Raw genomic sequence first — 57,671 nt, forward strand, 5'->3', positions numbered from 1 at the left:
GAGCATTGTTTTGGTGTGCCGTCAAGGGTGGCGTACGCTGCCGAAAGCTAACATATCTGCAATTTTCAAGGTTCCGATGGAGCCTTTTTTTCAGCTCCATTTTTTCATAGGCTACTTTACACTACCTAAATTCCATTTTCTTAATTTTATAAACTTGAATTTTACAAGTAAAATGACCGAAATTATTTATTTGCTATTTCTACGATCATTATGCTCTTAGTATTTCATTTTATCTTGATACATCTGTTCATCGATTCTATTCATAAAATCATCTATTGTTTCGTTACTTAGATTAGTTATTGCGTATCCCATAGATGCAGATAACTGATACGGTTTATCGTTCTTTTCATTCTCTGTTACAAAATTCTTTTTAGCAGATTTGATTATTTTTTGTATGAGCTGATCATCTGTTGTATTTAGCATTATAACAAATTCATCACCAGCATATCTTGTTACTACACCATATTCAGAGAACGATTTCCGAAGTAAATCAGCAACAATACACAATGCCAGATCTCCTTCTGCGTGTCCGTAGTTATCGTTAATCTGTTTAAATCCGTTCAGATCAATCATAATACCGGATACCCAGCAGTCCTTTTTATTACAGGCTCGCTTATGTAAAAATTCCAGATACACGCGATTATATAATCCTGTAAGGCAATCTGTAAAAATAATCTCGTTTTTTAGTGCTGTCATTATTCCCGCGACCGATATTGCAATAGATGTCCAGGTGATTGCAATTTCAACGAAAAATGCCTGAATAACTACCCCTAATATAACAGGAATTAGAAATATATGTACTGGAAATAATTTTAAACTGCCATTTTTTTAACACGCTTAACATACAAATACAAGCTGTCCAAAATGTAAAAAGCAGCAAAAATCAGAAAAATAATATATGCGAATCCTCTCTGATACCTACCATCACTCACCGAAAATACCAATGGATAAAAAATATTGATTACTAACAGTACAATAGAAATAAGTCCAATTGTTCGGTAAATATTTCTGCGTATATCAGAAAATGGGATATTCATATGTACCATTATGAATTTAGCCCACAAATATCCAATCATTACATTTCCTAAAAAGAGCCCTGATCCGCTCAGAAAGACCAAAACTTTGATAACTATATTAGAACTGCCAGCAAGATAATAAACGCAACAGTCAGAAATATTGGCAATCCCTATAGTTGTCATCATTTGCTGTAGAAGTCGCATATCTCTGTCGTACTCCGCTTTTTGTCTGTTAGCGAGATACAAACGTTCCAATTAGCAGTATACTAATAATATTTGCTGTAAGTACAGAAAATGAAAGATTCATATCCATAGCAAGTCTCCTTTAAAAATTCAAATTGTTACACTTAAAAAAGCGGAATTTCACCATCATAGTTTTCTGCTTTTTCCAATAGCGGTCCTTTAGCTCCCATCGTAAACGCGATGTCGCTACTGCGGATAGAAAGCAGCTCCATTCCGGGTCTCACCTTCAAAAAATCCATCATTTTCTTCGTAAGAAGAATTTGCCCCTCCTGTGAAATCTCTACCCAGCAGTAGGAATGCCCCTTGTATTTGATAAATTCGCCAGAACCTGCTGAGTAGTCAAGCAACGGTGGAGTATCGTCCAAAATGTGACCAAGTTTTGACGGATGCAAAAGGCCTTTCCGGGTGACGCAGAAGCCACCGGTAATCTTACTTCCGGTAAAAAGATATACTTTTCCTTCATCTGCAATGTGATATTCTTCCATTGCCTGCGGTGGAATCCGCAATGTTCCATCCGTCCGAATGAGTGATTTCCCGAAAATAAATTTTCCTCCCTTATTCATTTGTGGCATAAAAACACCTCCTGAAATTCCGATTTCTCAGTTTCAAAAACTTTTGTTTATTTCGTTCTTAAGTTCATCTTTATTCTTGTATGTTCTCACTATCGGAATCGTACTCTGTCTGTTCTACATAATCTGCGGAACAGTCTCGTTTGTACGGATAAAAAAATAAACTGAGCCACGGCTGTTCCAACACGAAATCAGCCGTGGCCTTATTTATATCATTTCACTCTTTTTTGAAATAGAACAACACCACAGCAACAACTCAAATCGACTTAAAATTCCAGACTATTCGCATTCAGCAAGAAATACTTCATTCCCATGATGACAAAACCTTCATCATTTCTCCAAGGCTTTTTGCTGCCATTTACAATGACGATCTTCTTGAAAGAGTCCGGGATATTACGCAGAGAATTGAACTCCTGCGTCTGTTTTTCTTCCGAAGTCATGTCATATGCAACCTGGATATAGTATCTCTGGTTTCCTTGATTCACCACAAAGTCAACCTCCAACTGCTTGCGAACACGTTTGCCCTCTTTATCCTTATCGAAGATATCCACAACACCCACATCAACATTGTAGCCACGGATTAGCAGCTCGTTATAAACAATGTTCTCCATGATATGCGTAGGCTCCTGCTGTCTGAAATTCAGACGTGCATTTCTCAGTCCCAGATCAGTAAAGTAGTATTTCAGATTTGCACCGATATACTTTCTGCCCTTAATATCGTATCGGCTTGCCTTGGAAATCAAAAAGGCATCTGTCAAATGGTCGATATGCTTGGAGATGGTTTTATTAGCATAAGTCATCTGGCGCTCACTGGCAAAGGTATTGGCAATCTTTGAAGGATTGGTCGGTGCGCCGATTGCAGATGCAAGCACATCAACCAGAATCCCAATCTCATCCACGTTCTGAATCTTATTTCTTTCAATAACATCCTTCAGATAGACATTTGCAAAGATGTTCTTCAGATAGTCCGCTTTCTGTCGTTCGCTCTGGAAACTTACGATCTGCGGCAATCCTCCGTAGATCATGTAGTCATCCCAGGCATCATCATAATCGCCGTCATAGACAGAATAAAACTCTGCAAAGGAGAGAGGGTAGATTCTAATCTCATCACCTCTGCCACGGAATTCGGTCACAATGTCGCTGGACAGGAACTTGGAATTACTTCCGGTGACATACACATCAATATTGCTCATGCGAAGCAGGCTGTTCAGCACTTCCTCAAATCGTGGCATGAACTGCACTTCATCCAAAAGGAGATAATACTTCCCGTCGTCTTTCATGGCATCCTTGATGTACTTGAAGCATACCTTGGGATCTCTTAATTCCTCGTTCTCAATACCATCCAATGCAATTTCAATAATATGATCAACATCAACGCCGTTCTCCAGTAAGTATCTCTTAAAGATGGTAAACAGCAAAAAGGATTTGCCACATCTACGAATGCCGGTAATCACCTTTATCATTCCATTATCTTTTCGCTCGATCAGCTGCTGTAGGTAAGCGTCTCTTTTAATCTCCATCGTTACACTCCCCATTTCCGTGCATCTGCACACTTTTTAGTAATGAGATTCTATCACAGAACGACCTGAATTTCAATATGTATTCCCATTTTATGTGCATATACACACTTTTATGTAATGTTGATAAATATATTTTCAGATTTTTTTGATTGCAGTGTCTATAATCGACTACTCCAATCGTTATTATAGGTAGACAACAAAAAGAAGATGGTTCCGATGTTTCATTAAATATGTTCGTTAGTCTTTTACGCAAAGGATTCTATCTCCTCTGCGCCCTAATGCTTTTCGGATTCAGTTCAACAAACTGGAATTTGTTTGTACAATGTTCAAGATATAACTGTTATTATGTCTTGATTAGAGTACAAACTCATATAAGAGGAACTTCCTCGGTACTCCAATATCAACATATGTGATTCCAACCTTATCCACATACTTAAATCCAAACGACATATACATTTTCTGTGGAATATCATTTCCCTCTATGCAATCAAGACGAATTGATTTAAGGTTTCTTTCCCTTGCTGTGTCTATTGCGTGTTGAACTAACTGCTTCGAGTATCCACGACCTCCATATTCCGGAAGGACACGCAAGGCATGAAGAACTACTGTCTCGTTATCATTTGCATCAATAAGCCATTTAACTGCGTGATACGCCTCATCATGATCATGATTCATAATATACGCCGCAACAATTCGACCATCTTCAATACCGATAAACTGATTTCTCTCTTTGATTGCATCTTTGATCATTTCATCTGGAGGGAAACCACCTTTATCTCCCTCCGGCAGAAAATCTTTTCCGCTCAAAACTTTACACATACCGTCATAAAACTGTCGCAATTCTATAAAATTTTTCTCTTCTGCATATCTGATAATCATAGAAATCTATCCCTCCAACTTCTAAGTTGTAAATTTCTTTACTATCATATCTTTAAAACTTGTTTTGCTTTCGCATTAACAAATTGGATAATTGGGCCTGAAATGATAACTGTAATAAGCGTGCATACACCAAACTTTCCGCCAAACAAAACACCTGTAACAACAACCAAAATATCCAATGCCATTCGGACAAATTTAATCTGCCAGTGATTTTTTTCTGCTAAAGCAAAAGTGACTGCCTCATAGGAGCCTCTACCAAGGGATGCCGACGCATATAGTCCCGTTCCGACAGCAAACAAAACCACTCCTAACAACATAATTAAAAAATTGATCCACTTATAGGTACTGTAAATATGGCAGTTAGCAAACAAATCTACACAGGTACTGTATACAATCTGGTACAACACAGTTCCTATATGAATCTGACTTTTATCGTAAATGAGCGCAAACAAAATCATTCCCAATGCTACAACAAAAGATGCTGTGCCAATGCTTATGTGAAATGTTCTTGCAATCCCCTGCCACAGCACCGCAAGCGTAGCTCCGCCAAATCCAGCATACAGTGCAAGTGTAATTCCATAAGCCGCAATTATAGAACCTATTACAAGGATTTCCAATTTCTTTAGTGTTTTTTTATTGTTATTTTTCATTGACTTTTAATTCAAGTACATCCGGACGGGCATAATGTCCGATTGCATCATGCTCCATTTTGCAGGCGGCAGGCAAATTCATATCAAGTTCTACGTAAATGATAGTTTCTTTATCCCAGACAAGTTTTGTCAAATAATGCCCATATGAATCAATAATACAGCTTCCTCTTCTGCACACAAATCCTGGAAGTTTAGATACGATATTATACTCCTGCAGATCAGAAGGGTATGAACTGCGTCTGATAATCATATCAGTGTTGATAAAGAAACTTTTTCCTTCGATTGCAATATGCTGAACTTTCATGCTAATAATTCACTCCTCGTATAATTTTCTTTGGGTTTAAAGCATCTGAAATCTATATCACTGTATATCCGGCATTTAATAATACAGCTAATGATTTTTCAAAATCCGCATCTTTCACTAAAATATAATCAGTGTTGAATGTAGATACCGCAAAAATTCCAATTTTATTATCTGCAAGTATTCCAGACAACTTTGAAAGAATACCAATGAGTGAAAAATCCAAAATTCCTTGAATACGGAAACCACGCCACCCATCTTCACGTTCTATTGTGTTTTCAGGAACGTCATTTGTTTCACACACAAGAGAAATTTCTTCATCTGTTTTACCAATGAAGTAGAATTCCTTACTTAAATCTATATCATCAATGTTTTTGACTTTACATACCGTTAGCAACCGCTCTAATTTATTTAATACCAGCAAATTACTCTCCTCCACAAATGCCGATTTCTATTTTTGTTTCCATAGCATAGTGTACTCTTTTTCACCAGTATCTTCATCCAAATCTTCACATTGAATAATGAACCCTTCTCTTTGGTAAAAAGAAATTGCTCTGGCATTCTTCTGGTATACATTTAATCGTAAGCTAACTTTTTTATCCTTAACATAATCTAATAAAAGCTTACCTATGCCACATGACTGCATTTCATCGGAGACAAAAATACCTTCGATATATTTATCATTTAGTCCTACAAATCCTTGTATCATTTTATCTGCTTCAAACACATAGACTTCGGATTGTGACATCATTTCTTTCACTAATTCATAATTACTTTTCCAGTATTGATTGGAAATAAAATAATGTGCTTTCAGATTTGTCTTTAACCATATGTCAGCAACTCTATCGATATCTCCGTTCAGCAACTTTCTAATCATAACAAATATTCTCCACAACTACATCCTTTATGCTTTTCTCTTTTTTCCATTCTATCACAAGCTCACCATTAATTATTAATTTTTTGATATTTTTTCATTTCCCCCACTGTAAAACAGCCTCTGAGCGTTTCGTTATATAGAGGGATACAAATAAGAGCAAGATCCACCCATGTTTAACAGTAATGCCGTTTGGCATCCTGTTCTCCTATGGGATTTATCTTGATGGGGATCTCCCCATACCCTCTCAATAACAGACGTTTCACTTGTCTGTTGGTTCCACCTAAAGGTGTTCACAGCACTATTTCTAATATCAGAAGGGACAGCCGATATTGAAATACGTGGACTCCCGGTGGGAGGAATAGTCTCAGCGGAAGGAGGAGTATGAGAACAAAAAACAAAGATAAAGAACTGAATCACAGACATTTTATAGGATTACGTCTTACCGATATCGGACTGGATTTATTAGACCAAGGCGCTGCTTGTTTATCTATTAGCCGATCAGAATATCTGAGAAAACTCCTGCTTGAAAAGCAAATCAATCATCAGATTGAAGTTGTTGCAGACATGAATGATCTCAGAAAACTAGTCAGTGAATATGGAAAGATCGGATCGAATCTCAATCAGATCGCCAAGCATTTTAACAGTGGAGGCAGTCAGTCACGTGCTATAGAAAACGAAATCCATCAGTGCATCACGGACTTATTCCTATTGAGAAAAGAGGTACTGAAACTGGCAGGTGGTATGAATGGCAATCGTAAAACACATTAAAAGCAGAAATGCTAATTACTCGGCTGCTATCAATTACCTTCTGTTTGAACATGATGAAAAAACCGGGAAAAAGATTGTAGATGAATCCGGTCGAAGCATCTTGCGAAAAGAGTTTTATATGGATGGACTGAACTGTGATCCGATGTCTTTTGACAAAGAATGCGAACTGACAAATGCTCATTTTCATAAGAATAAGAAACGTGAAGATATCAAAAGTCATCACTACATTATCAGCTACGATCCAGCCGATGTTACAAAAAACGGTCTTACCGGAAAGAGAGCACAGGCAATCAGTTTGGAACTTGCAAAGCAGATGTTTCCCGGATATCAGGCACTGGTAGTTACTCACACCGATGGCCACAATGAATCCGGAAATATCCATACTCACATCGTTATCAACAGTGTGCGAAAGACTGCAGTGGAAAGGCAGCCATATATGGATAAACCACATGAGGAAGCCGCCGGTTACAAGCATCGTTCCACTGATAAATTCATGAGCACTTTTAAGAAAACTGTCATGGATCGGTGCCAACAGGAAGGACTTCACCAGATAGATCTTCTTGCTCCGGCTGAGAGAAAAATCACTCAGAAAGAGTATATGGCACAGAAACACGGCCAACAAAAACTTAATGAGATCAATCAGAAAATCATCGAAGATGGTCTCAAACCAACATCCACCGTGTTCCTTACACAGAAAGAATATTTGCGAAATGCAATTGATGAATGCGCTGCCACTTCCAATAGTTTTGATGAATTCCAATCTAAACTTCTGGAACAATTTCAGATCTCTGTGATTGATCATCGGGGCAGATACAGTTATCTTCATCCTGATCGACAGAAGCGGATTACTGAACGTGTACTGGGAACACGATATGGAAAAGCATACCTGGAATAGACCTTCTTACGCAAGGATCCATTGGCTATTCTCTACGTCAGATCTCACCTGCGCCTGGTTGTAAATCTCCAGACAAATGTGAAAGCAATGCAGAGCTCGGCTTATGCTCATCGGGTAAAACTTTCTAACCTGCAGCAAATGGCAAATACCATTATCTATGTGCAGGAACATGGATTTTATACGCAGTCAGATTTGAAAAATACACTGCTTGCATCAAAGCAGGAACTAAAAGAAATGCAGACACAGTTTACTCAGCATCGGTCTGATCTAAGGATCCTCAACGATCAGATCTCCAATCTTGTCGTAGAGACGTCCAGCACTCATCGACTCACCAATAACAGTGTATGAACTGTTTGCTACATATCCAATTTTTCCGAGACCTTCATAAGTTACTTTGATTGCTTCTTTGTCATACTCATTATCTGGTTCTTTCTCCAGTCGGATCTTCGTCCCTTTTTCAAGAAAATCATTTCCAAAATAATGTTTTGTTCCTGTCAGTGTGATAAATACTTTTGCCATTGTAAATGCTCCTTCCTTAGAAATCATATTCATCCGGATCAAGTCCTGCTTCTTCCAGTATTTCTCTTCGTTCATCTGCATCCATAAACTCCAACTCGTCTGTATCCAGTCCTGATAATTCTAACTCCGTCTGTACGTCAGAGTCGTCTTTCAGTAGTTCGTTTAGGAAAGAAAATTCCATTGCGCTTTCCAGTAGACTAATATTTCCATCATGGTTCAGATCAAACATACTTCCGAATATTCCTTTCATAGCAGTTCCTCCTTTAATCGTTCATGTATTCATAGTAATCGGATTCACTGGCAAACAAGATATATTTACCATCTACCAATCCCATGTAACCATCACCAGTGTTAAAACCTTTCATTACCAACTCCTCCATTTCTTTGAATTTTATGATTTAATCTTCTTTGATGGTTACAGTGTATATCAATAGATGGGGTATAAAAACCCCTGCTTATTTTTATGAAATCCCTTTAATTGCTATCTTTATGAAATCTATAGCAAAAGGCCCAGATGGAATGGTCTTCTAATCTGAGCCTATGAGATGTACTATTTCTTAAAATGCCTCAATCTGTAATCTAATAGTTCTAAGTCATTGTGAGGAACTTCATCATCTTCAAATTCACCCAAGTAGGTCACATCATGATATTTCTGACCATCATATTCGTATCCAGTATATGAATAGCCTCTTTGTGTAGTTCCCTCATATGGTTTGAATTCATCTCTTGCTTCCTGCGCTGTATAATCATCTGAATCAAACCATATCACTTCTTTTTCTTTTTCCCAACCTAATTTTGTTGCTTTAAATACATGCTTCATAATTTGCTCCTTCCTGTTATCTCTTGTTGTTTCTTGATGCTTCAAGTATAATAAAATTCATAGAGGAAATACACGCACAGCATGTGGACTTAACACCTGATAATCCTCATGTTTTGCGATATACGAGGAGGAAATTCTCATGGGTAAACAATCTACCAGGGAAAACAAGACAATTTACCAGCTTTGCCGGGAAGCCGCAGGGCTTACAAGGGCAGAAGCAAGTAATAAAATGGAGGCTGTCTCGGATTCTAAAATTGAAAAATTTGAATATGAAACACAGGAACCAACACCTTACGATATCATTCAAATGGCTGACGCATATAAGAGACCAGATCTCTGCAATTATTACTGCTCACACAAATGTGAAATAGGCCACCGCTATGTTCCAGAAGTAGAAGTAACTGACTTGTCAAATATCATCCTGGAAACCATTGCCGGTCTAAATGATATCAACCCTCTTACCAGTCGGCTGATCCAAATCGCCCGTGACGGCAAAATCAGCGATGATGAGATGAGGGATTTTGCTTTTATCAGTAAAAAACTGGATGAAATTTCTTTAGCCATAGACTCTCTGAATCTTTGGGTAGATAAGACTGCCAGTGAACAGGGCCTCAATCTTGAACTTCTAAATGCCGAAAAAGAAAAATTGAAATAATCCATAACGCACGGAGGGCAATGAACCATTTCTGATTCATTGCCCTTCTCTTTACATACGCTGTAATTGATTAACGATACTTTCTGTTCTTCGAATAGCTTCTTCTACCTGTCTTTTTGCATTATTAATTCGATCCTGGACCATCCAGTCCACAACAAATCCATCGAAAAAATAATCTGCAAATGAAAGAAAATCTCCGGTATCGATATGTAAATTGCATGCCATATTTACATCATCTAATTCCCTACTGAAATTACGGAGATCATACTTTGCCTGCTCCATATTCTGCTTCGCGTGATCCATTTTAGAATGTTTCAGCATCGTACTGAAAAAACCTCCGCCAAACATATCTACCAGCCCCCAGTTTTTTGCGCTGTTCAGATTCTCTTTTGCTGCACTAAGACTATTTAAGGCTCTATGTCCAGCTTCAATTGCTTCCCTTTTTTCTTTTTCAATATCATATCCCATTAAAAACACCTCTCTGGCTCTTTAAGAATGTGACGTTACAAGTCCGATAATTCCACCAATGATCAATAGTGGAAATGCTATATACATTAATCCACCTACCACCATTCCAATTAATATCACTGGAAACAAAATAACTGTGCAAAGTAATTTCATGATTCCCCAGGATGCTTTTAAGCCAAATATAAAAAATTTTCCAACAAACCAAATCATACAAATAGTAAATAATACTGATAACATCTTTTTCTCCTTCTAACACTCATCCAGTTGTGAGTGATTCATTTTTGTTGTTTATCTAATATAAAATCAGATGTATTTTTCACTCCAAGCTTGTTACTGAATTCCGGATTTTTTTCAATCTTTTCTATTATCCGAATTAATCGTATTCTCTGTGCTACATTCATCTTATCACCTCGCTAATATCCACCTTTTCTGTTGATATTATCAGTATAGCAAAATAGTTTTTTACAATACACATCCTTAGTAAAGAATTAAATCTTTATAATTCCCGTTTTTTGAGAAATAACACAAAATAAGGCCCAAAAGGGCACTTTCCCTTTTGAGCCTATACACTTTACCATCTAACGTATTTTGCTTTCATTTTTCCATGTCTACACATGACATTTTTCTCTTAAATCGCGTCCTATGATGGTTCTTTCATCTTGCTGATATCCTTTGCCTGCATTTTTCTTGAAATGCTATATGGTGGAACCAGTTTTAAAGATAATCTTCCCTTTTTGATCATATACGTTTCACTTCCATCCTCAGAAGATCCTTTCAACCAGCAATCAGCCGGATACTTCCCTGCAAATTCTCGTAACCGTTTCTGCAAGCTTTGATTGAAGGTATATACATCATAGAATTCGTCATCTTCATTGGTCAGAATAATCGTTTCTTTTTCACACTTTAACCTTCGCATATTCTATCCCCGCTTTCTTTCCATTTCCTGATCCAGGTATTTTGGATAGTTTTCATCTACATAGTAGTAGCTGATTTCTCCATTCTAGTTCAATACAAGCACGTCACTGACTTCGCATTGCTTTTTCTCCACAAAAAAAGATACACCAAAAGACCATCTACGGTTTTACGATAAATAATCTTTTTATTGCCAATATTCAATTCGTATCATTCTGTTTTCATAATCTTATAACTCATGGAAAATGTCATCCACATATACACTAGAGCGTGTTTGAAAAAGGCTTTCTGCAAGATGTGCGTTGCAATTTGCGGGAGATTTCGCCTGAATGAGGGCGGCGTAGCGGACTACATCAACGGAATAATTTTTCAAACACGCTCTAGGATTCAGAAAACAAAAAATGCCTGCCTGAAACTTTATTTTTAATAAAGTTCCAAACAGGCATTGCTGTTTGATCATTCACTGTCAGCTAATTCAGCTAACAAAACCAAACGCTTATTCAGCGTCCCCGGGAGGATTTGAACCTCTGACCCCTCGCTTAGGAGAGCTCTGTGGTTCTGTCAATCCCTGTCAAGAACTGATATGTTTAGCCTTTTATTATCAAGGACTTTTTTTATTTTCGAATCAAATTCTGGTAATCTGAATACCCTTTCTGTCAAGACCAGATAAGACCTGAAAATTAGCAGATTCTTTGCAGCTGCTAACATCCGGGGAAAGCTCTGTTGTTACTGACAGATATCATATTCCGGCTACCATCCCCTTACAAGCGGGAATGATAAACAATATTCAATTGACCAGATTTCTATTATTACTATACAACGTTGTTGTTGATTTGTCTATGGTGTTTCGACCACGACAGCCAACTTAAATACGAACATATCCAGTTGCCGGTCCGGCATCATTTTCCCAAAATCTCCTTCATTTCATAATTATCTCCATCATTTTTTATTCATATGAAGGAGATTTGTTGAATATGATTGAAATTGTTTTACTTTATCTATCCCCTTATTTCATCGTCTTCGCCAGTGACGCAAGCAGTGCCGCCATCTCAGGATTATTAAGAACCTTTGCAAGCAGTTCTGCATCCACACCTTCCGGAACCGCTACCGTGTTTTGTGCTGTATTCGGATGCATCTGCGGATCCAGATTTTTCTTCTCATAAAAAGCCTCTTCAAATAATTCTGCATTTTTCTTCCGGTCGTCATCCAGGATATGGGAATATACATCCGTAACCATGCTGACCTGAGCATGTCCGGAGTCGCCCTGAACTGCCTTGATATCTCCACCATTCAGTTTCAACTTATAGGTAACACTGCTGTGTCTGAGACTGTGGAAAACAACCGGTGGGAGATCATAGTCTTTAATCAACTGATTCAATGGCTTCCGGATCGCACCATCCCCCAAAGGAAGACCAAACGTACTTGCCATGACCAGGTTATAGTCCATGTATTCATCTCCAAGAACTTCCTTTGTCTCATCCTGTTTTTCTTTCCACTCGATCAGCATCTTTGCGACAGACTTTGGAAGGAAAACCTTTCGGACACTGCTGTCTGTCTTCGGTGTTTTCAAAACACGGACTGTTTTATTGGTCTTGCTTTTTTCTGGAAATATCAGCAGCACATCTTTTGCATCCAACTCTTTTAAAGCGGATTTGCTCACTCGCTGGGATTCCTTATTGATAAACAGATATGCCCGGTTTTCCTCAATTGCTTCCTCCGAGATGTCCACACAATCCCAGGTAAGCCCCAGAAGCTCACTGATCCGGAGAGAGCAGGAGAAGGAAAGGTTCATTGCCAGCTTTAGCCGATCATCCTCACATACTTCCAGTGCGTACATCAGAGTTTCGGCAGTCCAGATCTCCCGTTTCTTTGTTTTATGTTTTGGTACGGTCGCATAGATACAAGGATTCTTCTCCATCAGCTCCCATTTGACAGCCTGTTTAAAACAGCTTCGGAGGAGTTTATGGATATCTCTGATGGTACTGGTAGATACATATTCATTCTTTCTTTTCCCAATTATAGGATTGACCACAGCCGGAGCTTTCAACAATCTCTGATAATATTTTTCAATAAAACGGGTATTGATCTCCGACAGTTTTTCATCCCCGATGATCGGAAGGATATAATTATTTATGAGAGAAACATTTCCATCATACGTAGATAATGCCCAGTTGTCTTTTCCATACAGGGCAACGTATTCTGCCAGAAGATCCTTCATGGTTTTACACTGCGGAATTATCATGGATCCCATTTCTTCTTTATATTCAATTTCTTTCTTGCGTTTCTTTGCCTCTGCCTTTGTAGCATAAGTTTCCCATTTCTGCTTCCGTTTCCCGTCTGCATCAGTATAGGAATAGATCACATTAAATTTTCCATTTCGTTCTCTGATCGATGCCATAATTTAACAACCCCCTTCTATATTTCTCTTTTCCAGCCACGCTTCAAATTCTTTTCGTTTGATCCGAACATGGTTCCTTATTTTTACAACCGGAAAATATCCTTTTGTGTACCAGACATTTATCATGGACCGGCTGACCTTTGCCATAAAGGCTGCTTCATCTATAGTAAGATACTGCAGATTGCCATTCCTTCCTCGTTCCCCGGTCTGTGCCAGTTTCTTTCTCCGATAATTCGCCAGTGCCACATTTTCTTCCATTGCCAGTTCTTCATAATCGTTCGCCGGATCCAGATGATATTCATCCTGCCCTTCCAGAAACTTCTGAAAGCTTTCCTTCGTGATTCTTTTTCGATCAGCGATCGTGACGAACTCAAAGAAATGCTGATACTTTTGACTATTCAGGATGCCATATACCTGATTTCTGGTGATTCCCAGCTGTCTGGCCATTTCCGGCATAGTGAGAGTAGCGGCCTCCATTTCGGCATCCCTCTTTTTATCATCCTTCGTGCGGTATCTGGACTGTCCGTCATACCATTTCTGAAATGCAGCTTTTGGTACACGTTTCCAGTAATCCACAATCACGACTTCGATATTATTCCGCTTAATCAGGTCATAAACGACACCATCCGTAAGCTCCAGCATTTCTGCAAGTTCCGGAACAGAATAAGACCATTCTTTCAATTCCTTTCCCGGTTCTTCTCCGGTGACTTTATGATATTTAATCTGATTCGCATACCACTTTTCAAAACTCTCAATATTGACCCGCATCTTTCCGGCAATCTCTTTGGTCTCAAAAAAGTTTTTATGTACCAGCCAATACCGATCCGTCTTTTTAAGCCCTAAAAGCTCGCCCATCTCAGAAACACTCATCCATTTCTTTTTTGCAGAAGACAGTCTCTTGTATGGGCTGTTTGCTTCCACTTCCTTTATCAGTTCTTCGTATTCCCCGGTATTCATTTTTCCCTTCTCATCCATGAAGCTTTCCTCCTTCTTCCCATACCATACCGCACTTTTTCAAAAAAATTTAGGATGTCGATTTTTCATCCGGATAGGAGATTAGTTGGAAGATTCCGGCAGCTTATCCAGCCAGTCATCAAAGCTCTTTTTGGAAATACGGTACTTTCCGCCATCCAGCTGGATCCACCGGAACTCATTTTTCTTCAGAAGGTTATATATTGTCGGTCTGCTGACTCCAAGGATTTCCTGTAACTCTTTTACTGTATAACATCTTTTCTCTGACATATGTCATTACCTCACATTTCATTATTTTGGAGGCGGCATGCCAAATACTCCCGCAAGTGACGGGGCATTTGGCTCTCGCGGCAGTCGCCAGATGGACATGCAAGCATGTCCGCTTGGCTCGTTGCTCGCGGATATAAATGTCCCTCTATATATCCAAAGTTTCAGAGGGGCTTATACAACATGTTTTAGTAAAAAAATGTCAAGATGAGAAAAATTGGCAAAAAGAAACCTCCGTATGAAATGAATTATACGAAGAAAGGGCAGATACCATTTGAGATATCTGCCCATGCATTTAATTTTATTTAACTTTAATCAATTCATCTAATATTTTCTGGGTAAGCTCTTTTTGCTGAGTTCCGTTGAGATAATTAGAAGTTCTAATTACAAGTGTTCCGTATACGTAATGAGATCCAGAAGCAAATCCTGTCGAATCGAATGTGCCAAGATAATCGCTTCTTGATGTTGCCTCTTCTTTGGTAGTATATACTTCAATCGCTCCGCCGCCGTCTGTTCCGATATCAATAACGTTATCTTTTTCAATATATAATTTGGAACGATCTACCTGCGTGTCCCTAAAATAAATACATCCAATGTAACCACCTTGCTTATTTAATTGTCCATTTGGATCATGGTCTTCTGTAACAGGTGCCATTTCTGCAATTGTTTCAATATTTTTTAATCGATCCATAACAAAGTCATCTGTTGGTGCAGTGATTTGTTTTAATCCTTGAATGCTATCTTCGTAAGCCTTTTTTGCCTCATTAATTGCTGTAATGTTTTCAGAATAATTTGGAACTTCTGGGATTTCATCTGGAACAGCAACTTCTTGAATTGCTTTTGTATCAGATTCTGCCTTTTCTTTCATAGCTTTCAAATCTTCCTTAGAAGCATTCTCATCTACTGTCACTTCTCCATATACTGGAAGAAGTTCAGGATCAGCTACCTGTTTCTCAGAGGCCGTACTGATTGCTGCTTTAAGAGTGGCAAGCGTTTCTTCGTCAAAAGGTTCTTCTCCTTTGTTAATTACCTCTTGGGCGGCAGTCATAGCGCTATTTAACTCTTCGTTTGCATCAACCGTTGCTTGAGATGCAGTTATATATTCTCCAGCTTGTTCGTTGTAGGTTTTGACAGCCTCATTATAAGTTTCAACTGCCTTTTTGGTGTTATCAACTGCATTACCACATGCGGTTAAAGAAATCATGGTCATTGCTATAACAATCGTTAATAGTTTCTTTTTCATAGTCCAACCCCATTCCTTAATAATGTTGTATTTAATTATATCATGTTTTATTGTGTTATCAATAAATATATTACGGCAAATGCTCGTTGCTTGTTTTTTGACTGGCAATCAAAAAAATGGCTGAGGACTTACGTCATCAACCATTTTTTAGTTTATTGAAATGCTGATTTAAAAAATTCCTGTTTTTCTAACATCATTGGAACATAAGTTTTCAATACTTCAAAATATTCATACTCTAGTTCCTTTGTTTCAAGATAACATTTGGCAGGATTTTCGTCGTTTATTCCGACCTTTCTTGCATCTGTTGCTATTGCATCAATCTGACTAATCATAGAATCATAGGTCATTTTTGTATCTGGATCATCAAATAAAATCTTCAAATGCTTTTTCATTTCATAAATCAAATCAGGATTTTGTTCACTTGGATTATATGTTGCAAATGGAATGACATTGTCTTTTTCAAATGTCACATCAGAAACTTCACTTTTCCCATTCATATAATTAATACGAACCCCTGGTTGAACATTATAACAATATCGATTAAAGCAAACACCTTCACCTGAATCTTCTATCGAATATGCTTCCATTTGAACCCCCGATGCCACAAGATTATCACTCTTATATATTGGCGTCACTCTGTATAAAACATGATTCCCAGTTTTTTTAATATAATCCATGACATCACTTTCTAATGGTTCCATGATATCTGCATTCATATAACGAGTTCCCGTAATTAGATTATTCTTGTCGTCTGCGCCACCTAGTCCATGCGCAATAAGATGACATCTATTATACAGAAATGCAGCACCGGCATCAGAATTAACTATATTAGGGTATTTGTCAAAACTCCATCCAGACGGAGTAATGCGTGTGATGCTTTTTCGTGGACTAGATTTGGTTACTTCTTCTTTGTCTAAACAAGCATAAGCAACGCCACATCTTCCATAAGAATCCATACCACTATACTCATAATATGATCCAATATTCTTTTTTTCTTGTGCGGTAAAATAAGGCTTATCGCCATTAATTGTTACATACGGTTGCCCGGAATATCCTTCAATAGCTTTTCCTTTTACATTGGCAGTTGTTTCAGACGGATCACTTGCTAAATAATCTGACAAAATATGAGAGTAGTAAAGAAGTGCTGAAAAGCTTTCGCACTTACCACTTGAACTACCAAATAAGTTGTTAATGAATCCAAAGTCAAAAACCTTATTTACGCTGTTATTAAGTATTTTCTTTCTTGTATTCTTAACCTCAACGTTGTTTTTATACTCATATTCCCAACTGTTGTGAGAGCAATCCAACAAACAATCATTTTTTATATTAATGTTTGATAACGAAGGTACTTTTCTTACTTTGTGCAACTTCAAATTATCGAGCTTCTCTTGCCCCAAGTTATCAGATTGCTCACTGCACAAATATAGTGCGTCCATCAGCAACTTTACATTATCGTCTGATTGGCGTTGCAAAGCATTGTCTCCAAAAATAATTTGTGTAACATAGGTTTCGCTTTGCTGATTGTTACAGGCGGCATAGGTCGTTATAGGAACACTTGATACCAATACCAATGAAAGGCAAAAAGCAGTTATACGCTTAATCATTTTTTCTTCCTTTCAAAAGCAATACTATTTATAATAAATGCCTTTTTTACTTTTTTGGTGTTATATACAAATACTAGATTTTTGTCAGGTGATTCTGCTACTGGTGTAACGGAAATAGTAATAACGTCACCATCCTGATATTTGTACTTTTCAGCTTTCTCGCTCATGTAAGTAACTGTGTAATCAGATACACCAGCTTTTTTTGGTCGCTTTACTTCATCTACTATCCAATCATCTATAACGGTATCTTTTTTTCCATTTGAAATGGTAAGTGAAATAGTTGAGCGATCGGAAATACATGTTGCTGGAATAATCAACTTTTCGCCATTGAATTCGATAGAAATATCGTCTGCTTTAATATCGCCAGTATTTTTCCCAAACCAAAATCTATTATCTAATGCTTCTGTCAGAAAGATTGGATCACTATTTTCGTGAAGAATAGAAACGATTTTATCTTTTTCTTTCTGCGAAATATCCATTTCATCAGCTAAGGCAAATAATAAATCACAATTTAAATAAAGAGACTCGTTTACAGGTGGCAAAGCAATTTTGCGTTCTTTTTCCAAGGCTTTGTTATATTCTTTGGCTTCTTCTTTCTCTCTTTTGGTTGATCCTTTCTTGACTTCTACTTGCTTGATATCAGCCAAATATATTTCATTCTGAGCTCTTTGACCATCAGCAAGAATATTTACATTTTCAAACGCAATAGCATATGCATTTTCTAAGTATGAGCGATTTTCAGTTTTTGCAAAAAGATCAATATATATCTGAGCTGTAAAATATCGAATACTCCAATCGAAATCTTCACCATCTTTATATTTTTTTGTATTTGAAAGAATCAAATCACAATACTTATCAGCAAAGGTAATATAATCACTCTCTGACATGGTTTCTTTCGCTGCAATTATTGCCATTGGTAATAATTTTGCGTAATCAAGATCCTTACGAAAAATTCTTGTAGAGATACCTTCATATTTGTATAGAGCATTTAAGCAGTTCTCATAATCTTCAGAATCATAATAATCTTTAACAAGTTCCAACCAATAAGGTCCGAATTGTTCGTAGGTATTCTGATTACTTTCTAACCAAGAGATTTTGCTTACAAGATTATCCTTTGCAGTCCATGTTACAAACGCTTCCACAGATTCATCATTCAAAGCATAATCACCTGGGAGATCATAATCCCTAACCATGTTATACATGTAATTCAAAGCATTTTTAGTACTATTATGCAATTCGTCTGCCGATTCATCATCTAATTCCCATCCATCCTTCAAGTATTGAAGATCTGCCTGAGATGTAGCCGAATCGTAACTGCTCTTAGCATCAACAGCCATATATAACACGGATGCTGCCATTTTCAGTGTACTTCCAGACTGAACTGCGCTTAGTAATCCCATCGGATTAGGAATGGCCTGTCTTAATGCTTGAGCTCGATTTTGCTCATATATGTATTCTAATCGATCTCTCTTAACGGAAATCATTCGATAACCATTAATGGTATCAAGAAGATTTGTTGATTGAGCTTGTGTTTTACTATCAACAGCATTTGGATAAAGATCATTCTTCAAAGAAGAATAAACATCTTCAAGAAATGCTTGATTATTAGGTGACTGATTAATTCTTTGCGTCAAAACAGTCATGTAATTCAACATGTTTACGGAATTGCGCTGTGTATTTGATAACACTTCTTCAGCTTCTTCTGTTTCTTCATTCTCAACAGATTCAGCTTCTTCATCTGTAGTTAATGTATTTTCAGAATTTTCTTCAATTATATTATCATCTACAGACTCACTCACTTCGGTAGAATCCTCTTCGGTTGGCTCCACTACAACAGATTCTTCTTTTGTATCTGTTGTTGAAATTGATGAATCAGAAGGAGTGGCGTTTCCACCACATCCTACAATTAAGGCCGTCATTGACATTGCCAATAATAGTACAATAGTTTTCTTTTTCATAACTCTTATCCTTAACCTGCAATTAAATAAATTTTGTTTTCATCAAAACAAATCTGTTCTGTATGATTATATATCTGAATCATATCCTCCATTTTGGCTGTATAAATACCAGTCTGGGGATTGCTTATAAGAGCAAATTCCTGCAAAATTCCAGATTCAATAGATTCTGCACTCTCTCTAATAGAAGCCCCGCTTTCTTCTAGAAATTCATCCACAGGTCCCTCTTTAACAACCGGTATACTGCCAATTAATTTTCCAACTGCCTTACTTGCAGTTCCAATGCCTTTGAGAATATTTGTATCAATAGTACCCTTACTCATTTTTTCAAGGAATACTGAACACTGTTGAAATAACTCACGATATTCCATGGACATCTTTTCAATTTTGGTTTTTATTCCTAAGATATATTCTTCTCTAAAGTTCCCGCTTAGCATTATTTCCATCAATGACGCCATTGAAAATGTATAGAGAGATAGACGATAGTATTTAAATTTCTTTAACAGCTCTTTTAATGTCATGTTTATCTGTACATGTGCAAGTACCAATTTTTTCCCTTTTAATATGCCATTGACTTTTTTCTGATATCCATCAATATTTTTTTGTGCTGTACGTTGAATATCAAGGACCAGCTTATGATTATTAGATATAAAATATTCATTGTCCCAATTCGTTTTGTATTTTTCAAGAATATCTGATAACACTTTAACGTCTGCTTCAATTTCAGCTTCCTTTTCAATCTCAAGAAATGCGATTATCTGTTCTTGCATCTCCTTTATTTCTCCCAATTGCTGTTCTACAGAAAAAAGTGCAACAGCCATCAGCATTATTGCAGGATTTACTGCAGCGACAGCTTCTGTGGTAGCTGTGAGAGGTCCAGCTGCTTGCAGCTGAGCAAACTTTGACGTACCTTCTGCAGTTTTGAAAGCACCCCAAAAATTTCCGTTTTTGGCTACCTTTAATGTATCTCCGACAGCTTCATTTGCAAGCCTATATAATCCCTGTGTTTCAATTGTTGTTGTCTGAGTGATTGTTCGTAAAGCTGGTAGCAATGATGACACACCAGCACCCAGAGTTGCTAATTGAGCAATAGGCATACTCAGTGTTTTTCTATTTGTTGTATCGGAAAGGGTATCGGATAGAATGTTTTGTGCACTTTCCATGATTCCCCTTTCATCTCGAATCATTTCTGTATCTCCTTGATTCGCAGAATCAATCTTTATTATTTCTCCCATAGTAAACCTCCATTTGTATTTTACATAGGATATGTAATTTTCGCGTACTATAATAGGTTATTTAGCTTCTTTACGTTCGACATAACGAAATTCGATATCATACCCTAAAGATTCTATCATCTGAACAAAGGTCTTATTTAAAACGCCTTCTTGCTTTTTGATGATACGATTGACATAAGGAGCTGTTGTTCCAATATCTTCTGCCAGTTGAGCTTGAGTAATTCCATTTTCTATACATTTTGTTTTTACATCAACTTCGATATTATTTCTTATCATATTAGTTCCTTTTCATAAGTTCATCTTATCCGATTCAGATAATTTATTATATCACAACTATAGTGACTAATAAATAAAAGAGTCTCAAATCTCATTTAGTTGCACGGCTTTTGGCAGAAAAAAAGCCCAGGAGAAATTTACTTCCCCTGCGCCCTGAAAGTTTCACTGATTTCCTACAACCCATTTCTGTAGATCTCATTGATCACCGCCTGGGCATGTTCCATCTCTTTTTTCTGGATAATCGCATCCCGGTCACTTAAGATCGCCAGCATCTCATCCACCAGATCTTCAATCCGGGGATTCGTCACCCGGTACAAATATCCTAGCATCCGGGTTGCGGTATAATCTGTATTCATATTTTTATAGGCTATTTCCGCACAGAACTCTTTTGGATATCCTCTGTCCAGCAAAACCTTGTATAATTCGTCCGTTCGATCCGATGCCATAAGCAGCCGCTCCTCTTATTTCAATAATTTCTTAAATCAAAATCCCTTCCAGATGATCCAGCTCATGCTGGCAGATCTGTGCCGGCCATCCACTTAGTTTCTGCCGCTGCTTTTTCCAATTCATATCATAATATTCCACTTCGATATTTTCATATCTTGTGGTTTTTCTCACGCCGGTAAGGGAGAGACATCCTTCTTCCGTTTCATACGGAGTATCCTTACTCAACAGTACCGGATTAAACATTACGATATCTACGAATCCCATATTCACAATTATGACTCTCTTTTTTACACCGATCATATTTGCAGCCATACCCACACAACCGGCACGATTTGCCTGTAGGGTATCCTGTAGATCCTTTCCCACTTGCAGATCTACCTTTGTAGCAGGTTCTGACTTTTGTCCTAAAAAGAACACATCTTTCATTATCGGTTTTACCATCTAGCATTCCTCCATGTCATATCATTTCTTCTTTTTCTTTGCATCGCTGAATTCATCCATCATATAGGAAACACCGGTTACTTCCCAGAATGCATCCTGCTTTTGCTTTCTTTTTTGTCTTATATTTTCTTTCTGTGTTTCATTTCTGCTTTCAATCTGTTGGTTCAGACAAACGATCTGATCCATTGCTTCATCATATAATTTCAACTGATCCGCATCTGCAAAAGGAAGCAGTGTCTTCAAGTGCTGATATCTTTCTTCAATTAATTTTTTCCGTTTTTCACGAACCTCATAATCAGAAGAACGCATGACAATCTGAGCACTTTCTCTAATAATCCGGCAATCATTTCTGATACTCTGATCGGTTGCCTGCTCCAAAAGTGCTTTGTCTATCGGCATTCCCTTTTTATATCCCTGTATCATGACTTTTGCCCATGCGTCTATGTCAGATCTTCCTTTTTTCCGAAATAATCCCATCTGTATACCCCTCCAGAATCATATTCTGATTATATCAACAAAATCATATTTCTACCATAGCGAGGTTTTTTCATTTCCATGTTGTATAAGGAGCTCTCTTTTCCCATATAAGTGAGAGGTTCTTTTTCTAAGAGCAAGATCCACCCGTGTTTAACAGTAGTGCCATTTTGGCAACTGTTGCACTTACGGGTTTTCATCTTGATGGGGATTCCGTTTCCCCATGCCCTCGTTTTTGACATCACAGATGTCTTTTGGCTTCCACTGAAAAAGTGGTCGCAGCAACAATGGTACAAATGGAAGGGACAGCCATTTATACCTATGTTGGCATCACAATGTGATGAATGATTCCGTTGGAAGGGAGGAATATGGAGAGAAGAAATAAAAGAAAAGAAGTTACACATCCACATTTTGTAGCTGTACGACTTACTGATGCAGAGATGGCTCTTTTAGATCAGGGGGCATCTATTCTTGGGATTTCCAGATCAGAGTATCTAAGAAAATTACTTCTTGAAAAGGAAATTACAAACACCATCGAGGTGATAGCTGACATGGATGAACTTCGGAAGCTGGTCAGTGAATACGGTAAAATCGGATCGAATCTCAATCAGATTGCAAGGTATTTTAACACCGGCGGGGAATGGTCTGAGGAAATAAAGGATGAGATCCGGCAATGTATTTCCGAGCTGTTCTCTTTGAGAAAAGAAGTATTACGAATGGCAGGTGAATTACATGGCCATAATCAAACACATTAAAAGCAGAAACGCGAACTATTCTGATGCCCTGGAATATTTGCTTTTTCAACACAATGAAAAAACAGGAAAACCGGTTCTGGATGATTCCGGCAGAAAGATCCTGCGGGAAGAATTTTATATGGATGGACTAAATTGCGATCCAATGTCATTTGATAAAGAGTGCGAGAGGACTAATCAGTTTTTTCATAAAAATCAGAAAAGAGGAGATATCAAAAGTCATCATTACATCATCAGTTTTGACCCAGCAGACGCAACAGAATGTGGACTTACCGGAGAAAAGGCTCAGGCTCTTTGTCTGGAATTTGCCCGGAAAAACTTTCCCGGCTATCAGGCACTGGTAGTCACTCATACAGACGGACACAATGGCTCCGGTAACATTCATACCCATATTGTCATTAACAGTGTCCGCAAATATGCAGTTGATCGACAGGACTACATGGACAAGCCCCATGAGCAGGAAGCCGGTTATAAGCACCGGTCCACAAACAAATTACTGGATCATCTGAAACACGAAGTCATGGATATGTGTAACCGTGAAGGTCTGCATCAGGTAGATCTTCTTTCCCCGGCACCGTCAAAAATGACCAGAGGAGAATACTGGGTGAAAACCCATGGGCAAGATGAACTGGATAAAGTGAATACGAAAATCCGTGCTGCCGGACTGAAACCGGCTTCCACCGTATTTCAGACACAGAAGCAGTATCTGCGGGATGCGATTGATGAATGTTCCCAGCTATCCGGAAGTTTTGATGAATTCCAGTCGCTGCTTTTGGACAGGTTCAATATTTCTGTCATCGAGAAAAGAGGAAGTTATCGTTATCTTCATCCGGACAGAGACAGACGGATCTCTGCAGAATCTCTGGGTGCCAATTATGGAAAAGACTTTCTGGAACAGGTATTCCAGAATCATGAGAACAGGAAAGATCTTTCTCACGAAAGCACACACAAATCGAAAAGTGTTTCAAACGTCGATTATCATACAGATCCATTTGTCATCTTTTACATAAAATCAGAGCTTCGTCTAGTGACGGATCTTCAGACAAATGTAAAGGCGATGCAGAATCAGGCTTATGCCCGGAAAGTGAAGATCAGCAATCTCCAGCAAATGGCAAATACCCTGATTTATATCCAGGATCATGGTTATGACACCAGAGAGGATCTGGAACATCAGACCTCAGACATTCTGTCGAAAATGGAAGGGGCTCAGAAGCAGCTTTCTGATCTCACTTCCAAAATGAAAACTCTGAACTCACAGATTCACTACACCGGTCAGTATTTTGCTTCTAAATCAGTGTATGCAGAATTTTTGAAATCGCGAAATAAAAAGAAATTCCGGCAGGAGCATTTTTCAGATATCAGATCTTATGAGGAAGCCCGCGACTGGTTAAAAGCATTCTATCCGGACGGAAAGATGTTGTCGATGAAGACACTGAAATCTCAGAAATCAGAATTACAGGAATCTATTGATGCCCAGAAATCAGTTGTAAAACAATTTCGGGATTATCACAAAGAACTGGAAATCGCCGGTGCAAATGTAGATGCCATACTCGGAATGGAAGAACCATTCGTTCACAATTCTCATGAACAACCGGCACAAACAGAAAAATCAAAAATCAATACACAACACAAAAAGAAGGAGGACAAGACATTATGACACAAACAGAATTTCATTTGATCTTTGAACAGCAGGTGAAACGTTGTGAAGAAACCCTGTTGAACAAAGCAAAAGAATATACCGGAAACAGCCCGGACAGGCTCAGCGCATTTAAAACCGCTGCAGCCCTGCAGGAATGTACACCCCATAATATGAGGACATGACTATGATTACATTTGGAGAAAAATTACGATATTTACGGCAAAAAAACAATATGACCCAAAAACAACTTGGCATAGCTGTCGGATTTCCTGAAAATACTGCTGATGTCCGAATTGCTCAGTATGAGACAAATGCTCGCATGCCACGAGAGGAGCTATTGAAAAAAATAGCACAGGTACTTGGAGTCCAGAAAGAAATTCTCACTGTGCCGGTGCTCTCAAAAGCCAAAGAATTCTCTGCCGCATTCTTCTGGATGAATGAAATGGGTGAGAGCAGATTCCATTTATAATAATAAGATGGATTTGACTTATTTCTCATTTAAGCAAATCCATCTTTTATTCATTTTTGGATAAAAGTTGTATTTAGATTATTAAATATCCGGATAGCGATACAATCTAATAGCTCCTCAGCACATCCAGTAAATATTCCTTATATTGCTGCTTTACATTTTCCGGACCGGTGATCTTCATACCAGTCCCAATACCGGTTATCCAACCGAAAAACTGGGGACTTACCGATACTAAAACTCTGGTTTTAAAATGATCTTTTCCCTGAGGAATCAGCCATACATCATGACCAAATCGGTCAATCACAACACCAGCAAGTTCATTCTTACATTCCAGGGTAACTTCCGCATCTACGCCGCCATACATACCAAAGGTTTTCTTTGCAAATGTAGCAAGATCGAAATTCTTGAAGGAATCTTCTCCCTTACGATTTGTTTCCAGAATCTCGGTATTCTGCATTTTATCAACACGGTAATGTTTGATAATTCCGGCCGCTGCATCATAGGCCACCAGATAATAGTTCTCATCATCCCAGGTCAGTGCCCATGGGCTGACAACATAGAAGGCTCCGTCCTTTTTCAGTTTAAATTTCTTCTCAACCGTCCACTCTGCATAATGGAATTTGATTTCTTTGTTCTCGTAGATCGCGGTATGAATGTAATCCACGTTGTAATAAACCGTCTCGTTCTCTGTCTTCGGACGATTTACGATGAACACATATTTGGAAAGTATAGCAGCATCCGATCTACAACATAGCTTCTCCAATTTCGTTATTAATTCTTTGGATTTCTTCTCCGTAATAAACTTCGATGACTGTACAGCATCTACCAGAAGTTTTAACTCCGGCAGTTCAAAATCTCTGGAGCCGATATAATAGCCAGGATTCTTCCCCTTCTTCTGAATTATATCCAGACCATACTTTTTCAGAATATCCATCTCGGAATAAATCGTCCGACGATCTGCAGAAATACCATATTCATTTTCTAATATACTGCACAGCTGAGAGGCATTCAGAAGATGCTCTTCGTCTGTGCGCTCCAACATGATATCCATCAGATATAAGGTGCGGAGCTTCTGGTCCATGGTCGCCATGATGTATCACCTCTTTGATTTTTTAAACATTCCAAATCTCATATCCCTGTCGTCTGGCTGAATCATACACCGGCTGCATATTTTTCTGCAAAATATTATAAAATTCTTCTTTCGTATTTCCCGGCCGGTATAACTCCTGTCCAGCCCAGATAGAATGAAGATTGTCCTTATAACATGCCTCGAAACGTTTGTGTAATGCTTCCCTTTCATGAATCAGAGTATACATACTGTACTGATTCTCTGCAAAAACTAAAAAAAACGGATCCCATTTAGGAAGCTTATTACTTTTCGAAGAATTCAGTGAGGAATCCATCGGCATCAGATTCCAAAGTTCATCATTCATAACAAAGGACCATGGAATAAAATGATCCACGTCATACTGCTTTACATTAATCGGATTACCGGTAAAGACGTCACGTACTTCATGTACATCCAAAATACCTTCCCAAAGCTTTCGTACATTATTCAGCTTACGCATCTTTTCATCCATTGGTGCCAGTTTATAAATAAGCCCCGGAACCTCCGGATTATTATTCTGCAGCCATTTTACTTTCTCATATTGAATCCAACCCAGAATATTAACTGTATTGTCCTGGATCATCTTCATCCATTCCGAATTAAAATGAACTTCCTTTTTAAGCCTGCTGCTATTACCAAATGTATAGGGCAAACGAGTTACCGTGCTATCAATTCGCTTGATGTACTCCGTCAGCCTACGGATACTTCCCCAGGGAACTTCCTCCGCACTCTTCGAGAAAAATCCTGCCAGGGCGCGTCCCGGAACCATGTTAGTCAGCTGCTCCTTGGCTTTCTTCAATTCTTCATTATGCTCTCGAATCGCATTTTTAATTTCCACTTTCGATGCATTCGCCGGCAAATCACTAAGTTCTGTCAGTGTGAGTATCGCTCTTTCCAATCCGTCCCTTACAAGCCCATCTGACTGTATTCCACTGAGATGGATATGAAATTCCCTTACCGAATACCAGGCATTGCAAATCATCTCATCAATGATTGCATCAAAGGTTGTATCCTGAATACCTTCTGAAATAAGGTCTACAATTGCTTCCAGCCAGTAAAATTTATAGCAGTAGGAAGGATCCTTCATCATTTGAGAAAAACTTTCAATATCTAGGGTGTTATGATATTCTCCGTTGATATTTAGAGAATATCTGATTTGCGGATTATTAAATTGAGCCATTTCTCATTCCCCCTTCCCGGTCTGACATCACTGGTAATCCAGTGATCTTCTATCGTAAGTTCCGGAATATCCTTAATAAAATCCCGAAAAGTATCCTCTGTAAAATCTGTAAAATATCGACCATTCCTCTCACCTTCAAAATCACCATATTTGAAGGATGAGTAAATCACACCTGCGCTCTTCAAAGCTATACACATCTTTCGAAGAACCGGAAATAATTCCTTTTTGGGCAAATGAAGGATAGAAGAACAGGCCCAGATACCATCGTATTTATTAATATCATCAAGTTCCTGGAACAACATTTCTTTTACCTCAATGCCGGTAAAAGCACTTGCTAATTTACAAAGTTCTGCGGAGCCATCAGTTGCGGTTACATGGTAACCCTTTTCCAGGAAATACTTTGTGTCACGACCGGAACCACAGCCGAAATCAAGGATTGATGATTGGGAATCCAATAGTTGAAGAAACTTATCCTGAGCCAGATGCATGTCTACGTTCTGAGTATTCTCTATGAAGTTTTTGGCATTCTGATTATAGTAATCAATTGTATAATCCATAAATTCTTTCTTAAGATGTAAGTTTTCTATTAAGACTTTACCGCCACCTGTAAGCGTCTATATGTATCAGCTGGTCTTCTTGCAAAATCAGCAATCAATATCTTTTCAACAATTGCTCCATCTTTAACTGCCAGAATATTCCCATCGTTAAATACAAACTGTACATCATCATATTCAAATCCAATATTTACAGCATCTTTGTTAATCTCAGCATAATTAACGCTTCTCTTTAATTCCGTATAGAATCGATACTTCTCTTCAGATTCAATCAGAAGCTCTGGGACGTATTCACTATGCTGAAGCAAAAACATATTCGTATAATCACATGGAAATCCATGCTCTTTTGGTTGAATGGTATGATTAAGTGTTTCCCACTCACGAACAGAAAAACGATAATATAGTTCATCGCCATTCGCATGTGTAAGAGGAACTTCCTTGATGTTTTTCCTCCGCACTTTGGTTGTTCTAAGAACTTCCCCATAATAGCGAATACCTGCATCATTCCCAAATTTGTTTTTTGTCTGATACAAGGCTATATAGTGGATTGGAAGTCGATCATCAGTTACCTGTTTTACCGGTATATAGTAGAAATTCTTATCGAAACAAATATTAAACTGCTGCCTTGAACGGAAGGTTCCAATCAGCACATCTCTCTTCTCCCAGTTTACAACTGCAAGTTTTTCTTCTATACCACGAGGTAATGTTGTTCTTTCAAATGCAGACTCCTTGGAATCTGAAATCAGCTCATCAAGAAGCTTCTGGACCAACGAGGTCGCCCCCGGAAGGAATGGCAATCCGCCGATATTTACACTTTCAATACTCTTATAAAAATGATGTTGTTTATAAAGTTCTTCATCGTCATAAGGAAACAGAATATAGGCTCCAAACATAGTCTTCTCAAATGTAAATTTTGAAACCTTATTCTCATAAACGATGGAGTCTCTATATCGATGCATCGTATTGATGTCATCTACTTTTGGTCCAGGATTATTATTCGGATCAGGATAAAAAGCATTCTCTGGTTCTTTTTCAATGCGGTACTTAGCATCAAACACATATTTATAAGATACTTCCGTACCTTTCTTTTCCAACTCAAGCACGTTATCCGGTTTCTGATTTACTGTCTGAGTCTTTGTTTCACCCGGATTGTAAATCAATGTAATCTGCTCGCCTGTCTTAGGATTAATAAAACATGCTTTTGATCGCTTCCCTTTCACCAAGGTTATTGTGATACCGCTATTATCAATTTTAATAATATCCGGAGATACAAGCTGATACTGATTTTTCAAAAGAGTAAACAATTTGATAAAACACCAGTATTCATATAATTGTGCAGTATCTTTTACGGATATTCTGAAGAAGTCTCCATGAACAGAAAGTCCTCTTTGCATCATGAGATAATACTTGTATAATTCTCTGTATCCCGGAGCCATACCAAAAACCAATGACATGCTCTGTGCTGCGGAATATTCGGATACTTCTCGAAGAAAGCTGGTATTTAAAACATTACGCACCTTCTGAATCATGCGGTCAGCTTCAAGAAGTACTGTTTCTTCAGGATTCTTCACTGATTTCTTATATCTGATGATGAAGTCTTCAAGTTTTCTTATGGTTTCTTTCAGAATAAACTTAACAAATCGATTTTCATTGGTATCATATGTAATCTGCTTTCTTGCGGCTAATACTCGATCAACCATCAAATTACCGCTTCTATCCAGCATAATATTTGATTGATGAGCCAAAAGCCATTTCTCCGATTTTCGATCTGTACGTTTTGCTTTATATTCCGGAACAACAGTATGCTCGGTAACCAGTTTATGATGTGGAACTGAAGTAATACGCTTTGCCGCATTCACATATTTATCAAAAATCCTTGAAATGATTTGGAAAAAGATAGCAGGAACATTGTTCTGTTTATCTCCAATTGAAAATTCCTGGTATGTTTTCTGCATGAAGTCGATTGCAGCTGCATATACCATTTCAGAGACATCCTCAATCATACTCTGATAGTCTTCTTTATATGTAATCTTTGACGGATATACTTCTATACGAAGCACCATAATTTTTTTGCCATCAGCAGTAATTTCCAAATCTGTGTATCCTACAGAATTACCAAAATTAATAATACCCGTTATTAAAGTATCATTTCCTTCAATTATCGGACCGATTCTTTCTCGAATCAGATAGTTTTCATTCCAGAAACGTATGGCTTTCCCATTTCTGCTACTTATAACCAATTCATAATCGGTCTGTTCAAAAAACAAAGGAGCCACATTAATTGTATTCGCCGAATATCTATTACCATTTTCAAAACCCAAATCAATATCCTGGATTCCTACTTTAACCCGTTCCAGACCAATAGATGTGATGGCAACAGAAGAAGACTGCTCATCTGCGCAAGCAGTCACCGCAGTCTGTATCTTCTTACTTTTAATTACCAAATCAAGGTCTATCGTTCTGATTTCAAGTAACTTATCAGAGCCAGTAGGAAGTAAAGCCATCCTCTTCGAATCTCCTCATCATATAGCAGATCTTTTCTGCTGATTTTCTATACTTACAATCTTTTGTCTCTATATATGCCTGCATCTGTTCGCTGACAGAAGCTTGGCTGAGTCCGGTATAATCGCCGGCACACTTTTTGAACAATTCGCAAAGCATCTCCTTAATAGAAGTACTACTTCCCTGAATTCTCGGAAGAATCTTCTGCATAATCTCGTTATCGAATGCAAGATCTTTATCAAGTAATTCCGCTTTTTTATTATTAAGCATATAAAATACTATTTCATCTCTGACACGATAGCCAACATGAGCCTGTGCACTCTGCAGAATCTTATTGATTTCCTGAAGTTCAACACAAATATCAGTAACAAACTGCCTATCCTCTTCATCAACATCCGACATCAATGTAATATATTCTGTTTTCAGCAGGTTATTTCCGCAAGTCTGCGCCTCTACTACCTCCGGTATTTCTGAAAAATCAGGTACAAGATCTACATACGAAAACTCAATAGTATTGGCGCGATCAAGAACCTTCTTGCTGAACGGGAAGGTTGTCTCATCCATATTTACTGTTCCGATTACATAAAGATTCTCAGGAAGAATGAGTTTTCCGTAAATATCCTTTGCATCTTTATCAAGAATAATCTCGTCTGTGACAACATGCCCATTTTCTCGGTGCCTGGTTTCAATTATCGACAAAAAATCACTGAGGTAATATTCCACACGAGCCAGATTCATCTCATCCAAGCAAAGAAAATATGGAGTGTTTAAATTTTCCGGCTCAGCGGCTTCATGAATATATTTAATAATAGCTCCAGGAACAAATTCACCCTTCAGATTCACATGTCCAAACAAATCTGAAGAATCCGACCAGTCCGGACGTACAGAAACAAGCTTATACTTTGCTCCTATTGCCTCTGAAAAGAGTCTGACTAAACGAGTTTTTCCAGTTCCGGAAGTACCTGCGAGTATTACAAATGGTTTTGCTTTTAAACTAAGGTAAAAGTTTTCAATCAACTCATCATCATAACTGAAACCTTTAGAAGCAATATATTCTTTAATCAACTCCACACTCTCTTTTATTGATATTTCAGGCACTTCTTTCTCACCTACTTTCCATTCATATCTCATGATATCGAATTCCGTTAATGCATCATAAAGTTCGCTACGTAACCTCCAAAGATAATCTCCTTCTTCACCGTTATGTGCATCTCGGCCCAAAAACATAATTGTGTAATAACGATTCTGACCATTATCCCTGAAACCTATCGGACAATTTGTCTCCTTATAAATTCGTTTACCTAGTTGAGTGCAGTTTCCGATAATGGATGAAGGATTTCTTCCATACTCTTCACCAATTTGCTTACAACTTGCTCCATCCTTATGTTTGTAAAACGCAGCTAAAAAGCCTCCCCAAACTGGTCCGATAATCTCAGGATCATTTAATAATTCCAGCCATTGTTCTTTTGTGATACCTGGATTATATTCCTCTAAAGATGGCCACCAAATCTCTTCTTCCTGATTTAAATATTCCACATATTTCCTATATAAAGTTAAAGCCGCAGACAGATCCCCGTGCCCATGCTGTTGATTAACCGCCTCATAGTTCGGAAGATTCTTAATAAACTGATCTATATCTGAAAATTCTTCAATTACAGTAATTTCTAAGACTGGTTTAAAAAACTGTACTCCTAACCACTCTTCGGCTTTTTCCAATGCACGAACATACCTGTAGATGGTACTTTCAGAATAATTTTTATCTGGAAAATTGTTTAACCACGCTTCGAATGTTAAATGTCCGTTTAAACTCAATTTAAATTCCGCTGCCAACTTCTCTAAACTTGCAACAAGCGATTTGCGTGATTTTGCCTTTGCAAACTTTAACGCGCCCTCGTATGCCTTAACCCCATCCACATTTCCATTTTCCTCTGCAATGTGACGGACATAGTATATGAGCAAATCACTATTTTGGTTCCATGTAGAACCTTTTCCTTTTATCAAGTCCGCATATAAAGACAAATAAAATTGTGCAGATGACTCATGAATATTATCAGGATACATATTCAATATTTCTTTCGTTGCTTGCTTCAGAGATATTTCCTCTTTGTACACTGCCTTTCCTCTGATATATAAATCTTCAATTAATTCCTGAGTCATTTTTCCCATAATCATTCTCCATTATTGTGTTTCCACAATTGTTTGTATTTCAGTAACAAGTCGTTCCAATGTATCCATCCGTTGCTTTTTCTTAAGTTCACATTCCCAAACTATGATCACATGCCATCCTGCATTCTTTAATTCTTCATATTGTTTTTTATCCCTGACAATATTTGATTCTATTTTTTCTTTCCAGAATTCAGAATTACTTTTTGGCCAGACAAAATATTTACACCCTTCATGTTTATGCCAGAAACAGCCATTGACAAATATGACCGTTTTATACTTCGGTAAAACTATATCTGGCTTTCCAGGAAGTCTTTTATCATTTTTCCTATATCGAAATCCCTGAGAAAACAGATACTTACGTACAATTTCTTCAGGTTTTGTATCTTTCCCTTTAACCCGGGACATATTATAACTTCTTGTTTTTTGATCATGTACGTCCATTAAATAATCCTTATAAACGATCAAAATAATCCTGTAATCGTTCTACACAAGCCTTTTTTGCTTTTCTCGCCCACGCTTTATCTTCCATTGACACACGATTGCTAAAACTGATTATTTTTCCATCAAAATCGATTACCCCATCGCGTTGTAAAGATTTAATCTGGTTATATTTTAGATACTTTACAACCTGATCATAATTTGGCTTCCCCTGACAGAAGAGTCCATCCTTCTCTGGCTTTAATTCTTTTTTTATACGAGAAGCATAGTAGCGAATAAACCATTTTGCCATCTCATCTATGGTCTTTGGCTTTATTTCTTTCGCATTTCCCAACAATCCCAGAATAAATACTGCTTTATAGGAGTACGTCATGGCCATTTTTCTACAGTGCTCATCTAAATGAATAGCATACTCATCTGCATCAACCATTGTAGTACTTTCAAATCCGTGCAGAATCGCCATTTTTGTTGCAAGCTCCTGAATAATTAAAATGGCTTCCTTGTTATCTGTAAGGTAGTACTCTCGGATAGCATGTTTCAAATCAATTTGCATTTGTTCAAGATTATCAATCTGTTTTTTTGCCATGATTTATTCCTCTCCATCATTTATGATATCAGCAAAAAAACCAATTTCCTTATCTGCCAGGGTTCCAATAACTGTACCTCTGTCAAGAAGTCTGTTACCCACTTCACAGCAGGTTTCGGGCAGAAGAGTACAGTTATGGCAAGCTGCTAAATTCAATGATTCTGGACCTTGTCCAGCCGATTGAATACAAACAGGATCAGAAGTACACCAAGATGCATTTTCCATTGCACTAAGGATAGTATCCTCAATTCGACCTGTTTCACCTTGGCGAACAAGTCCTCCTAATGATCCTTCAGAATCACCGGAAGCAGTATAAAGAAGAAGTCCGTACATCTTTAAATCATTACTCGATTTTTCACAGTAAATTCGTTCCCTGATTGACGAGCTTCCATAACCACAATCAAAGCTCAACTGATTTATTATTAAGTGTGCAAACGTATGAATTAAAATAAATTCTGGTCTCAAGTTGCCATGATCGTTAGCACCAATTTTTGCATTATGATATGAACGATTCAATATATTTATACGTTCTCTGACATTAGGTTTGTTTGCCCACTCCGTCAGTTTTTCTTCGTCAAACTCAAAAAAAATTCCCTCTCCATAAACTTCAATGGCTGGAAGCCATTCCTCATTACCCAGACGAAGTTCCTTCTTACTTTCAGATATTCTTTTGCTGGGTGCATCCAATCGTGAGAAACCAACAAATGCACGTGTTTCTCTAAGTTTCGGTACCAACGAAATGCTCTTGAAATACTTACGGATTACAGGATTATATTTTTCAATCGGATAATTGATAGAATGAAAATCCTCCACATCATTACCACTATTCTTGATTAAAACCTTGTATTCTTCAAGACGGTATTCGTCTTCTGTCATATCCTCCGTAATTTCAATAGCACCTTCCCGTTGATTTGCAGCATCAATAAAAGCCTGATATAGACGATCCTTGTCAACATGATTCATATCCGCAATATAATCTATTAGAAACCGGTTCAACTCACCATTAACTCTGCTGGAATTAACTCGTTCAAAATGATCTCTAAGGATACCTGCAATAATACTATTTTCAGCATTATTCTCTGTTGGAATGTGGATTGAACTTCTTGTATCTGCAAACCAGACGTTAGTGGCACCACGAAGTACAACCTTTATCTGCTCCGGATCTGCAGGGCATACTTCATCTCCCTCAAGCCCAAGCCAAGGCTTCGAACAACGACAACGATATCCGATTTTAGCTAATGCACCTTTTGCGGTTGCTCCTGCAAGAGATCGATGAGCTCCACATGTACATGTATAATGAACACCCGACAAATTAGCAGAGGATCCGCCGGTACTTCTACGAATTCTACAAGTGTTGGGATCATATGTATATGCAGCATTCTGATCGCCACTATGAGTCCACTCTGCAATAGGAAAATCATCAATATGCCCCTCAGGACATACTACGACAAAACGTTCCGGTATCATTTTTCTTCGGAATTTTCCTTTTGAAGAACATACTCGACCATTAGGCCATTGGTACTGATCACATTCAGGAAGGGATTCCTTGTAGTAAGTTGTTTTTTCCATACTTCCACAAAATGGACAATAATGCCATCTTGGAAATCTTATAGTAGGAATTTTTATATTACAGTTTTCCGGATCAGCATTCCGCTCCCTGAAATCCGGTGGCCATCGTAATTCTTTTACACCCAGACGTTTTGTCAAGCGTTCATCCGTTATTATAAAAGGCTGTTCATTCTGATATCGCCAAGCATCCAGACCAGTCACCATCAATGACTCATCATTAGGAAATGGAACCATTGCTCCCACTCCCCATGGACCTATCAATGCACTTCTACGCATTGGTCTTTTTGAATATGCCATAATTAAACCTCCTTAGCCTCATATCTTGATGATAGTTCCGCTTCACAACTTGAATCAACACTTCTCATAGAAGTAGGCGTTTCAATTCCGGCTTTTCCCCAATGTCCGTTTTTGTGGCTTCCGGCTGAGTACATGAGCGGAACATCATTCGCATATGATTTGTCACGATTATACTTTGGAGCCCAGCAATCTGGTTTATAGTCTTCCCAATGAGCAATTACCCATTGCATTCTATCCAAAGCAGCATTTAACTCATTAGCATCTATATTTTTAATTCGATTTCTGAGTATATTTTCCACATGATCAAGCATCTGCTGATTTGGAATAGCAGGCCTTGTATCATTGTAAGCAGAATCATTTTCCAATCTCATTATACCGATCATGATGGCATGTAATGCTCTTTCTCGTACTGGAGCAGCAAATGGAGTAACACTGGTTGGCTCTACACTACAATATAATCTGGAATGATACTCTTTAAAGTGCTCATAATGAGATTTATCTCTGGGACGACCAGGTCTATACAGTGTAAATATAATACCAGGTGCATTCTTAGCATTCCGGCCGACTCGACTGGTAGCCTGAATATATTCAGAGGTTGTTTTAGGCTGTCCAGAAACAGTCATCAATCCTAATCTGGATACATCAAGACCAACAGAAATCATATTGGTTGCCAGACATATATCAATAGGATATTCGCCATCCGCAGGCTTTTCACCATCATCATATCCAATGTTCAGATTTGCCAGGCTTGCGGTCACCTTATCACCAGAAATTCGGCTAGTCAATTCTTCATCTCTCCATATATATCGTCTTTTCTTTCTATATTCTTCTTTTCCATAAATCTTGTCATAGAATCGACGTTTGTAGATAACATCAAGATGTTGATCAATATCCGCTCTGATCCAGGTTCTGGCTTGTCCCAATTCTCGAATACTGTTATAATATCCAATATTTGTCCAATACGGATCACGGTCTGATTCTTTTTCAACCTGCAATTCCTTAGCTCCATACAGCAATGAAGAATACAAACGAATTGCTGTTGTTGCATCAGAAGAAGAGCCTGTTGCCAAAATACCTACATATAACCTACCATTCTGAGTCCTATCTTCTTTTGCAAAGAAAGAATTTCCCGCATTAAGTCCGGCTGGCGGAAACTGAAATACATTATCTTTTCCGCAAGCGTATAATGCATGGCATTGCTCTTTTGCACGGCTGATTGTTGCTGTTGATGCAATGATTTTGGGATGCAGCTCACCGTCAGTTGTTCTCTGTGTACACAATTCGTGAATCAGTGTTTCATAATGACCAACCATAGATCCCAGCGGTCCGGAAATTAAGTGTAATTCATCCTGGATAATCAAATCCGGAGAAGTTACCTTTTCACCATTGTAATATCCAAACAAACCTTGTGCCTCCGGTCGGAATGGCAACATTGCGAATTTATCTACTGTACCCAGTAAAAGAGTTGGCTTTACTTCATAAATATCATCATCAATCACGTGTAATGGTAATGGATTTTTCTCAGATGAAAAGTCGCAATTATTTGATACATTGCTACAAACAAATTTAAATGTTTTCTGTCGGTTTTTTCCAACTCTCTTAGAGTAGCCTGGTAAGCGACGATCACCATTCTTCAGCTTTACTAATCCCATCTGCGCACCACACCATGGACATTTCAAAATCACAAAAGGATTTTCATCACTTTTTTTATTATAAAGGTCTTCATATGCTTTTACTGCATCCTTCATTTTATTAGGAGTAGTGGCAGCTCCTACCCAAAGACCAATTGAAATCATATTATCCCCAAAAAGGTCAGTATGTGACTTTCTGATTTGTTCACAAGCACAAATCATTGAAGATGCTCTTTCATACTGCTGAGCGGTAAGCAATCTGAGCGTGTATCTCATAAGAATAGCTGTTCCTGCATCATCACGATTCAGAAGCTTTCTTATAAAGATTGTATATGCTGATAATCCAAGGTATGCTTCTGTCTTTCCACCACCAGTAGGAAACCAGATAAGATCCACAATTCCTCTTTCAGGGCTGCGACGATTTGCCATTGATTCCAGATTTATGAGAACAAATGCAAGCTGGAAAGGACGCCATTTTCCATATACCTTATGTTCCTTATCATACCAGGTTGAGTCATCATAAGGATCAGGTAGTTTATTAACTGGATTGAGTAACGTAATTCCATCATGACCATCATCTTCCCATCTTTGTAATGGAAGATTATAATGAAGCTGCTGCATTAACATTGCCAAATTCATATATTGAAATGCAATTCGTACTTTTTCATTAGTTTGAAGAATATGTATACCGTTACGCATCCTGGCAAGACATTTTTCACAATTCGAAATATGCCTGTCTGCAGTCAATGTATATCGTGAATCTAATTTTTCCTTTTCTGATTTTAATTCCTGAATCCAGTTTTCATATCGATCACACATCAACTGAAGTTCCTGAATATTCTCTTGGAAATTACCCTCCGGACCATATTTAATCATCTCAAGTGTTACTCCTTCAATAACACTTGGAACAATCGGTTTTACTTCATATGAAGGAAATATAGCAGACTCAATCCAATGCACACCATTTTCGGAATCTTCCCAATCTGCAGCACATCCGTGACCAATTGCATAATTGCGAACATTTCGGTATAAAAGCTGATTTGATTGATAATCTTCATCATTAACATTTACTCTTTGACTGTCTGGAAGCGGACTGAAACCCAATTCAGATTCTAGGCGGAATTTCACCTGAAAAAAACATTGCTCATCATTGAAAGTATCCGGTCCTTTATTTGTATTTTCTAATGTAAATGTATAAATTGAAAAGTCACCTTTTTTATACCTGTATGTAATATCCATCTGAAGCTTTGTATTTCCAACTTTTATCTGTTTAATTCCATCGGAAACAGTTGGTAACTTAATTGCTTCTTCATTGTTATTCCAGTTAATAGCAGTTCTGGGATATCGGTATACTTTTTTGCCGGTTCTTGAATCAGTAGCAGACATTTTTGTATAAGTACCTGCCGAAACATAGATTCGAATATTATCATCTTTCATAATACCTACAGTCATGCTCATAGCAGACTGTCGATATGCATTAGATCTGTTTATTAATTCCTCCGCGTCTTCCAGATATTCAGCTTTAGTTCCTGAATTTTGAGGTAATTCTTCTGTAGCAGTATCGATTATTTCTGCTGTTTCTGGTTGCTCTGGAATGTCCATCTCTTCCTGCAAAGATTCTGATTCTGAATCCTCTGAAACCATTCCCGGAAACAAAATTCCTGCTATGTATCTGGTGCTTGGAGCATCAGCACTAAGAATTTCTTCTCCATTTTCTTGTTTTGTACCTTCCCAATCAATTGGATCCGGGCCTATAAATTCTCGTTCTACAAATGTTTTTAATTGATTTCTTCTTGTGTCAGCCATTTAAAAAAACCTCCGGATGCATAACTGATTATATTCATCGTGCGCTGCCTTAGAATGCAATACATATAATCCAGATCTTGCCCTACTAAATGCAACATACGACAATTTTATATCCTCATAAGATTCAATATCCGTTAATATAATTACTGTATTTTCCAATCCTTTAAATCCCTGGATAGTATTAAATGTTATTTCCTCAGGTACAGGTACTGTATAATTCTCTACTCTAATTCCACCAAGCATACTAACCACAGATTTTTCTCTTTTATGCGGAGATAAGATTGTGATTCGCCCGTTCTCAACTTTGTTATCTGATAATTCTCTAAGAATTTTCAACAACTCCTTCAATTCATCATCTCTGGATGTATATGTTCTATATTGAACCGGATTACCTTGTATCATACCTTCATATTGAATATCTTTTGCAAATCCTGTCACAATTTTTATCTGATCACATATGTATTGAGTATTTCGACAATTTGTTGTTAGTTTGTATCTGATATAAGATGTACATTCGTCCAGCATGTCCATAAAATCAGCTTCTGTCATATCATTCGCATATATTGCCTGCCTATTAAAATCGCCAAAGAAAATCCATTTTCCTCGCGAAATACCTTTCTTCAACATAGAATCAAAGCATGCTAAATACGCTTCTGACATCAAATCTTGTGCTTCATCAATAATAATACGATCAAATATTCCACCATCCGATTTGAGTACATTTGAAACCATTGTTGGAAGTTCTTGTGCAAAAAACAGATTCATCTTTTCTGCTGAGTCAGGGAAGTTTACCCTCATGTGCTTTTGCTGAACTACTTTCATCAGATATCCATGAAGAGACCCCACATATACTGGGCGTAAGGATTCTCCTTGCTTTTCAAAATATTGCTGTAACCAACTTGCCAAAAGATTGTTGTAGCAGAGCAGTGCGACTTTTTCTCCCTTTGCAACATATTTCTTTACTGTTTCAATTGCCAACAATGTTTTTCCAGTTCCTGCAGATCCTTTAATTAAACATCTTGGATTGTCTTCCAGCTGATCGATACATTTATACTGATTAGCTGTGAGGCTAACTATTTCCTCTTCTACATAGTTATATTGAACTCTGAGAGATAATGCCATATCAAAATCGCCTCTAAGAATAGATGCCATGTATCTGACATCCTCTACTGTAGGTCGATTTTGTAATGTTACATCACCGTATTGTGTATTCCAGCCTTTAACAGAGCCTTCCGCGATACGTTCTACAAATGCACGAACATTCCGTCCATCGTTACAATCAAACACCTGCCATTGTTCTTCATCAATACCAACTGAATCATAGGCAACATCCGGAAACATTACGCCAATGCCAAAAAATATCTTTTCAAGATGTTTATGTGCAACATCTAATTTATCAGAAAGGCTCTGACGGATACTGTACATACCATCCCATGCCTGATCAAATGGCCCTTTTGATCGCTTATCTGAATGTCCGTATTTATCTGTGAATGACCAGATTCCATCAGTTCTTTTTACTCTTCCCCCTTTTACTTCGAGAGCAAAAATCCCAAGCATTGGAATCATTACAAAGAAATCCACTTCTCCATGTATGTACTTATTGTGGTTTACAATACCAAGTGAGTGTAAAACCACCCAATCTTCAGTATCTTTTGCATTTTCAAACCACTCAAAAATATGTCGTTCCGCATTGCTTTTCACATCAGGTGAAATTGCAGATGGAATCATTATTGCCATACAGTACCTCATTCCTCAATTAATCTGTTTGTATCTGATGAATCAACCGGAACTATAGAACCAACGTCTATTATTTTCAATATCTTCGCAGTTCCAATACCATCGACGTTTATTTCGATTGGTTCCCAGAAATTGAATGGATCAATCTTTCCATATCTTTGTAATTCTTCTGCCAGCTTAACCTTTAACATATCCGATAAGGTTCTTCCAGCTTGAATATGTGCAGATCTTACAACCCTTGCAGCTTCAAAAATTTCCTCCATCAATTCTGACAAAACCTGATTTTGAGTTACTTTTGCTATATACTCAAGATCCTCTATTTGTCCCGGAGCAATAACATTGTCATCTTCAATCCATCTCTTTACAGTCGGATATCCCTTCGAAAAACCAGCCTCAACCAGACTTTCATAAAACTGTTTTGGTGTAGTAAAAAGCAGTTCTATTTCTATAACTTCTTTCCACTTTCTTGCAAGTTCCCTCAAAGAACTTTTCCCGCTGCTCTCCAAAATCAAATCTGCCATTTCACGAATAATATCCTTATCGGTTTCTCTTACAATAACAAAATCCCCATTCCTAAGTTTATCAGGCGTGACCGTATCGATCCTTTCAGATTCCTGCATAATTATATTTGTAGCAGAGACCACCTCATGTCCCATCTGATAAAATGCAATGTATCCACCAACAAAGTTTACTGGCACGGCATCGACAATTTCATTACATGATTTCTGACCGGATTTTACATATCTTCGAAACTTGTTATTTCTTAAAATGGTATCAATTTCTTCCTGTTCATCTTCAATCGCAATTTCTTCATCAGAAATATCCTCATCATCTTCACTGATATATCTGGATGAAGATACCGAAACATTTGCAGAACTAAAAGAGTTTTCAATTGTTTTTTTATTATCGGAATTTTTTAGTGCATATTTCCAGTTCTTTACATCGTGATTTTTCCATCTGTTTTCATAATCATACAGAAGAACAATATATGAAGTTGTATGGTAACTGAAAATCAGTTTTCGCATAATTGCTCTTTTCAGCCATCCAACAATAATCGTTACATCATATTTAGTATTTGACACTGCATAATATTCAGACGGATAAAAAACTTCTAATTGTATGTTCTTATCTTTAAGTTCATTTTTCCAGAAATTTTCAGTTTTATCTTTATTTCCTCTTTCCGGAATTACAAGACAAATCCTTTTACCTTTGTTCACTTCAATCGTATCTTGTAGTGCTTTATGTTTATTTAGCACATATCCATATTTGAATATTCTCCTGTAATTTTTGATAACCCTGTTATAATCGTCGTATTCTTCAGAAGAAATATAGGTCTTCTCATGATCGAGTAGACTTTGACACTCATTCAGAATATGACTGGCTGTTTGAATCTCAATATCTGAAATCGGGACGGTTTCACGCATGACACTAAAGGAAATGTTGCTCAACTTGCCGTACATATCCATTATCTGAACAGACTGCTCCTGAGTCCTTCTACGGTATTTAGCCAAAATTCTGGCAGATTCACTTATTTCGTTTCCATCCATCTTGACATAATGCAAATTCTGCTTTGCACAATGTTCAATTGTTATTTCAGTCTCTGTTTTCTGGTCTGAATATAAAGCTTTTGTGATACTTCCTTTATCCCATCTCCATATGTTGAATTTTCTATTTAACAATTCCCCTAAATCTAACGAATTTGATGTATCTGTAACAAATATAACAGGAACACCCGTTGCCAGAATATCATCTAAAACATCAAGCTGCGACAGAATCAGGTTCATATTGGAAATATCTACAATGAGCGATTGAATAGGATTTCCATTTTCTATAGCTGCATTTACCGCATACAAATCAGAAGAAAAGACAACCGCCGGGATTCCGGCCATTTGCCCACTTCCCAGATTTATAATTTCACCTTCATAATTCGTTTGTCCCAATAAAATATAATGACTAAGTTTTTCATTACAAAATCTCATATCTGCCAATTGCTCTTTAATGCCCTTTACAGCACTAACATAATATACAGACGCTGACATGTGTGTCTTATATTGTATCAATCTGCTAAGATATGATCCTGTTTCTGAGATAAGTTGATTATTTTTCTCTAAAGCCTTTCTTTCCTTATAAAATTTATTCCATCCACTCAACGGTCTTTTGGTATCTGTTTTTTGAAAAATTGGTGCTGTAGCAACCGGAAATGAATATCTGTCTGTATCTGACATGTGAATATGCATATATCTCTTATCATTCATTTCAGATATACCCAGGAATTCAACCACTGCATTACCAATTTTTAATTTATCTCCGGGAACAAATTCCTCAACAGAATATTTTTTTTCGATTTTTCCTGTCTTAATATTATGAATAGCTCTTATTAAAGCAAAAATAAGTGCAGTTTTTTCCCGTTCAGGGAATACCAACACATGCCTTTTTCCCTGGTACTGGACCATTTTATCCAACATCAGGATGCTGCTTTTAACAATAGCCGGAATAGATATATTCGTATTTCCTCCATCAAAGGACAAAGTTATCTCGTCCATTTCATCAGGTACAGATATTAATTTTTCCAGATAATCATTCCATGCTATCATAAGAACCTCCAGTTATTAGTTCTCCGGATTAAAACCTTTCTCTAATGCTCCTTTATAAACTTTAAGAGCCTGTATCGATTGCTTAATACTTGGTTTCTTTTCTCGCCCAATTAATGTTCCGACAGAAAATACAATACTCCTTTGCCACGGAGCAAAATTCTGCGTTTCTTTTGCCCAGCGTGACAATTCAAACCATGTTGTTGCAGGAATAGATGCAGCCTCATCAATAATTGACTGATCATTTTCTGTCAACTCAATCGAGCTATCAGTCACCTGTTCCTTTTTTGCTTTTTCTACAGAAATCAATTCATCAGCGAGTTCTTTGCTGATTTCATATTCGTGTTCTCTGATTTCTTTCCAACATTTTTCTTTTTTACACCATTCACCAACGTTTGCTCCACCTGGAGGGTTGACAATTGTTTGCTGGATAAATCTTGAAACTTCGACAATTTCTTTTTCCAATGCTTCTGTTAGCGCTTGCTCTTTCCATATTCTTTCCAAATCAATTCTCTGAGCAGTTTTATATGACAGAAAAGCAAGTGTATATGTTACAATATTAGCTCTATATCCACCATATTGTTGTTGAGATACTAACTTCTCTGTGCGACGAAACATAATCGCCTTTGCTATCAGATTATGATAATATTGCTCATCAGGTAATTTCCCTTTTCGCTGACTTACACGAATGGTAAATCTGCGAAAGTTTTTCTGAGCACCTTCACTAACATAGAACGGAAGCTGATCCCAGGTATTTTCATATTTTGCAAGATCGGTCTTTGTAAAAAGCGGATGCTGTTCCTTGTATTTTTTTCTACGTAGAGTTGTAGATTCTCGCGCAAGCATATCAGCATACTGTCCACGAGCTCTTTCATAAAACCAATTCTGCGGCAATAATCCTCCCTGAGCAGGCGCCCAAATAGTTCTGGATAACTCCTCAATTCTACGATGATAAGGATCATTTGCAGAGAAATCTGCTACCTGAACTTTATTCTGGGTATTTGAAAATGCTGAAATTCTTGGCACTATATCATCCATATCATCTGATGAATTAATAACCGAAATCTTCATTTGCACAAATACCTTACTTAAATCAGCGTTTACTTTTTTATCTTTATGTGCATTGAAAATTGAAGCAGTTGTCTGTCCACCATTAACAATCTGCATATCGCGTATACTCTTGATTGACGGTTTCCCGTTTTCATCACGCACAATTTCAACACTTTCTGCAGTGACAGAAATACCATTATTGTAAGCCAGAAACATATCTGGCTCATCTCTCAATGTATCGCGAATACCTTTATTGACAGCTCCTTTAACCTGAAGGAATGATCTTACATTCTTTTCCAGAAGTCGATCTCTGAATTCATCATATAACCCGGCCAGAAGTTCACCACTGATAATTGCAAGGTATACACTATATTTGTCACTCGTTGCATTTTCAATACATGGTATTGTCAGGTTAAATTTATCCTGGAAATCAATTTCTATAGTCTCTCTCATCTTTCCAGACATAACACATCTGTAAAGTCTATCAATATCCCAAATCGAAAATGATACTTCCGAATTTCCTATACTTATATTTTTAAAATCAATGGGCTTAACTAAGCCATTTGTCAACGCACAGATTCGAACAGTTTTAATATCATCCTTATGATCATGTAACGAAATTGCGAATTCATAAGTATCATTATCTTTCTGAAAGGATGTGTATAAATCATTCACTGCTTTTTGGTATAACTGAATAGCTCTTTTTATTGCAGCATCAATATCCTGTTGCCCAATTGACTTTGGTTTATCATTATCATTATAAATACTTACGTATATTGTTAGGTTTTCATAATCCTCAGTTAATGAATACGCATTTAATTGTAGACCATATCCCCTGAACGGACACATAATATAATCGTCAGCTTCCCCTGCCTCTTCGAGATATTCAAGCATTATTGAAGTAAAGAAATCTTCAATATTCCAACCGCTCAAATCAGCATCTACTGACATTTGTATTTCTTCAAGAAAATCCGTATAAAACTGTTCCATTGTTTTATTAGCCATGGTTTTCTCCCTCTAATGTATCTGCCACTGCAGTTGCAATTGCGCTAGCCATAAGTGGCGGAACGGCATTTCCAATCTGAAGAAGAGCTGCAGTTCTTCCACCTTCAAAGTAATAGTTATCTGGAAATGACTGTATTCTGGCTGCTTCTCTGACAGACAACGAACGGGCCTGTTCTAAATTAGGATGAATAAAATAATGGCCATCCTTTGAAATATGCGCAACCATTGTTTGTGAAGTATGAATGTTTCCAGCAACCACTTTAAATCTATCCAGAAAAGCAGTTCGGTTCTTATGCGTACATAAATCTTCCGGAAGATCTGTATACCTCAGTCTTCGCCTCTCATCATTTTGATACCAGGCATTAATTACGTGTCTATAAATTTCTCTGTCTTGTTCTCTGGTAGGCCTTGCTTCATGCCATGTCAGGATATCTTCTTCTGATCGGATTCCTGATTCACGCAGATAATCTGTCCTATCATGAGCATAGTGGTTATTTACTTGGCCAGGCTGTAATGCAGGAAGATCTGCCAAAAGATCGTCCACCACATACTCATTAAATACATCTCCTACTTCCGGAATAACAGGATACTCAAACTGAACACCTTCCTCATGCTGTTTCCCAATCAAAATAACTCGTTTTCTATTCTGAAGGACTCCATAATTACTTGCAGTAAGAACTCGCATATCCAAATCATAACCAGCTTGACGGAATCTCTCAGTCATATCTGCAAGGTATCCACCGTTATTGGCACTCTTTAGACCAAGGACATTTTCAAAGACAAACATTCTCGGATGATAACGTTCCAATACATCTGCATATAACTGGTACAGAAAATTTCGTGCATCACCTTCCATGTTGTTTTCGCTACGCGCACGACCAACTAAAGAATATGCCTGACACGGTGGTCCTCCAACCAATACATCGATATTTTCAACATTCTGAACGTCCATCAAAGCATCAATTGTATCAAATAAAGCTGGCATTCCATTCTCATTCATCGTTTCCTGAATAACAGTATCAAGAATCTCATGTGGCACCATTCCATATAATTCTTCTCTTGTTATTTCATTTCTCAAATATCTGTTATAGTCTTCCAATCTATCATTATTTTTGAGATAGTAATAACAATTTCGTGTTTTCAAAGTGAGGCAAGCCTCTTTCTTCATTTCAACATGAGCAACCGGAATATGGCCATTTCTGACAAATCCTTCCGATAATCCTCCGGCACCCGCAAAGATATCAATATATGTCAGTGGCATGTCTGGAATTCCCCTTTATATCCTTAGTATCGTTTATGATTTCCATAATGTCGCCAACATCACAATTTAATGCTGTACATATTTTTTCAATGACAACTGTATTCACAGTTCCACCTTTCCCCATTTTTGTTACAGAAGCCGAACTGATTCCTGCCATTGCACAGAGATCTTTTTTCTTTAAATCTTTATCTATTAACAACTTCCATAATTTTTTATAACATACAGCCATTTTTTGATATCTCCTTACAATAAGTACTAACAACCTGAAAATCATATTAATGTAAATTATATCAAAATTATCGCTTTAAGGGAACAAAAAATCTTGTATTTTACCACAAAAATATTGTGATTGCAATATAAATTATTGTTTTCGCAATATTTAAATTATTGTTTTCGCAATATTTAAGTACCTTGAAAATTTAAAAATTGTAAAACGGAACAAACTCAACAAACTTAGAGGCAACAAACTTAGAGTTTATAAACTTCTTTTATTTATATATCGCATTAGAATATATGTTCTTTGTATCCAAATACAACATTAGCTGAGATCATACAAACAATCTCAGCCACTATATCAATTCGGAATGTATCTGTATTGCATAATGTATCTCTCATTTTCCTATCTGAATAGCTTTATTCATTAACATCTTCCTCAACTTTCTTGTTCTTATGATCTATCAGACTCTTCTTACAGATCTTGCAAATAGTTCCATACTCTGTTACCATCACAACCTTTGCCTTTGCCGTGTCACCGATCTTGTCATAAATTCTTCCGGCACTCATGCTTTCACCGATTACAGTATGAGTACTATTTGCTACATGACCAATATCACCAAGGCCTTCCATCCTGACAACGATTGCTTCTTTATCATATTTGTTGTCAGGTTCTTTCTTTAGCTGTAAAATTATTCCTGGCTTTAGAAAATCTTTACCGTAATAATATTTGGTTCCTGTCAATGTAAAATAAATCTTTGCCATCGTATTTTCCCCCTTTAAAAATCGTATTCATCCGGATCCAGTCCTGCATCTTCAAGAGCTCCTCTTCTTTCATCCGGATCCATCATTTCCAGTTCATCATAATCAAGGCCTGCATCGCCGAAAACATCACAATCGTCGTAATCAGAAGAGCGACTATCTTCGCTTAACATCTCTTCCATAAACTGAAACTGTGCTGCTCGTTCCCAGTTGTCCAGTTTTCCATCACCATTGAAATCAAACATCTTATCAAACCCAAACATCATACTTCCTCCTTCTGCTCCTGGTATTATCTTATAACTTTTGTTTTTTCGTGTGGTCGCTTAGGCGGCGACTTAATCTTCCAGGCACTCTCTGTAATCAGATTCATCTGCAAATAATCTGTAGCTTCCATTGATGTAACCCATATAACCGTTATCTGTGTAATATCCTTTCATCATCGAGTACCTCACTTTCTTCAATTTTGTTTCAGTTTTATTTGATGTTATCAGTTTACAACAAATAGCTGTACAAAAATCCTGACAACCAAGATAACCGTTATTTTGGAGTATAAAAAAAGATCCAGAGAGAACTAATCTTCCCCAGACCTTTCATTTATTCGGATAAAGACAGTGTATACTTCATATCTTCTTACTATTTCCTGCTTCGTTCCTGTACCATCTGCTGTTCCAGATACCTTGGCACCGGCTTCCCGGACCTTTTAGCAATAGCAATCTGTTTTTCATGAAGCTTCCTGATCACAGAAGTCCTTTTCTTAGGACGATTCGCTACTGGTTTCTGCACTTTTTCGGCAGCCTTTTTCTGGTTATTGACCTGACCATCTACCATATCATAATTGGCTTCCGTTCCGGATTCATGGCTTCGTTCATACATCCCATTCTGGAAATATTTCTGATATAGTTCCATCTTTATCTGCAGCTGTTTCATCCTTTCTGGATACTTATCCTCAGGATGAATATGTTCACGGATCTTCTGCTTGGCAGTTTCATCAAAACCTCCGATTCCGGTTTCTGCCACATATTTTCCGTAACTGTCGAGAATAATCCTCGCAGCCTGTTCCCGGAATTCCTGATGCTCCAGAAGATAAAACTGTTTTCCGTCGATAATGATATAGTCTGTCACTCTCCAGTTTCCGGAATAGCCATCGATTTTATAATCTCTGGTATCCACGGACAGAACACTTCCTGTTGTACCCATACTGATGAATCCACTGATTCTTCTGGGATGGTCATCACTCAGATAAAAGCAGGAGATCTCTCCTTCATGGTTAAGCACCAGGATATCACTGACTTCTGTTTTATTCCGGATCTGTTTCCAGATATCATTAGCAGTCTCATCCGGCTTCATTTCACCGACCATCATATGCCGGTAAAATTCCACACGAACAGCAAAATTCTTTTCCCGGACCTCGTTGTAGGACAGATGCCATAGTTTCCGTCCGGCAGTCATCTTATTGACACGATAAAGGGCAAATTGATTAATCTTCATACTCATCATCCTCCGATGCCAAGAGATATGAATCCAGATCTAGTGTGTAGTAATACTTATCTTCAATCTGCTGCAGTTTCTCAATCAGAGAGGATACAATTTCAATCATTTCTTCATCGGACACATCTTCTTTGGTTTCTTCCAGAACATCCAGTGTTTCCTTTAATGTCTCTACGGTATCCTGTCTGGTCTTTTCGGCAAAGATCGCCATTACCATCAATTCATTTTCTTCAAATTTTACTGGTTTCATAAACTCATCGCCTCCCTTCTGTGCTGTGATTTTGTTATCTGTCTTTCCGTTTTCTGTCTTTCTTCCGGCATTTTACTTTCTGTTTTTGCCCTCTCGTTCTGCCTTTTTTCAATGATTTTCTCTGCATCTGACAATGCTTTCTGCACCAGCTTGTTATCCCGATATCCAGGAATAGAGTTGATGATTTCTTTCTGTAACGAGTTTCCTACATACAGATCAAACATTCCCGCATAATCACTGCCATCTTCCAGGTTGAAACCAATGCTTTTTATTCCATTTATCCGGCCGCCCGGTATCTGATCAAAAATATCAAAAGCCTGTTCCAGAGTCAGATCCTGATAAAATTCTCCAAGGACCGGAAATTCGGAACATTCTGCCACATAGAAACTGATGCGAGATTTATCCTCATCCGGATGCAGTGGAAGAGTAGTATTTTCTATTCCGATCATTTCCTGTCTCTGTTTAACAAAATCCGGCAGTTCCGTAAAACCAAAGCTGTCAACATAGAAAGCCCGGAGATCACCATTTCGATTTGTAATGACTACATCACTGACTGACATGGAATGCCCTCTGAAATCAGCCGGATGGTTCTGGTTAAATACACTGTAGAGAGTGTCCAGGTTATCCGATGGCTGAAGAATTCCGGAGTACACACACTGATAATCCCCGGCAGTTACTTCCATTCCCTGGGATTTTACAAAATCCATTCCCATAAACTGATATTCCATTGCTTTTGATTCATGGTTAATCTGATAAATGGCAAAACGTTCTTCTCCATCAAACATCAATTCTTCCGAAGTTTTTTCAAATCGTTCCGGATGCAGTACACGTTCCACCCGCTCTGCTGTATCAGGATCTTCCAGGACAACGCCCTCCAGCCATTCTTGTACATCATTCCAGGAATCTGCAATCCACGCACCGCCAATTTCATGGGTTCCATCCGGCAGAAAACGAAGATTTCCATCTGAACTTTCAAGCTCATCAAAATGATATCCGGCAGCTTCCATTGCCGGTATCAGTTTTTCTTTCTGTTCTGATTCCAGCAGTTGCTTTTTCTCTGTGAACAGTTCCTGCAGTTTCTCGGATAATTCGTCGATCATTTCTCCTGCAGTCTTTCTGATCGTGTCCATAGATATTTTTAATTCTTTCATATCACGCCCGCTGCTCCATCCGGCGATATACGGGAAACTGTATTCGGAAGTATCTACACCAAAGGCAGAGCAGACACAATAAGCGACAGATTCAGCTTCTACTTCTTTGGTCAGCCGGTCCTTTTCAATGCCCTGTTCTGCCATCAGATCCTTATCATGAAGTCTTGCATGTCCGGTTTCATGGATTGCTGTTTTAATGGTTTGGCTGTCGCTCATCCCCTTTTGAATTACGATCTCTTTATCGACCGAATGATAATATCCTTTTGCTTCGCCTTCGATCTCATCGAATCGGATCGGAACAGGAGAGACCTCTGTGATTGCTTTCATAAACAACTCATAATCAGCAACCGCCTCCGTTAATTCCTCAGGAGCCAGTGTTTCAATGGGCTCTCCATCCGTCTGACTGATGTCGAAAACGGTCGTTGGCTTAAAACGCGGGATGAGCATTTCAACTTCCTCTGTCTTTGGTTTTCCATTCCCGTCAAGAAGTGGCTTGTTATTTTGATCCAGAATTTCCTGTTCCCTTTTTCTCTTGATCGGGGCAGGAGCGAGGATTGTGATTCCTTTTTCCCCTTTTTTTACCTGTCTGCCCATTGACTGCCAGTTTCGGTATCCGGTAACAAGTGTTGCATCCGGTCTCTGCATCGCAATCAAAAGGGTATTATTAAACGAATACCGATGAAATTTGGACATCGTTTGCAGATACTGGGCATATTTGTCACCGGTAAAGATATTCTCTACACCTGTTTCCAGAGATTTCAGGATACTATTCATATCCTTTCCTGCGACAGGGAGTGGGATAGTAGCTGACGGAACTGCTTCAAAATTGTTTTCTCTGTTCATTTGAACTCCTTTCCAAAGCCCCGCCGGTTTTGGTTCCAGCGGGGCTTTCTTATACACATATTTTTAAAGTGACATATCATTTGCTTTGTGCTTCGGCTTATGTACCGGCTGAGACTTATTGGGTTCTTTCTTGTCAGGCATTGTCTGTTCCTTTCCCTTTGCTTTCTGGCGTTCCTCAAAAGCTGTTGCCTTTTCAAAAATCTTATCTCTGGTATCATAGTGATACACTTCATCTGCCAGCTTTTCTGCCGGTTGTACCTCTGTGTTATTTACAGCCACTACCATGGCTTTTAACTCGTGAGAAGTCATCCCTCCATCATCGGGAAGAACCAGCATTTCATGTACGGAAGAAGGTAATATATAATAATCACCCTTTAATTGTTCTCCGATCAGATCCATATATCCAGGATAAAAGAGAACTGCAGCACCATCCATCGTCTGTTCATTCGTAACAATAGTAAGTGGAACTGCCATATCCTGAGACATCTCTTTAATCATCATTTCAATCTCCTGTTCCGGCACACCGGCAGCCCGCATGTCACGTCTTGCCATGTTCTCCATCATTGTATTCAATGAATCTATATGTGCAGGAAATAATCTGGGACTGCTATTCAGTGCGTCAATATGAAGCTGTTCTTTTGAAACACCAAAAAGTTTCATCATATCATTGTTCACAATCGAAGATGCAATTCCTCCTGCTCCGGACTCAATTAACACATGATAAGTAATCGCCAGATTTTCCACTCTTGTATGCGGTACATTAGACAACATTTCCTGATTTCGATCCGCATCGGATACTCTGATAAACAGATTGTGTTTTGCAAAATCATAATCTGTGAAAAGTCCCATATGAACAGACATCGGGGTCATCTGTACCACCTCTGCCATCTGTTCCATAATCTGATCCAGATTAAATTGCCCCCTTTGTAACTGTTCATAGAACATATTCAGATTGATTGTCGGTGAAATATTCTGGTTTTCGTTTCTTACTGTCATTCCCAGATAACTTTCATTCAGTTTTTCATGGGGATAGAGATCAACAATGGCATTTTCATACTCCATCGGAAGATAATCTTTGATTGTTTCTTTTACGTTTTCTACAAATTTTTCAAATTCCATATTCTTCATCCTTTCCTGATTTCATTTTCTATTTCTTCTTGCCTTTTCCAGAAGGCTTTTTACTCGGAAATTCCAGAGAAAAATTCACACGATCTTCACTGGCATCCATGATCAGATCTGCTTCAAAATACATATTTTTCTTGGCAGAATAAAGATCCTTTACCCGGACTTTTCCACTTTTTAAAAGCTCGGCAGCCATGCGTTTATCGATAGTTTTCTGCATCCGCTCCAGATATTTTGTTTCCTTCCAGAGTGCAAAATGACATTCTCTGTTACTGCAGTAGAAGTTCTTTTTCCCTTCATACACCAGACTTCCGCATACCGGACAAGTTCCAATGCTTTCCCTTGTCTGAAATCTTCTGGTTTCTTCCTCCGGAATCGTGTCACATCCATTCAGCATCATGGTGATCATATTTTTGATCCCTGTCATAAAGGTATCCGGAGTGATCTTACCTTTCTCCATATCCAGAAGCTGATTTTCCCATTCCGCAGTCATGCTGGCTGATTTCAAAAAGTCAGGCAGAATCTCAATCAGAACCTTTCCATCTTCTGTAGGAATGATCTGTTTTCCCTTACGGACGGCATACTGGGAATGTACCAGTTTTTCAATGATTCCCGCTCTGGTTGCAGGAGTACCCAGTCCCTTTTTCTCCGTATCCTCATCAAACTCCTTATTCCCGGCAGTCTCCATAGCTGCAAGCAGTGTATCTTCGCTGTACTGTTTCGGTGGGGAAGTGAAATGCTCCGATTTATCAGCTGCCACATTGTAAAAGATCTGTCCGGGAGTCAGATCAGAAAACCGGTCTGTTTCCACATTTTCGGGATTTTCCATAGCCAGCCCATCTTTGTTCTTGAAACACTCTTCATAAAGCTTCCATCCCATCTGCTTTACCGCTTTCTTTTTTGCAGAAAACAGCTCGTTCTGGCACTTCACGGTAATATCGGTTTCTGTGAAAATATGATCTTTTTCAGTGGCTTCCACCATACGGACACAGATGAGGAACAATACCTTCTGTTCCCAATCCTTTAACTGTGACAGATCATAATCTGTCAATTCCACAGTGGGAATAATTGCATGATGATCGGATACCTTCCGGTTATTCAGGACAAGCCTGATATTCGGCTTTTCCGGCTGGTCAAAGGGACCTGTCAGCTGATACTTTTCATGAATTCTCCGAATCACATTTTCTGCAGTTGTCTCCATATCCTCCGTCAGATACTGGCTGTCAGTTCTCGGATAGGTGATCAGTTTCTGCTCATACAGAGACTGTGCTGCATTTAACGTCTGCTGGGCAGTCATACCATAATGTCGGTTCGCTTCCCTCTGCAAAGTAGTCAGATCATAAAGCTTCGGTGGTCTTACAGTCTTATCTGTTGAACGTATTTCTTCCACAACAGCATCGCTTCCCTGGCAAAGAACTCTCAGTTTTTCTGCTTCCTTTTCATCAAAGATTTTCTGCCTTTCTACCTGCAGACCATCCAGATCCAGTTCCACATTGAAATACTTTTCCTTTTGGAATGAGGAAACAGCTCTGTCCCTGTCTACCAGCATGGCAAGCGTCGGTGTCTGGACACGCCCCACAGTCAGCTTCTTATAATATTTACTGGTATAAGCTCTGGTTGCGTTCATTCCTACCAGCCAGTCTGCCTGAGCTCTGCATACAGCAGCATCGGCAAGGTTTCCATATGCAGACGCATCTTTCATTTGAGAAAATCCCTCGCGGATGGCTTCATCTTCCATGGAACTGATCCACAGTCTTTTTACCGGTTTTCTGCTCCGGGAAAGATCATAGACTCTCTTGAAGATCAATTCGCCTTCCCGTCCTGCATCACAGGCATTTACTACATAGTCGATATCCGGACGATTCAGTAGTTTCTTCAACACATAGAACTGATCCTTCTTGTCCTTTGACACTGCCAGTTTCCACTCCTGTGGAATAATGGGCAGATCCTCATAGTTCCATCTGCTGAATTTCTCGTCATAAGCATCCGGAGCCACATATTCAGCAAGATGTCCAAGACACCAGCTGACGATACAATCCTTTCCTTCCAGATATCCGTCTTCACGTTTCTGTGCGCCGAACACATCCGCAATGGATCTGGCTACGCTTGGTTTTTCTGTAATCACTAAATACATATTCTTACAACTCCTTTCACTTATATGGGAGCTGCGTTGCCCTTATACAACATCAGCTCCCACCTTTTTGGATTTATTCCTGTGATTCGACTTTCTCTTCCGGATTGTCTGATTCCTCATCCTCATCGATGGTCTCCATCCCGTCATCCATTTCCAGACCTTCGTTTTCAGAATCATCATCTTCCTGCTTCGGTTTGTAGATCTTGAAGTAGTAATAGCCTGCAATCCCCGCTACAGCCAGAAAAAGAATCACAAACAGACCAGAATTTGTTGCTGTTTTATCCGGTTTATCTGCCTGTGTTTCTTCTTCAACAACCATGCTGCTATCCGTATCGTCTGTATGCTCATCCTCCAGGACTACAGAAGGGGCAGTCTCTAAAGTCTGCTGCTGATCCTCATCCAGAAATTCTTTCAGGTCATCTTCATCAATCTGAGACAGCATGTACACGTTGTTCGTAGTAGCTGCCCGGTCGATTACGATATAAAACGTATTGTTATTCTTTGTTTTAATCGTCAGAAATTCCTTACTGGAATCATCGGTAATGTCATCCCTTACCTCTCCGTTACCAGGAACAGAGAACGGATCGCCATTTTCCTCGGTATGAGTATCCTCAACCACCGGTTCCTCCGTTTCTGTTGTTGATTCCTCCTGAGCTGCCTCTGTGCCCTGATCCACATACGCAAAAGCAGTAGCCTGACTGCCAAAAAGCATCATAGCTGCTGTCAAAAGCACCACCAGTTTTTTATTCAGTTTCTTCCATTTCACCATATTCATTTTCCTCACTTTCTCTTTTTTCTTTCTGAACAACAAAGGAGCCAGATTCTTCTTCTGACTCCCCGCTCGCTACAAATGATATCGTTCCATCCTGGATTCCGTTTAGCAGATCAAATAATTCCTGCCCTTTTAATTTCATTCCACGGATGCTTTTGATCATTTCGTTATTTTCTTCCTCTTTCAGCGCTGACCGGACACCTTTCAGATACATTTCCAGATCAGCAATTTTCTTTTCGGTCTTTTCAATCTCATCCAGATACTTTTTAATCTTCCGATTCAAATTTTCACCTTCCTTCTTTTTTATTATTAAGGCAGCCTTCCAAAGCACATAAAATGCTGCTGCCAGTAGGATGTATTGATATTGGCATATTGGATCGGATCCCCGCAGTGGATCATCATTCCATCACCAACGTAAATTCCCACATGACTGGCACCGCTGGTATTATAGGTTCCCTGGAAAAAGATCAAATCTCCCGGCTTTGCCTGTGACGGTGGAACATAAGTACAAAGGCCACGAAGCCCATCTGCTGTCCGACGTCCATAATTCCATCCATTTCCACAATGATTGACTACCCAGGATACAAACCCGGAACAGTCAAAACTGGTGCTCGGTGAAGATCCTCCCCATACATAGGGATATCCCAGATATTTTTCTGCTTCCCGGATCATTCTTGCAAACCGTTCATCTGACAGTGCTTCCGGCGGGATCTCATAACTCATACCGCCTCCGGCTCCGGTGATTCGCTTTACATCCCACAAATAATCCCGGTTGCCCAGTGTGGTATTCAATGCATCATACAGAATTTCCTGTTCCTCTGTCAGATTTGCCCTTGCCACTGCGTCAAAATTTGTATTCGTGAGAGTGACATAGAGGACTCTCTGAGTAGTAGTGGTAGTAACCTCCACCTCCCGGCTGCCATTATCATCTGCCAGAAATGCTTCCCATGTCTGATGACCGTGGGCACTGGCTGCGGAATGGCTGTCATAATACACGTCAAAAGCAACCCCATACCTGGCAAAATTCCCTGTATCCTCAACGGTATATTCCACACCATTCATGATCACTTTCGTTCCCATAGGCACAATCGGATTATTTGCGTCTACCGCAATCGTATGATTGGCTGTCGGGTATGCACCGCTGGCTGTTGGTCCGCCGGACCATCTTCCACAACAAATGGAGCAGTTACAATATCCGCTGGTTACCACATTTCCCAGGGATTCTCCCACACGTACTGTTCTCGTTTCTGTGACAGTTTCCGTCCTTCCATGGGTTGACAGATGATACTGTGCCTGAAACAGATCCTGTAATTCATCCTTTACATCGTCATAGGTATACCCACCATACTTTGCGGTCAGGTATGAAGTCAGATGATACGGATTATGCCCGATTTCGCTGACATTGTACTGATAGGAATCGTAATCCGGATAAGTGGATTCCATGTTGTTAATCTGACGGTTCAACGCTTCTTCCATAGCAGCATAAGCATTTTCTGCAGCATAGATATCCGCATCGGTACTGGGATAGGTTGTCATACCGATCACGGAAGCTCCACCCTGAATCGAAGCACTACAGCTTCCCAGAGAGACTGCAATCAGCATAAAAATGAGCGAAAAAATACCGATGCCAAGAAACATGGTACGGTTTCGCCTTACGATTTCTTTTAAAGCAATCTTGGCTTTTACCGTCATGTTCTCGACACCGGCAATCGTTGTTGCTCCCCCGAGACTTCCTGCTGTTTTTCCAGCTCTGGCAGCCCGGTAGGCATCTTTATATTTTTTTCTCTGGAAGAAGCGGTTTAGAAAACGCTTCTTTTCTGCATTTTGCACTGAATCCCTGGCAGTTCGGTCTGCTGCTTCCTTCGCAGCATCAAACTTCAATCTGGAAGCCTCCGGAGCATCCAGATTCATCCCTTTTCTGTGTGCTTTCACATCACTTCTCTGGCTTCTTAACTGTGCTCTGCGCAGACTGTGTGCTGCTTCATCAGCAGCTGCAATCACTGCACCGGAACCATCTACAGCAGCATTATCATCTCCATCCTCTGTTATCTGATTTCTGGCATATAGTGCAGCACCGGCTGCTACCTTTCGACCCATTCCTGTTCCGGCTCCGTGGATCATGCCGGATCCTTCATCACCAAAAGAAAGCCTACCCGATTTTTCCTGTTCTTCTGTCAGTCTCTTTCGAGCA

General features: G+C 38.5%; 58 protein-coding genes and 1 pseudogene (1 of these 59 running past the window's edge). 8 read left to right on the forward strand and 51 right to left on the reverse strand.

Going from position 1 to position 57,671, the window contains the following annotated elements:
• Positions 1-216: 216 nt before the first annotated feature.
• The 8 genes from FYJ25_RS07120 to FYJ25_RS07155 all read right to left on the reverse strand — a co-directional run bounded on the left by FYJ25_RS07120 (position 217) and on the right by FYJ25_RS07155 (position 6,055).
• Entirely contained in the window at positions 217-696 is a 480-nt protein-coding gene (locus FYJ25_RS07120) for a GGDEF domain-containing protein (RefSeq protein ID WP_154580900.1), read from the reverse strand.
• A gap of 667 nt (positions 697-1,363) precedes the next feature.
• Positions 1,364-1,831 carry a hypothetical protein gene (locus FYJ25_RS07125; RefSeq protein ID WP_154580901.1) on the reverse strand — a complete coding sequence of 156 codons (468 nt, stop codon included), beginning with the start codon at positions 1,829-1,831 and terminating at the stop codon, positions 1,364-1,366.
• A 263-nt stretch (positions 1,832-2,094) separates the two neighbouring features.
• Positions 2,095-3,348, reverse strand: a complete 1,254-nt coding sequence (locus tag FYJ25_RS07130) for an ATP-binding protein (protein ID WP_055182611.1) — start codon at positions 3,346-3,348, stop codon at positions 2,095-2,097.
• Positions 3,349-3,702: 354 nt separating this feature from the next.
• Entirely contained in the window at positions 3,703-4,227 is a 525-nt protein-coding gene (locus FYJ25_RS07135) for a GNAT family N-acetyltransferase (RefSeq protein ID WP_096241479.1), read from the reverse strand.
• 44 nt (positions 4,228-4,271) lie between these two features.
• Complete coding sequence (locus tag FYJ25_RS07140; RefSeq protein WP_096241480.1) at positions 4,272-4,877, reverse strand: YczE/YyaS/YitT family protein; 606 nt, start codon at positions 4,875-4,877, stop codon at positions 4,272-4,274.
• Positions 4,867-5,181 carry a carbon-nitrogen hydrolase family protein gene (locus FYJ25_RS07145; protein WP_242970751.1) on the reverse strand — a complete coding sequence of 105 codons (315 nt, stop codon included), beginning with the start codon at positions 5,179-5,181 and terminating at the stop codon, positions 4,867-4,869. The genes FYJ25_RS07140 and FYJ25_RS07145 overlap by 11 nt, the downstream gene beginning before the upstream one ends.
• A 52-nt stretch (positions 5,182-5,233) precedes the next feature.
• Positions 5,234-5,599 (reverse strand): ACT domain-containing protein, encoded by a 366-nt coding sequence (locus FYJ25_RS07150; protein ID WP_055298413.1) that lies wholly within the window; start codon positions 5,597-5,599, stop codon positions 5,234-5,236.
• A 30-nt stretch (positions 5,600-5,629) separates the two neighbouring features.
• Complete coding sequence (locus FYJ25_RS07155) at positions 5,630-6,055, reverse strand: GNAT family N-acetyltransferase (protein ID WP_096241481.1); 426 nt, start codon at positions 6,053-6,055, stop codon at positions 5,630-5,632.
• A 381-nt stretch (positions 6,056-6,436) separates the two neighbouring features.
• Between FYJ25_RS07155 and FYJ25_RS07160 the strand changes: the two genes are divergently transcribed.
• Both FYJ25_RS07160 and FYJ25_RS07165 read left to right on the forward strand, forming a co-directional pair.
• On the forward strand, positions 6,437-6,823 hold the full coding sequence (locus FYJ25_RS07160) for a plasmid mobilization protein (RefSeq protein WP_154580902.1): 387 nt from the start codon (positions 6,437-6,439) through the stop codon (positions 6,821-6,823).
• A pseudogene (locus FYJ25_RS07165) lies at positions 6,801-8,009 on the forward strand (relaxase/mobilization nuclease domain-containing protein); the annotation flags it as partial. The gene FYJ25_RS07160 and the pseudogene FYJ25_RS07165, both read left to right, overlap by 23 nt.
• Here FYJ25_RS07165 and FYJ25_RS07170 read toward each other — a convergent pair.
• The 3 genes from FYJ25_RS07170 to FYJ25_RS07180 form a co-directional block, all read right to left on the reverse strand.
• Complete coding sequence (locus tag FYJ25_RS07170; RefSeq protein ID WP_096241727.1) at positions 7,986-8,237, reverse strand: HIRAN domain-containing protein; 252 nt, start codon at positions 8,235-8,237, stop codon at positions 7,986-7,988. The pseudogene FYJ25_RS07165 and the gene FYJ25_RS07170 overlap by 24 nt on opposite strands.
• A gap of 16 nt (positions 8,238-8,253) precedes the next feature.
• Positions 8,254-8,487, reverse strand: coding sequence for a hypothetical protein (locus FYJ25_RS07175; RefSeq protein WP_096241483.1), 234 nt, complete (start codon positions 8,485-8,487; stop codon positions 8,254-8,256).
• Positions 8,488-8,787: 300 nt separating this feature from the next.
• Complete coding sequence (locus FYJ25_RS07180; RefSeq protein WP_096241484.1) at positions 8,788-9,057, reverse strand: hypothetical protein; 270 nt, start codon at positions 9,055-9,057, stop codon at positions 8,788-8,790.
• A gap of 139 nt (positions 9,058-9,196) precedes the next feature.
• Between FYJ25_RS07180 and FYJ25_RS07185 the strand changes: the two genes are divergently transcribed.
• On the forward strand, positions 9,197-9,712 hold the full coding sequence (locus FYJ25_RS07185; protein WP_096241485.1) for a helix-turn-helix domain-containing protein: 516 nt from the start codon (positions 9,197-9,199) through the stop codon (positions 9,710-9,712).
• Positions 9,713-9,763: 51 nt separating this feature from the next.
• Here FYJ25_RS07185 and FYJ25_RS07190 read toward each other — a convergent pair whose 3' ends face one another.
• The 5 genes from FYJ25_RS07190 to FYJ25_RS15150 all read right to left on the reverse strand — a co-directional run bounded on the left by FYJ25_RS07190 (position 9,764) and on the right by FYJ25_RS15150 (position 11,423).
• On the reverse strand, positions 9,764-10,180 hold the full coding sequence (locus FYJ25_RS07190; protein WP_096241486.1) for a hypothetical protein: 417 nt from the start codon (positions 10,178-10,180) through the stop codon (positions 9,764-9,766).
• Between the two features lie 21 nt (positions 10,181-10,201).
• The gene (locus tag FYJ25_RS07195; RefSeq protein WP_096241487.1) at positions 10,202-10,417 is read right to left on the reverse strand and encodes a hypothetical protein; all 216 of its coding nucleotides are present in this window, start codon (positions 10,415-10,417) and stop codon (positions 10,202-10,204) included.
• Between the two features lie 38 nt (positions 10,418-10,455).
• Positions 10,456-10,581, reverse strand: coding sequence for a hypothetical protein (locus FYJ25_RS14750; RefSeq protein WP_264470685.1), 126 nt, complete (start codon positions 10,579-10,581; stop codon positions 10,456-10,458).
• A gap of 239 nt (positions 10,582-10,820) precedes the next feature.
• Complete coding sequence (locus tag FYJ25_RS07200; RefSeq protein ID WP_096241488.1) at positions 10,821-11,096, reverse strand: molecular chaperone; 276 nt, start codon at positions 11,094-11,096, stop codon at positions 10,821-10,823.
• Positions 11,097-11,321: 225 nt separating this feature from the next.
• Positions 11,322-11,423: a DUF6783 domain-containing protein gene (locus tag FYJ25_RS15150; RefSeq protein ID WP_408608961.1), complete on the reverse strand. Its 102-nt coding sequence runs from the start codon at positions 11,421-11,423 to the stop codon at positions 11,322-11,324.
• Here FYJ25_RS15150 and FYJ25_RS15015 point away from each other — a divergent pair.
• A complete protein-coding gene (locus FYJ25_RS15015; RefSeq protein WP_334293554.1) occupies positions 11,388-11,519 on the forward strand; it encodes a DUF6783 domain-containing protein in 132 nt (43 codons plus the stop codon). The two genes, FYJ25_RS15150 and FYJ25_RS15015, sit on opposite strands and share 36 nt — an antisense overlap.
• A 579-nt stretch (positions 11,520-12,098) precedes the next feature.
• Here the strand turns inward: FYJ25_RS15015 and FYJ25_RS07205 are convergent.
• The 11 genes from FYJ25_RS07205 to FYJ25_RS07255 form a co-directional block, all read right to left on the reverse strand.
• Positions 12,099-13,490: a tyrosine-type recombinase/integrase gene (locus FYJ25_RS07205; protein ID WP_154580903.1), complete on the reverse strand. Its 1,392-nt coding sequence runs from the start codon at positions 13,488-13,490 to the stop codon at positions 12,099-12,101.
• A 3-nt stretch (positions 13,491-13,493) separates the two neighbouring features.
• Entirely contained in the window at positions 13,494-14,465 is a 972-nt protein-coding gene (locus FYJ25_RS07210; RefSeq protein ID WP_154580904.1) for a helix-turn-helix domain-containing protein, read from the reverse strand.
• Positions 14,466-14,546: 81 nt separating this feature from the next.
• Positions 14,547-14,732 (reverse strand): helix-turn-helix domain-containing protein, encoded by a 186-nt coding sequence (locus FYJ25_RS07215; protein ID WP_075671598.1) that lies wholly within the window; start codon positions 14,730-14,732, stop codon positions 14,547-14,549.
• 298 nt (positions 14,733-15,030) lie between these two features.
• A complete protein-coding gene (locus FYJ25_RS07220) occupies positions 15,031-15,972 on the reverse strand; it encodes a hypothetical protein (RefSeq protein ID WP_154580905.1) in 942 nt (313 codons plus the stop codon).
• Positions 15,973-16,124: 152 nt separating this feature from the next.
• Positions 16,125-17,576 (reverse strand): DNA/RNA non-specific endonuclease, encoded by a 1,452-nt coding sequence (locus FYJ25_RS07225; protein ID WP_154580906.1) that lies wholly within the window; start codon positions 17,574-17,576, stop codon positions 16,125-16,127.
• On the reverse strand, positions 17,573-19,534 hold the full coding sequence (locus FYJ25_RS07230) for a hypothetical protein (RefSeq protein WP_154580907.1): 1,962 nt from the start codon (positions 19,532-19,534) through the stop codon (positions 17,573-17,575). The genes FYJ25_RS07225 and FYJ25_RS07230 overlap by 4 nt, the downstream gene beginning before the upstream one ends.
• Positions 19,535-19,545: 11 nt before the next feature.
• Entirely contained in the window at positions 19,546-20,766 is a 1,221-nt protein-coding gene (locus FYJ25_RS07235) for a hypothetical protein (RefSeq protein ID WP_154580908.1), read from the reverse strand.
• A 57-nt stretch (positions 20,767-20,823) separates the two neighbouring features.
• On the reverse strand, positions 20,824-21,042 hold the full coding sequence (locus FYJ25_RS07240) for a helix-turn-helix domain-containing protein (RefSeq protein ID WP_154580909.1): 219 nt from the start codon (positions 21,040-21,042) through the stop codon (positions 20,824-20,826).
• Positions 21,043-21,215: 173 nt separating this feature from the next.
• The gene (locus tag FYJ25_RS07245; protein WP_154580910.1) at positions 21,216-21,488 is read right to left on the reverse strand and encodes a hypothetical protein; all 273 of its coding nucleotides are present in this window, start codon (positions 21,486-21,488) and stop codon (positions 21,216-21,218) included.
• Between the two features lie 31 nt (positions 21,489-21,519).
• Complete coding sequence (locus FYJ25_RS07250; protein WP_154580911.1) at positions 21,520-21,930, reverse strand: peptide deformylase; 411 nt, start codon at positions 21,928-21,930, stop codon at positions 21,520-21,522.
• A 21-nt stretch (positions 21,931-21,951) separates the two neighbouring features.
• A complete protein-coding gene (locus tag FYJ25_RS07255) occupies positions 21,952-22,407 on the reverse strand; it encodes a hypothetical protein (RefSeq protein WP_154580912.1) in 456 nt (151 codons plus the stop codon).
• Positions 22,408-22,772: 365 nt separating this feature from the next.
• Here FYJ25_RS07255 and FYJ25_RS07260 point away from each other — a divergent pair, with 365 nt between their 5' ends.
• From FYJ25_RS07260 to FYJ25_RS07275, 4 genes are read left to right on the forward strand one after another with little or no spacing between them, the layout of a single operon-like run.
• Positions 22,773-23,159, forward strand: a complete 387-nt coding sequence (locus FYJ25_RS07260; protein WP_154580913.1) for a plasmid mobilization protein — start codon at positions 22,773-22,775, stop codon at positions 23,157-23,159.
• Positions 23,137-24,813: a relaxase/mobilization nuclease domain-containing protein gene (locus FYJ25_RS07265; RefSeq protein ID WP_154580914.1), complete on the forward strand. Its 1,677-nt coding sequence runs from the start codon at positions 23,137-23,139 to the stop codon at positions 24,811-24,813. Before FYJ25_RS07260 ends, FYJ25_RS07265 begins: the two co-directional genes overlap by 23 nt.
• Positions 24,810-24,977 (forward strand): hypothetical protein, encoded by a 168-nt coding sequence (locus FYJ25_RS07270; RefSeq protein WP_154580915.1) that lies wholly within the window; start codon positions 24,810-24,812, stop codon positions 24,975-24,977. Before FYJ25_RS07265 ends, FYJ25_RS07270 begins: the two co-directional genes overlap by 4 nt.
• A 2-nt stretch (positions 24,978-24,979) precedes the next feature.
• Positions 24,980-25,264, forward strand: a complete 285-nt coding sequence (locus FYJ25_RS07275) for a helix-turn-helix domain-containing protein (protein ID WP_154580916.1) — start codon at positions 24,980-24,982, stop codon at positions 25,262-25,264.
• Between the two features lie 106 nt (positions 25,265-25,370).
• Here FYJ25_RS07275 and FYJ25_RS07280 read toward each other — a convergent pair whose 3' ends face one another.
• The 24 genes from FYJ25_RS07280 to FYJ25_RS07395 form a co-directional block, all read right to left on the reverse strand.
• Positions 25,371-26,354 carry a helix-turn-helix transcriptional regulator gene (locus tag FYJ25_RS07280; protein WP_154580917.1) on the reverse strand — a complete coding sequence of 328 codons (984 nt, stop codon included), beginning with the start codon at positions 26,352-26,354 and terminating at the stop codon, positions 25,371-25,373.
• A gap of 22 nt (positions 26,355-26,376) precedes the next feature.
• Positions 26,377-27,552 (reverse strand): HNH endonuclease domain-containing protein, encoded by a 1,176-nt coding sequence (locus tag FYJ25_RS14450; protein WP_205677388.1) that lies wholly within the window; start codon positions 27,550-27,552, stop codon positions 26,377-26,379.
• Positions 27,513-28,109, reverse strand: coding sequence for a class I SAM-dependent methyltransferase (locus FYJ25_RS07290; RefSeq protein WP_154580918.1), 597 nt, complete (start codon positions 28,107-28,109; stop codon positions 27,513-27,515). Before FYJ25_RS07290 ends, FYJ25_RS14450 begins: the two co-directional genes overlap by 40 nt.
• 29 nt (positions 28,110-28,138) lie before the next feature.
• Complete coding sequence (locus tag FYJ25_RS07295) at positions 28,139-30,610, reverse strand: restriction endonuclease-like protein (protein ID WP_154580919.1); 2,472 nt, start codon at positions 30,608-30,610, stop codon at positions 28,139-28,141.
• Positions 30,585-32,774 (reverse strand): DUF8727 domain-containing protein, encoded by a 2,190-nt coding sequence (locus FYJ25_RS07300; protein ID WP_243145706.1) that lies wholly within the window; start codon positions 32,772-32,774, stop codon positions 30,585-30,587. Before FYJ25_RS07300 ends, FYJ25_RS07295 begins: the two co-directional genes overlap by 26 nt.
• Positions 32,775-32,786: 12 nt before the next feature.
• Positions 32,787-33,215: a very short patch repair endonuclease gene (locus tag FYJ25_RS07305; protein WP_154580920.1), complete on the reverse strand. Its 429-nt coding sequence runs from the start codon at positions 33,213-33,215 to the stop codon at positions 32,787-32,789.
• A gap of 10 nt (positions 33,216-33,225) precedes the next feature.
• Entirely contained in the window at positions 33,226-33,798 is a 573-nt protein-coding gene (locus FYJ25_RS07310; protein WP_154580921.1) for a hypothetical protein, read from the reverse strand.
• A gap of 3 nt (positions 33,799-33,801) precedes the next feature.
• Positions 33,802-35,664: an MrfA Zn-binding domain-containing protein gene (gene drmB, locus FYJ25_RS07315; protein ID WP_154580922.1), complete on the reverse strand. Its 1,863-nt coding sequence runs from the start codon at positions 35,662-35,664 to the stop codon at positions 33,802-33,804.
• 2 nt (positions 35,665-35,666) lie between these two features.
• On the reverse strand, positions 35,667-39,101 hold the full coding sequence (locus FYJ25_RS07320) for a helicase-related protein (RefSeq protein WP_154580923.1): 3,435 nt from the start codon (positions 39,099-39,101) through the stop codon (positions 35,667-35,669).
• Entirely contained in the window at positions 39,102-40,838 is a 1,737-nt protein-coding gene (locus tag FYJ25_RS07325; RefSeq protein ID WP_167513788.1) for a DNA/RNA helicase domain-containing protein, read from the reverse strand.
• Positions 40,839-40,846: 8 nt separating this feature from the next.
• Positions 40,847-43,432 (reverse strand): DrmE family protein, encoded by a 2,586-nt coding sequence (locus tag FYJ25_RS07330; protein ID WP_154580925.1) that lies wholly within the window; start codon positions 43,430-43,432, stop codon positions 40,847-40,849.
• A 15-nt stretch (positions 43,433-43,447) separates the two neighbouring features.
• Entirely contained in the window at positions 43,448-45,484 is a 2,037-nt protein-coding gene (locus FYJ25_RS07335) for an AIPR family protein (RefSeq protein WP_154580926.1), read from the reverse strand.
• Positions 45,477-46,745, reverse strand: coding sequence for a DNA cytosine methyltransferase (locus tag FYJ25_RS07340; protein WP_154580927.1), 1,269 nt, complete (start codon positions 46,743-46,745; stop codon positions 45,477-45,479). Before FYJ25_RS07340 ends, FYJ25_RS07335 begins: the two co-directional genes overlap by 8 nt.
• Positions 46,726-46,974 carry a helix-turn-helix domain-containing protein gene (locus FYJ25_RS07345; RefSeq protein ID WP_154580928.1) on the reverse strand — a complete coding sequence of 83 codons (249 nt, stop codon included), beginning with the start codon at positions 46,972-46,974 and terminating at the stop codon, positions 46,726-46,728. The genes FYJ25_RS07340 and FYJ25_RS07345 overlap by 20 nt, the downstream gene beginning before the upstream one ends.
• 404 nt (positions 46,975-47,378) lie before the next feature.
• On the reverse strand, positions 47,379-47,723 hold the full coding sequence (locus tag FYJ25_RS07350; RefSeq protein ID WP_154580929.1) for an HIRAN domain-containing protein: 345 nt from the start codon (positions 47,721-47,723) through the stop codon (positions 47,379-47,381).
• 14 nt (positions 47,724-47,737) lie between these two features.
• Positions 47,738-47,986, reverse strand: coding sequence for a hypothetical protein (locus FYJ25_RS07355; RefSeq protein WP_243145708.1), 249 nt, complete (start codon positions 47,984-47,986; stop codon positions 47,738-47,740).
• Between the two features lie 367 nt (positions 47,987-48,353).
• Entirely contained in the window at positions 48,354-49,208 is an 855-nt protein-coding gene (locus tag FYJ25_RS07360) for a DUF4316 domain-containing protein (protein WP_154580930.1), read from the reverse strand.
• The gene (locus FYJ25_RS07365; RefSeq protein ID WP_154580931.1) at positions 49,198-49,458 is read right to left on the reverse strand and encodes a transposon-transfer assisting family protein; all 261 of its coding nucleotides are present in this window, start codon (positions 49,456-49,458) and stop codon (positions 49,198-49,200) included. The genes FYJ25_RS07360 and FYJ25_RS07365 overlap by 11 nt, the downstream gene beginning before the upstream one ends.
• The gene (locus tag FYJ25_RS07370; protein WP_154580932.1) at positions 49,455-51,452 is read right to left on the reverse strand and encodes a YodL domain-containing protein; all 1,998 of its coding nucleotides are present in this window, start codon (positions 51,450-51,452) and stop codon (positions 49,455-49,457) included. The genes FYJ25_RS07365 and FYJ25_RS07370 overlap by 4 nt, the downstream gene beginning before the upstream one ends.
• Before the next feature lie 63 nt (positions 51,453-51,515).
• A complete protein-coding gene (locus tag FYJ25_RS07375) occupies positions 51,516-52,571 on the reverse strand; it encodes a DUF5688 family protein (protein WP_154580933.1) in 1,056 nt (351 codons plus the stop codon).
• 28 nt (positions 52,572-52,599) lie between these two features.
• Positions 52,600-54,708, reverse strand: a complete 2,109-nt coding sequence (locus FYJ25_RS07380; RefSeq protein ID WP_154580934.1) for a DNA topoisomerase 3 — start codon at positions 54,706-54,708, stop codon at positions 52,600-52,602.
• Between the two features lie 73 nt (positions 54,709-54,781).
• The gene (locus FYJ25_RS07385; protein ID WP_154580935.1) at positions 54,782-55,477 is read right to left on the reverse strand and encodes a CD1107 family mobile element protein; all 696 of its coding nucleotides are present in this window, start codon (positions 55,475-55,477) and stop codon (positions 54,782-54,784) included.
• On the reverse strand, positions 55,452-55,763 hold the full coding sequence (locus tag FYJ25_RS07390; RefSeq protein WP_154580936.1) for a DUF4315 family protein: 312 nt from the start codon (positions 55,761-55,763) through the stop codon (positions 55,452-55,454). Before FYJ25_RS07390 ends, FYJ25_RS07385 begins: the two co-directional genes overlap by 26 nt.
• A 26-nt stretch (positions 55,764-55,789) precedes the next feature.
• Positions 55,790-57,671, reverse strand: partial view of a CD1108 family mobile element protein gene (locus FYJ25_RS07395; RefSeq protein ID WP_154580946.1) — the 3' portion only. 368 nt of this gene lie beyond the right edge of the window; the window shows 1,882 of its 2,250 coding nt (coding positions 369-2,250); its start codon lies beyond the right edge, outside the window; its stop codon occupies positions 55,790-55,792.

Source organism: Anaerobutyricum soehngenii, from assembly GCF_009697165.1.
Classification (GTDB): Bacteria; Bacillota; Clostridia; order Lachnospirales; family Lachnospiraceae; genus Anaerobutyricum; species Anaerobutyricum soehngenii.

Coding starts and splice junctions, on each gene's coding strand:
- FYJ25_RS07260 (WP_154580913.1), top strand. CDS start 22,773: ATGGAGAGAAGAAATAAAAGAAAAGAAGTTACACATCCACATTTTGTA.
- FYJ25_RS07235 (WP_154580908.1), bottom strand. CDS start 20,766: ATGGGAGAAATAATAAAGATTGATTCTGCGAATCAAGGAGATACAGAA.
- FYJ25_RS07305 (WP_154580920.1), bottom strand. CDS start 33,215: ATGGACGTACATGATCAAAAAACAAGAAGTTATAATATGTCCCGGGTT.
- FYJ25_RS07350 (WP_154580929.1), bottom strand. CDS start 47,723: ATGGCAAAGATTTATTTTACATTGACAGGAACCAAATATTATTACGGT.
- FYJ25_RS07215 (WP_075671598.1), bottom strand. CDS start 14,732: ATGTCAGAGAAAAGATGTTATACAGTAAAAGAGTTACAGGAAATCCTT.
- FYJ25_RS07225 (WP_154580906.1), bottom strand. CDS start 17,576: ATGATTAAGCGTATAACTGCTTTTTGCCTTTCATTGGTATTGGTATCA.
- FYJ25_RS07185 (WP_096241485.1), top strand. CDS start 9,197: ATGGGTAAACAATCTACCAGGGAAAACAAGACAATTTACCAGCTTTGC.
- FYJ25_RS07175 (WP_096241483.1), bottom strand. CDS start 8,487: ATGAAAGGAATATTCGGAAGTATGTTTGATCTGAACCATGATGGAAAT.
- FYJ25_RS07345 (WP_154580928.1), bottom strand. CDS start 46,974: ATGGCTGTATGTTATAAAAAATTATGGAAGTTGTTAATAGATAAAGAT.
- FYJ25_RS07375 (WP_154580933.1), bottom strand. CDS start 52,571: ATGGAATTTGAAAAATTTGTAGAAAACGTAAAAGAAACAATCAAAGAT.
- FYJ25_RS07210 (WP_154580904.1), bottom strand. CDS start 14,465: ATGGATGAGAAGGGAAAAATGAATACCGGGGAATACGAAGAACTGATA.
- FYJ25_RS07290 (WP_154580918.1), bottom strand. CDS start 28,109: ATGGATTATACAATTGATTACTATAATCAGAATGCCAAAAACTTCATA.
- FYJ25_RS07295 (WP_154580919.1), bottom strand. CDS start 30,610: ATGGCTTTACTTCCTACTGGCTCTGATAAGTTACTTGAAATCAGAACG.
- FYJ25_RS07230 (WP_154580907.1), bottom strand. CDS start 19,534: ATGAAAAAGAAAACTATTGTACTATTATTGGCAATGTCAATGACGGCC.
- FYJ25_RS07360 (WP_154580930.1), bottom strand. CDS start 49,208: ATGAAGATTAATCAATTTGCCCTTTATCGTGTCAATAAGATGACTGCC.
- FYJ25_RS07325 (WP_167513788.1), bottom strand. CDS start 40,838: ATGGCAATAATGATTCCATCTGCAATTTCACCTGATGTGAAAAGCAAT.
- FYJ25_RS07250 (WP_154580911.1), bottom strand. CDS start 21,930: ATGGTAAAACCGATAATGAAAGATGTGTTCTTTTTAGGACAAAAGTCA.
- FYJ25_RS07245 (WP_154580910.1), bottom strand. CDS start 21,488: ATGGCATCGGATCGAACGGACGAATTATACAAGGTTTTGCTGGACAGA.
- FYJ25_RS14450 (WP_205677388.1), bottom strand. CDS start 27,552: ATGGCTCAATTTAATAATCCGCAAATCAGATATTCTCTAAATATCAAC.
- FYJ25_RS07365 (WP_154580931.1), bottom strand. CDS start 49,458: ATGAAACCAGTAAAATTTGAAGAAAATGAATTGATGGTAATGGCGATC.
- FYJ25_RS07300 (WP_243145706.1), bottom strand. CDS start 32,774: ATGGGAAAAATGACTCAGGAATTAATTGAAGATTTATATATCAGAGGA.
- FYJ25_RS15015 (WP_334293554.1), top strand. CDS start 11,388: ATGTGCGTTGCAATTTGCGGGAGATTTCGCCTGAATGAGGGCGGCGTA.
- FYJ25_RS07130 (WP_055182611.1), bottom strand. CDS start 3,348: ATGGAGATTAAAAGAGACGCTTACCTACAGCAGCTGATCGAGCGAAAA.
- FYJ25_RS07370 (WP_154580932.1), bottom strand. CDS start 51,452: ATGAACAGAGAAAACAATTTTGAAGCAGTTCCGTCAGCTACTATCCCA.
- FYJ25_RS07240 (WP_154580909.1), bottom strand. CDS start 21,042: ATGATAAGAAATAATATCGAAGTTGATGTAAAAACAAAATGTATAGAA.
- FYJ25_RS07205 (WP_154580903.1), bottom strand. CDS start 13,490: ATGGCATCGATCAGAGAACGAAATGGAAAATTTAATGTGATCTATTCC.
- FYJ25_RS07195 (WP_096241487.1), bottom strand. CDS start 10,417: ATGTTATCAGTATTATTTACTATTTGTATGATTTGGTTTGTTGGAAAA.
- FYJ25_RS07265 (WP_154580914.1), top strand. CDS start 23,137: ATGGCCATAATCAAACACATTAAAAGCAGAAACGCGAACTATTCTGAT.
- FYJ25_RS14750 (WP_264470685.1), bottom strand. CDS start 10,581: ATGAATGTAGCACAGAGAATACGATTAATTCGGATAATAGAAAAGATT.
- FYJ25_RS07170 (WP_096241727.1), bottom strand. CDS start 8,237: ATGGCAAAAGTATTTATCACACTGACAGGAACAAAACATTATTTTGGA.
- FYJ25_RS07180 (WP_096241484.1), bottom strand. CDS start 9,057: ATGAAGCATGTATTTAAAGCAACAAAATTAGGTTGGGAAAAAGAAAAA.
- FYJ25_RS07310 (WP_154580921.1), bottom strand. CDS start 33,798: ATGGCAAAAAAACAGATTGATAATCTTGAACAAATGCAAATTGATTTG.
- FYJ25_RS07125 (WP_154580901.1), bottom strand. CDS start 1,831: ATGCCACAAATGAATAAGGGAGGAAAATTTATTTTCGGGAAATCACTC.
- FYJ25_RS07200 (WP_096241488.1), bottom strand. CDS start 11,096: ATGCGAAGGTTAAAGTGTGAAAAAGAAACGATTATTCTGACCAATGAA.
- FYJ25_RS07220 (WP_154580905.1), bottom strand. CDS start 15,972: ATGAAAAAGAAACTATTAACGATTGTTATAGCAATGACCATGATTTCT.
- FYJ25_RS07280 (WP_154580917.1), bottom strand. CDS start 26,354: ATGGCGACCATGGACCAGAAGCTCCGCACCTTATATCTGATGGATATC.
- FYJ25_RS07135 (WP_096241479.1), bottom strand. CDS start 4,227: ATGATTATCAGATATGCAGAAGAGAAAAATTTTATAGAATTGCGACAG.
- drmB (WP_154580922.1), bottom strand. CDS start 35,664: ATGGCATATTCAAAAAGACCAATGCGTAGAAGTGCATTGATAGGTCCA.
- FYJ25_RS07275 (WP_154580916.1), top strand. CDS start 24,980: ATGATTACATTTGGAGAAAAATTACGATATTTACGGCAAAAAAACAAT.
- FYJ25_RS07140 (WP_096241480.1), bottom strand. CDS start 4,877: ATGAAAAATAACAATAAAAAAACACTAAAGAAATTGGAAATCCTTGTA.
- FYJ25_RS07385 (WP_154580935.1), bottom strand. CDS start 55,477: ATGGTGAAATGGAAGAAACTGAATAAAAAACTGGTGGTGCTTTTGACA.
- FYJ25_RS07145 (WP_242970751.1), bottom strand. CDS start 5,181: ATGAAAGTTCAGCATATTGCAATCGAAGGAAAAAGTTTCTTTATCAAC.
- FYJ25_RS07330 (WP_154580925.1), bottom strand. CDS start 43,432: ATGATAGCATGGAATGATTATCTGGAAAAATTAATATCTGTACCTGAT.
- FYJ25_RS07120 (WP_154580900.1), bottom strand. CDS start 696: ATGACAGCACTAAAAAACGAGATTATTTTTACAGATTGCCTTACAGGA.
- FYJ25_RS07155 (WP_096241481.1), bottom strand. CDS start 6,055: ATGATTAGAAAGTTGCTGAACGGAGATATCGATAGAGTTGCTGACATA.
- FYJ25_RS07335 (WP_154580926.1), bottom strand. CDS start 45,484: ATGGCTAATAAAACAATGGAACAGTTTTATACGGATTTTCTTGAAGAA.
- FYJ25_RS07320 (WP_154580923.1), bottom strand. CDS start 39,101: ATGGCTGACACAAGAAGAAATCAATTAAAAACATTTGTAGAACGAGAA.
- FYJ25_RS07355 (WP_243145708.1), bottom strand. CDS start 47,986: ATGATGTTTGGGTTTGATAAGATGTTTGATTTCAATGGTGATGGAAAA.
- FYJ25_RS07255 (WP_154580912.1), bottom strand. CDS start 22,407: ATGGGATTATTTCGGAAAAAAGGAAGATCTGACATAGACGCATGGGCA.
- FYJ25_RS07380 (WP_154580934.1), bottom strand. CDS start 54,708: ATGTATTTAGTGATTACAGAAAAACCAAGCGTAGCCAGATCCATTGCG.
- FYJ25_RS07160 (WP_154580902.1), top strand. CDS start 6,437: ATGAGAACAAAAAACAAAGATAAAGAACTGAATCACAGACATTTTATA.
- FYJ25_RS07190 (WP_096241486.1), bottom strand. CDS start 10,180: ATGGGATATGATATTGAAAAAGAAAAAAGGGAAGCAATTGAAGCTGGA.
- FYJ25_RS07270 (WP_154580915.1), top strand. CDS start 24,810: ATGACACAAACAGAATTTCATTTGATCTTTGAACAGCAGGTGAAACGT.
- FYJ25_RS07340 (WP_154580927.1), bottom strand. CDS start 46,745: ATGCCACTGACATATATTGATATCTTTGCGGGTGCCGGAGGATTATCG.